Origin of the sequence: Pseudanabaena sp. UWO311, from assembly GCF_006937785.1 — a bacterium.
Lineage (GTDB): Bacteria > Cyanobacteriota > Cyanobacteriia > Pseudanabaenales > Pseudanabaenaceae > Pseudanabaena.
Genome location: NZ_SJEE01000024.1, coordinates 1 through 57,671, shown reverse-complemented (window position 1 = coordinate 57,671; position 57,671 = coordinate 1). Strand labels below are relative to the sequence as shown.

General features: G+C 41.9%; 50 protein-coding genes and 1 tRNA gene (1 of these 51 running past the window's edge). 32 read left to right on the top strand and 19 right to left on the bottom strand.

Going from position 1 to position 57,671, the window contains the following annotated elements; genetic code table 11:
• On the bottom strand, nucleotides 1-218 hold the 5' end (the start) of the coding sequence (locus tag PseudUWO311_RS17025; protein WP_142656435.1) for an alpha/beta fold hydrolase. Its footprint begins 667 nt before the window's first position; the window shows 218 of its 885 coding nt (coding positions 1-218); its start codon is at nucleotides 216-218; its stop codon lies beyond the left edge, outside the window.
• A 48-nt stretch (nucleotides 219-266) separates the two neighbouring features.
• Between PseudUWO311_RS17025 and PseudUWO311_RS17020 the strand changes: the two genes are divergently transcribed.
• The 5 genes from PseudUWO311_RS17020 (at nucleotide 267) to PseudUWO311_RS17000 (ending at nucleotide 10,585) form a co-directional block, all read left to right on the top strand.
• On the top strand, nucleotides 267-1,496 hold the full coding sequence (locus PseudUWO311_RS17020; RefSeq protein ID WP_142656434.1) for a response regulator: 1,230 nt from the start codon (nucleotides 267-269) through the stop codon (nucleotides 1,494-1,496).
• Between the two features lie 286 nt (nucleotides 1,497-1,782).
• Nucleotides 1,783-2,997 carry a response regulator gene (locus PseudUWO311_RS17015; protein WP_142656433.1) on the top strand — a complete coding sequence of 405 codons (1,215 nt, stop codon included), beginning with the start codon at nucleotides 1,783-1,785 and terminating at the stop codon, nucleotides 2,995-2,997.
• Between the two features lie 231 nt (nucleotides 2,998-3,228).
• Nucleotides 3,229-3,606: a response regulator gene (locus tag PseudUWO311_RS17010; RefSeq protein ID WP_142656432.1), complete on the top strand. Its 378-nt coding sequence runs from the start codon at nucleotides 3,229-3,231 to the stop codon at nucleotides 3,604-3,606.
• Complete coding sequence (locus PseudUWO311_RS17005; protein WP_142656431.1) at nucleotides 3,603-4,187, top strand: chemotaxis protein CheW; 585 nt, start codon at nucleotides 3,603-3,605, stop codon at nucleotides 4,185-4,187. The genes PseudUWO311_RS17010 and PseudUWO311_RS17005 overlap by 4 nt, the downstream gene beginning before the upstream one ends.
• Nucleotides 4,188-4,309: 122 nt before the next feature.
• Complete coding sequence (locus PseudUWO311_RS17000; RefSeq protein WP_190303542.1) at nucleotides 4,310-10,585, top strand: methyl-accepting chemotaxis protein; 6,276 nt, start codon at nucleotides 4,310-4,312, stop codon at nucleotides 10,583-10,585.
• Between the two features lie 44 nt (nucleotides 10,586-10,629).
• Here the strand turns inward: PseudUWO311_RS17000 and PseudUWO311_RS16995 are convergent, their stop codons facing one another.
• Entirely contained in the window at nucleotides 10,630-11,604 is a 975-nt protein-coding gene (locus PseudUWO311_RS16995) for a phosphate ABC transporter substrate-binding protein (RefSeq protein ID WP_142656429.1), read from the bottom strand.
• Between the two features lie 141 nt (nucleotides 11,605-11,745).
• Between PseudUWO311_RS16995 and PseudUWO311_RS16990 the strand changes: the two genes are divergently transcribed.
• Nucleotides 11,746-13,125 (top strand): cytochrome c biogenesis protein, encoded by a 1,380-nt coding sequence (locus tag PseudUWO311_RS16990; RefSeq protein ID WP_223807620.1) that lies wholly within the window; start codon nucleotides 11,746-11,748, stop codon nucleotides 13,123-13,125.
• Nucleotides 13,126-13,209: 84 nt separating this feature from the next.
• Here the strand turns inward: PseudUWO311_RS16990 and PseudUWO311_RS24110 are convergent, their stop codons facing one another.
• Nucleotides 13,210-14,799: a protein kinase domain-containing protein gene (locus tag PseudUWO311_RS24110; protein ID WP_190303541.1), complete on the bottom strand. Its 1,590-nt coding sequence runs from the start codon at nucleotides 14,797-14,799 to the stop codon at nucleotides 13,210-13,212.
• Between the two features lie 252 nt (nucleotides 14,800-15,051).
• On the opposite strand from PseudUWO311_RS24110, the gene PseudUWO311_RS16980 reads away from it, so the two are divergent.
• From PseudUWO311_RS16980 to PseudUWO311_RS16970, 3 genes are all read left to right on the top strand, one after another.
• Nucleotides 15,052-15,699, top strand: a complete 648-nt coding sequence (locus PseudUWO311_RS16980) for a flavin prenyltransferase UbiX (protein WP_142656428.1) — start codon at nucleotides 15,052-15,054, stop codon at nucleotides 15,697-15,699.
• A complete protein-coding gene (locus tag PseudUWO311_RS16975) occupies nucleotides 15,696-16,214 on the top strand; it encodes a lipopolysaccharide assembly protein LapA domain-containing protein (protein ID WP_142656427.1) in 519 nt (172 codons plus the stop codon). Before PseudUWO311_RS16980 ends, PseudUWO311_RS16975 begins: the two co-directional genes overlap by 4 nt.
• A gap of 251 nt (nucleotides 16,215-16,465) precedes the next feature.
• A complete protein-coding gene (locus PseudUWO311_RS16970; protein ID WP_142656426.1) occupies nucleotides 16,466-17,995 on the top strand; it encodes an ArnT family glycosyltransferase in 1,530 nt (509 codons plus the stop codon).
• Nucleotides 17,996-18,035: 40 nt separating this feature from the next.
• On the opposite strand, the gene PseudUWO311_RS16965 is transcribed toward PseudUWO311_RS16970, so the two are convergent.
• A complete protein-coding gene (locus tag PseudUWO311_RS16965) occupies nucleotides 18,036-18,374 on the bottom strand; it encodes a histidine triad nucleotide-binding protein (protein ID WP_142656425.1) in 339 nt (112 codons plus the stop codon).
• A gap of 161 nt (nucleotides 18,375-18,535) precedes the next feature.
• Nucleotides 18,536-19,381, bottom strand: coding sequence for a diaminopimelate epimerase (dapF, locus tag PseudUWO311_RS16960; protein WP_142656424.1), 846 nt, complete (start codon nucleotides 19,379-19,381; stop codon nucleotides 18,536-18,538).
• Between the two features lie 291 nt (nucleotides 19,382-19,672).
• Here dapF and PseudUWO311_RS16955 point away from each other — a divergent pair, with 291 nt between their 5' ends.
• The 7 genes from PseudUWO311_RS16955 to PseudUWO311_RS16925 all read left to right on the top strand — a co-directional run bounded on the left by PseudUWO311_RS16955 (nucleotide 19,673) and on the right by PseudUWO311_RS16925 (nucleotide 26,887).
• Nucleotides 19,673-20,212: an OsmC family protein gene (locus PseudUWO311_RS16955; RefSeq protein ID WP_094535158.1), complete on the top strand. Its 540-nt coding sequence runs from the start codon at nucleotides 19,673-19,675 to the stop codon at nucleotides 20,210-20,212.
• 81 nt (nucleotides 20,213-20,293) lie between these two features.
• Entirely contained in the window at nucleotides 20,294-21,436 is a 1,143-nt protein-coding gene (locus PseudUWO311_RS16950; protein WP_142656423.1) for an acyl-CoA dehydrogenase family protein, read from the top strand.
• Nucleotides 21,437-22,020: 584 nt separating this feature from the next.
• On the top strand, nucleotides 22,021-23,685 hold the full coding sequence (locus PseudUWO311_RS16945) for a CmpA/NrtA family ABC transporter substrate-binding protein (protein WP_223807619.1): 1,665 nt from the start codon (nucleotides 22,021-22,023) through the stop codon (nucleotides 23,683-23,685).
• Nucleotides 23,686-23,988: 303 nt separating this feature from the next.
• On the top strand, nucleotides 23,989-24,795 hold the full coding sequence (locus PseudUWO311_RS16940; RefSeq protein WP_411730038.1) for an ABC transporter permease: 807 nt from the start codon (nucleotides 23,989-23,991) through the stop codon (nucleotides 24,793-24,795).
• Complete coding sequence (locus tag PseudUWO311_RS16935; RefSeq protein WP_142656422.1) at nucleotides 24,792-25,667, top strand: ABC transporter ATP-binding protein; 876 nt, start codon at nucleotides 24,792-24,794, stop codon at nucleotides 25,665-25,667. The genes PseudUWO311_RS16940 and PseudUWO311_RS16935 overlap by 4 nt, the downstream gene beginning before the upstream one ends.
• Before the next feature lie 75 nt (nucleotides 25,668-25,742).
• On the top strand, nucleotides 25,743-26,189 hold the full coding sequence (gene cynS / locus PseudUWO311_RS16930; protein ID WP_142656421.1) for a cyanase: 447 nt from the start codon (nucleotides 25,743-25,745) through the stop codon (nucleotides 26,187-26,189).
• A gap of 110 nt (nucleotides 26,190-26,299) precedes the next feature.
• A complete protein-coding gene (locus tag PseudUWO311_RS16925) occupies nucleotides 26,300-26,887 on the top strand; it encodes a TetR/AcrR family transcriptional regulator (RefSeq protein ID WP_142656420.1) in 588 nt (195 codons plus the stop codon).
• On the opposite strand, the gene PseudUWO311_RS16920 is transcribed toward PseudUWO311_RS16925, so the two are convergent.
• The 3 genes from PseudUWO311_RS16920 to PseudUWO311_RS16910 form a co-directional block, all read right to left on the bottom strand.
• Entirely contained in the window at nucleotides 26,884-27,276 is a 393-nt protein-coding gene (locus PseudUWO311_RS16920; RefSeq protein WP_142656419.1) for a VOC family protein, read from the bottom strand. The two genes, PseudUWO311_RS16925 and PseudUWO311_RS16920, sit on opposite strands and share 4 nt — an antisense overlap.
• Nucleotides 27,277-27,428: 152 nt before the next feature.
• Nucleotides 27,429-28,190: a WecB/TagA/CpsF family glycosyltransferase gene (locus PseudUWO311_RS16915; protein WP_142656418.1), complete on the bottom strand. Its 762-nt coding sequence runs from the start codon at nucleotides 28,188-28,190 to the stop codon at nucleotides 27,429-27,431.
• A 234-nt stretch (nucleotides 28,191-28,424) separates the two neighbouring features.
• Nucleotides 28,425-29,339: a TIGR04168 family protein gene (locus PseudUWO311_RS16910; RefSeq protein ID WP_142656417.1), complete on the bottom strand. Its 915-nt coding sequence runs from the start codon at nucleotides 29,337-29,339 to the stop codon at nucleotides 28,425-28,427.
• Nucleotides 29,340-29,677: 338 nt separating this feature from the next.
• Between PseudUWO311_RS16910 and PseudUWO311_RS16905 the strand changes: the two genes are divergently transcribed.
• Complete coding sequence (locus tag PseudUWO311_RS16905) at nucleotides 29,678-30,613, top strand: NAD-dependent epimerase/dehydratase family protein (protein ID WP_142656416.1); 936 nt, start codon at nucleotides 29,678-29,680, stop codon at nucleotides 30,611-30,613.
• A gap of 37 nt (nucleotides 30,614-30,650) precedes the next feature.
• Here PseudUWO311_RS16905 and PseudUWO311_RS16900 read toward each other — a convergent pair whose 3' ends face one another.
• Nucleotides 30,651-32,768, bottom strand: a complete 2,118-nt coding sequence (locus tag PseudUWO311_RS16900; protein WP_142656415.1) for an NB-ARC domain-containing protein — start codon at nucleotides 32,766-32,768, stop codon at nucleotides 30,651-30,653.
• 896 nt (nucleotides 32,769-33,664) lie between these two features.
• Here PseudUWO311_RS16900 and PseudUWO311_RS16895 point away from each other — a divergent pair.
• The 7 genes from PseudUWO311_RS16895 to PseudUWO311_RS16865 all read left to right on the top strand — a co-directional run bounded on the left by PseudUWO311_RS16895 (nucleotide 33,665) and on the right by PseudUWO311_RS16865 (nucleotide 38,096).
• Complete coding sequence (locus PseudUWO311_RS16895) at nucleotides 33,665-34,060, top strand: hypothetical protein (protein ID WP_142656414.1); 396 nt, start codon at nucleotides 33,665-33,667, stop codon at nucleotides 34,058-34,060.
• Nucleotides 34,061-34,070: 10 nt separating this feature from the next.
• Nucleotides 34,071-34,457, top strand: a complete 387-nt coding sequence (locus PseudUWO311_RS16890) for a hypothetical protein (protein WP_142656413.1) — start codon at nucleotides 34,071-34,073, stop codon at nucleotides 34,455-34,457.
• 345 nt (nucleotides 34,458-34,802) lie between these two features.
• Nucleotides 34,803-35,453 (top strand): glucosaminidase domain-containing protein, encoded by a 651-nt coding sequence (locus tag PseudUWO311_RS16885; RefSeq protein ID WP_142656412.1) that lies wholly within the window; start codon nucleotides 34,803-34,805, stop codon nucleotides 35,451-35,453.
• 174 nt (nucleotides 35,454-35,627) lie between these two features.
• Nucleotides 35,628-36,248, top strand: a complete 621-nt coding sequence (locus PseudUWO311_RS16880) for a class I SAM-dependent methyltransferase (protein ID WP_142656411.1) — start codon at nucleotides 35,628-35,630, stop codon at nucleotides 36,246-36,248.
• A 102-nt stretch (nucleotides 36,249-36,350) separates the two neighbouring features.
• The gene (locus PseudUWO311_RS16875; protein ID WP_142656410.1) at nucleotides 36,351-36,563 is read left to right on the top strand and encodes a hypothetical protein; all 213 of its coding nucleotides are present in this window, start codon (nucleotides 36,351-36,353) and stop codon (nucleotides 36,561-36,563) included.
• Between the two features lie 311 nt (nucleotides 36,564-36,874).
• Nucleotides 36,875-37,822, top strand: a complete 948-nt coding sequence (locus PseudUWO311_RS16870; RefSeq protein ID WP_142656409.1) for an SDR family oxidoreductase — start codon at nucleotides 36,875-36,877, stop codon at nucleotides 37,820-37,822.
• Nucleotides 37,823-37,925: 103 nt separating this feature from the next.
• Nucleotides 37,926-38,096: an NblA/ycf18 family protein gene (locus PseudUWO311_RS16865; RefSeq protein WP_142656408.1), complete on the top strand. Its 171-nt coding sequence runs from the start codon at nucleotides 37,926-37,928 to the stop codon at nucleotides 38,094-38,096.
• Between the two features lie 205 nt (nucleotides 38,097-38,301).
• On the opposite strand, the gene PseudUWO311_RS16860 is transcribed toward PseudUWO311_RS16865, so the two are convergent.
• Nucleotides 38,302-39,066, bottom strand: coding sequence for an SDR family NAD(P)-dependent oxidoreductase (locus tag PseudUWO311_RS16860; RefSeq protein ID WP_142656407.1), 765 nt, complete (start codon nucleotides 39,064-39,066; stop codon nucleotides 38,302-38,304).
• 567 nt (nucleotides 39,067-39,633) lie between these two features.
• On the opposite strand from PseudUWO311_RS16860, the gene PseudUWO311_RS16855 reads away from it, so the two are divergent.
• Together PseudUWO311_RS16855 and PseudUWO311_RS16850 are read left to right on the top strand one after the other, a co-directional pair.
• Nucleotides 39,634-39,777 (top strand): chlorophyll a/b-binding protein, encoded by a 144-nt coding sequence (locus PseudUWO311_RS16855; RefSeq protein ID WP_142656406.1) that lies wholly within the window; start codon nucleotides 39,634-39,636, stop codon nucleotides 39,775-39,777.
• Between the two features lie 98 nt (nucleotides 39,778-39,875).
• Entirely contained in the window at nucleotides 39,876-40,148 is a 273-nt protein-coding gene (locus tag PseudUWO311_RS16850) for a hypothetical protein (RefSeq protein WP_142656405.1), read from the top strand.
• Between the two features lie 430 nt (nucleotides 40,149-40,578).
• Here PseudUWO311_RS16850 and PseudUWO311_RS16845 read toward each other — a convergent pair whose 3' ends face one another.
• The 3 genes from PseudUWO311_RS16845 to PseudUWO311_RS16835 are packed head-to-tail and all read right to left on the bottom strand — an operon-like array spanning nucleotide 40,579 to nucleotide 44,146.
• Nucleotides 40,579-41,901 (bottom strand): pentapeptide repeat-containing protein, encoded by a 1,323-nt coding sequence (locus PseudUWO311_RS16845; protein ID WP_142656404.1) that lies wholly within the window; start codon nucleotides 41,899-41,901, stop codon nucleotides 40,579-40,581.
• Nucleotides 41,892-43,919, bottom strand: a complete 2,028-nt coding sequence (locus PseudUWO311_RS16840; protein ID WP_142656403.1) for an ATP-binding protein — start codon at nucleotides 43,917-43,919, stop codon at nucleotides 41,892-41,894. The genes PseudUWO311_RS16845 and PseudUWO311_RS16840 overlap by 10 nt, the downstream gene beginning before the upstream one ends.
• Nucleotides 43,916-44,146: a hypothetical protein gene (locus PseudUWO311_RS16835; protein WP_142656402.1), complete on the bottom strand. Its 231-nt coding sequence runs from the start codon at nucleotides 44,144-44,146 to the stop codon at nucleotides 43,916-43,918. The genes PseudUWO311_RS16840 and PseudUWO311_RS16835 overlap by 4 nt, the downstream gene beginning before the upstream one ends.
• A gap of 212 nt (nucleotides 44,147-44,358) precedes the next feature.
• On the opposite strand from PseudUWO311_RS16835, the gene PseudUWO311_RS16830 reads away from it, so the two are divergent.
• The 3 genes from PseudUWO311_RS16830 (at nucleotide 44,359) to PseudUWO311_RS24750 (ending at nucleotide 47,817) form a co-directional block, all read left to right on the top strand.
• Entirely contained in the window at nucleotides 44,359-47,292 is a 2,934-nt protein-coding gene (locus PseudUWO311_RS16830) for a hypothetical protein (protein ID WP_142656401.1), read from the top strand.
• A gap of 82 nt (nucleotides 47,293-47,374) precedes the next feature.
• Nucleotides 47,375-47,683, top strand: a complete 309-nt coding sequence (locus PseudUWO311_RS16825) for a phage tail assembly protein (RefSeq protein ID WP_142656400.1) — start codon at nucleotides 47,375-47,377, stop codon at nucleotides 47,681-47,683.
• On the top strand, nucleotides 47,668-47,817 hold the full coding sequence (locus PseudUWO311_RS24750) for a DUF6760 family protein (protein ID WP_317843030.1): 150 nt from the start codon (nucleotides 47,668-47,670) through the stop codon (nucleotides 47,815-47,817). The genes PseudUWO311_RS16825 and PseudUWO311_RS24750 overlap by 16 nt, the downstream gene beginning before the upstream one ends.
• Nucleotides 47,818-47,853: 36 nt before the next feature.
• On the opposite strand, the gene PseudUWO311_RS16820 is transcribed toward PseudUWO311_RS24750, so the two are convergent.
• The 5 genes from PseudUWO311_RS16820 to folD form a co-directional block, all read right to left on the bottom strand.
• Nucleotides 47,854-48,312, bottom strand: a complete 459-nt coding sequence (locus PseudUWO311_RS16820; RefSeq protein WP_142656399.1) for a pentapeptide repeat-containing protein — start codon at nucleotides 48,310-48,312, stop codon at nucleotides 47,854-47,856.
• 88 nt (nucleotides 48,313-48,400) lie between these two features.
• Entirely contained in the window at nucleotides 48,401-51,112 is a 2,712-nt protein-coding gene (locus tag PseudUWO311_RS16815; RefSeq protein WP_223807618.1) for a DUF4157 domain-containing protein, read from the bottom strand.
• Between the two features lie 236 nt (nucleotides 51,113-51,348).
• Nucleotides 51,349-51,789 carry a divergent PAP2 family protein gene (locus tag PseudUWO311_RS16810; RefSeq protein WP_142656398.1) on the bottom strand — a complete coding sequence of 147 codons (441 nt, stop codon included), beginning with the start codon at nucleotides 51,787-51,789 and terminating at the stop codon, nucleotides 51,349-51,351.
• Between the two features lie 58 nt (nucleotides 51,790-51,847).
• Nucleotides 51,848-52,759 carry a geranylgeranyl diphosphate synthase CrtE gene (gene crtE / locus PseudUWO311_RS16805; RefSeq protein WP_142656397.1) on the bottom strand — a complete coding sequence of 304 codons (912 nt, stop codon included), beginning with the start codon at nucleotides 52,757-52,759 and terminating at the stop codon, nucleotides 51,848-51,850.
• Nucleotides 52,760-52,876: 117 nt separating this feature from the next.
• Complete coding sequence (gene folD / locus PseudUWO311_RS16800) at nucleotides 52,877-53,749, bottom strand: bifunctional methylenetetrahydrofolate dehydrogenase/methenyltetrahydrofolate cyclohydrolase FolD (RefSeq protein WP_142656396.1); 873 nt, start codon at nucleotides 53,747-53,749, stop codon at nucleotides 52,877-52,879.
• Between the two features lie 195 nt (nucleotides 53,750-53,944).
• Here folD and PseudUWO311_RS16795 point away from each other — a divergent pair, with 195 nt between their 5' ends.
• Nucleotides 53,945-54,508: a Uma2 family endonuclease gene (locus PseudUWO311_RS16795; RefSeq protein ID WP_142656395.1), complete on the top strand. Its 564-nt coding sequence runs from the start codon at nucleotides 53,945-53,947 to the stop codon at nucleotides 54,506-54,508.
• A 94-nt stretch (nucleotides 54,509-54,602) separates the two neighbouring features.
• Entirely contained in the window at nucleotides 54,603-56,012 is a 1,410-nt protein-coding gene (locus PseudUWO311_RS16790; RefSeq protein ID WP_142656394.1) for a DUF3370 domain-containing protein, read from the top strand.
• Nucleotides 56,013-56,144: 132 nt separating this feature from the next.
• Here the strand turns inward: PseudUWO311_RS16790 and PseudUWO311_RS16785 are convergent, their stop codons facing one another.
• Complete coding sequence (locus PseudUWO311_RS16785) at nucleotides 56,145-56,858, bottom strand: J domain-containing protein (protein WP_142656393.1); 714 nt, start codon at nucleotides 56,856-56,858, stop codon at nucleotides 56,145-56,147.
• Nucleotides 56,859-57,314: 456 nt separating this feature from the next.
• Here PseudUWO311_RS16785 and PseudUWO311_RS16780 point away from each other — a divergent pair.
• Nucleotides 57,315-57,387: transfer RNA gene (locus PseudUWO311_RS16780), tRNA-Thr, on the top strand.
• Nucleotides 57,388-57,671 lie beyond the last annotated feature (284 nt).

The window sequence follows — 57,671 nt, the reverse complement described above, 5'->3', positions numbered from 1 at the left end:
TCAGATTGGAGATCGCTTTCCAAAAGATCCCAGAGATCTTGTATGTGATCTAACATTGTGAAGCTCACAGTTGCCTTACAATTTCCATAACCACGCAAGTCAGGCGCGATCGCCCTAATACCTTGAGCATGAAAGTATTGAGCGAAGATCTGCATTGCTTCGCTGTTTCCAGGGTGTCCGTGCAGGCATAAAACTTTTAATCTGCGATCGCTAATCATCCGAAATACATTTGAAATAAATCAAGTCTTACTTACCTTAACTTGGCAATGACGCAGACTTCACAAGAGCTCGACGCTTTCAATCTCCCAAAAGAAAAAAGCGTCAGTCAAATAATTACCAAATCCATCAATATTATTCCAGTTGATGAAATAATCCCTGACTTGACTTATGCCAGTCTTATGGCAATGCTGAAATTACTCAAGAACCATACAGGTACAGTCAATATTGAGTCTCATCATTTTAGCTGGAATATCTTTATGCATCGTGGGAGAATCGCCTTTATCGAAGATGAAGGTAGTTTTTTGGCGACGCTAAGACGTAAACTCCAAACCCAAAAAGTTCAGCCTTCACAGGATATTTTGCTTAGTAATACTAGCAAGTCTCTCAATATCATTGAGACTTGTGAACTTTTAGGTAAACTTTATGCCCACGCTCGTGAAAACTATCTAATGATTTTCAAGGAAATATTATTAGAAAACCTCTTAGCAATTTCTTTGGAAAAAAAGGTTTCCATGCTATGGAAACCTTTAGCTTTAGATAGTCCGATTATTTTGCCAATCTGGCAAATCAGTGACCTCGAAAAAGCGATCATCAAAGTAACTAAGCAATGGCGCACTTTTACTTATGTGCATCATCCCTACCAAATGGTACAACTACTAGACTCTGAATGTGAAATCGCTCAATTCCCTTTGTTTACTCAAGTTACAAACGGCAAATATCGAATTAGTGAAATTGCCGATTGGTTTCAACAACACATTACTCGCACCGCTCTCAAGCTCGATAAACTTGCAGAAAATCGCACTATTGCTATCTTGCCATTAGCATTAAACTCATCGGAAGCTAATGAAGATTTAGATCTTGATCAAACACAGGAAAAGCGATCTCAACCTAAGGTGATGATTGTTGATGACTCCCCATTGTTACTCAAGCAATTTGGCAATTTAATAACAAGCTGGGGCTATCAGCTAAGCCTAGTCAATGACTCTGCTAACGCCACTAGGCAAATGCTGTCAGAAAAACCGGATATTGTATTTATGGATATCAATATGCCTAATTTAAATGGGTTTGACCTAATTAAACAAATTCGCCGTCAGCCATCATTGGCAAGCATCCCTCTAGTTCTAGTGACATCTGAGAATACTATTACCAACAACTTTCGTGCAAAATGGGCAAATTGTCGATTTTTAAGCAAGCCGCTCAAATCTGATGATATCCAAGAATTTCGTGAGCAAGTTCGGACTATTTTGCAAGATTTTGTCTCTCAATCGCAATTATAGCGATCGTCACTATTGCTTTCTTAGGGTGTGTTAGCGATCGCGAAGCACTGGGTTTATTGGGTGCGTTACGCTGACGCTAATACACCCTACTTCACTGAATGTTAAGATAAAACTAAGTAGAATTGCTTAGACGAAGTATGGCAATAACCCGAATACAATTTGGGATAATGTATCTGAGGAAACCAATCGAATTTGTCCGTAGTTGCTACGATCTATAATGAAGTGATCCGTTTTTTTGTAATACTTATAGTATTTTCCCCATCCAAGTGCCTCCCAGTCAAAAAACATGATTGCTATGACAGGTTCCTTGCCTAACTCAGACCTTGTGTCTAACAACTTGACGGACGGACAAGTAGTGAGGAATGCCACATTACATATCCTGTTAGCTGCTATGCGCGTCATGAGTCGTTCTACGGGAGTGATCCGCGTAGAGACAAAATATCATCGGTGGAAATTATTACTTACGGGTGGAGGACTAGTATTAGCAGAAGAAGAAGGGCAAGTAATACCCACATTGGTTCGCAAATACAACAGCAAAGGCATTAATTTTTCGCGTATTCCTGAATGGGAGCAGCGTCAAAATAATCGACCTTACTGTTATCCTTTTGTGAGTAATGTTTACAAAAAACATCCCGAAATTACTAAGGAAGTTTTAAAAGAAGTTATCTTAGAAAATTTGTTGTCTTTACATTTAGAGGATGGATTCTCTTTTGTATGGAAGCCCGCCGAAGAGCTGCAAATTAATCTACCTGTTTGGCAGTTATCAGTAATCGAAAATAGTATCGCCAATGAAGTAAGGCAATGGCAAAAATTTGATTGTGTAAAACATCCTTACCAATTAGTGCAACTTGTTGATGCGGCTAATTTACTGGCAAGAGTGGGCAACGATAATTTCCCGCTTTTTGCTAAGGTGACCACGGGTCAAGATCGAATCTGTGCGATCGCCGATACTTTTAAACAGCCGATTTATCGCACAGCCTTATTGCTAGACAAGTTAGCACAAAAAAACATTGTGTCAATTGTGCCATTGGAAGAGCGGAAGTCTGACAGTGATATTGGCGTTCGGCAAAATGTATCTGCACCAAAAAATGTCAAAGATGAACCTAGGGTTTTTATCGTTGACGACTCACCTGTTTTATTGCAACAAATGCAAAGGCTGTTAATTAGTTGGGGGTATCAAGTTGATTTTACTGATGATGCTGAAGCAGCTACTGACAGAATCTTAGAATACAAGCCGACTATTGTTTTTATTGATATCAATATGCCAAGTCTAAATGGCTTTGATTTGATCAAACAAATTCGTCGTCAACGGGAATTAGCTTCGTTATCTTTGGTGTTAGTTACTGCTGAGAACAGTATGACTAATAACTTTAGGGCAAGATGGGCAAATTGTCGTTTTCTAGCCAAACCAAGATCATCTTCTGATACTCCAAAATTTCGCGAAGAATTGCGTAATTTATTAAGGGAGCTTGCGCCTTTGTCAACAGACACCCTAGTCTAGGAACTAGTTATATCAGTACTATGATGCTTTTTTGTGAGCAATAAAGTAACCAAGAATATTGTGGTTTGAATCCATTAATTTGTACAAGTTCTGACAATTTTTTACGTATCCTCAAGATATTAGAAAAGGTAAGTTAAGGACAGATAAAAGTAATTGTCAGATTCACATTCATCCTAAATTAATCGTAAGTAACCGCATTTATTTAACTGTATACAATTCAAGGCAAGAATTATGAGCGAGCATTTTTTAATAATTGATGATTCTGCGATTCAGAGGCATTTGTTAAGTTCTTTCTTAACAGATTTTGGTCATACAGTAGATTTCTGCGAATCGACTATTGGCGCTTTAGATAAAATTATCAACAATTCCTACACAGCTATTTTCTTAGACATTGTATTGCCAGATCAAGATGGTTATAAGTTTTTGCGAGAACTGCGATCGCAACATCAACTTGCCGATCAGTACGTGATTTTATGCTCAACCAAAAGTACCAAACTCGAAATTGACTATGGACTAAAACGTGCTAAAGCGAATGACTATTTGCCCAAACCAGTTAGTCGAGAGGCGTTGTCTGAAGTTTTGAATAAGTTGCCCCAACGAGTGAAATGAGCATTTCTGAGATGAGCCAAGTCAATGCAGCTGAGCCATTATTTGATCAGCTATTCGCACCGAGTAACCGATATATTGTGGCAAAAGTTGGCGATCGCACAGTTACTTTTCCCGATACGTTAGTTTCAGAAATTATTATTATCGATCGCAATGCAATCGTTGCTTTACCCTTTTATGAAACTGCAATCATTGGGGTAATGCATCATCAAGCAAATGTGATGCCTTTGCTGTTATTACGATTGCTAATGGGGGAACAACGCACTTTAATCACGGAATCTTTGACGGTGGTTAGACTTAGTAAACTTGCCGACAATTTGGGCAGTAAAAATCTGGGTGGGGTTGGGGTCATTGTAGATCGGGTAATCGGTAGCCTTACTATTGATGAGCATCAACATCAGCGCCAGCAATCTTCAGATGTAGATCAGCTAACGTTTCCATCGATCACCAATGCTAAACATGCAAAAAAAATAAGTCAAACAGTAGCGAATATCAAGGAGACCGAGTATACTCCCATTGAAATTATCCTATCAAGTATTCCTAGTCATATTTGGCAGCCTCAACGCTGGCAGATTTCTAAGTAGTACTTGCACTGATATGTACCGTAGTTTGAAACTTCATACTATTTGGCTACATGATTAGGGCGAGTATAGTGTAGGATGAATTTCACAAAAATGCTACGATCCTTTCCCTATAGCGAATGCATATGGCAAGCACATCTAAGAGAACCCCAGCGACTTCTTCAGGCAAGAGCAATCAGGCATCTTCAAAGAGATCGCCTAAATCGCCAAACGCCCCCAAACCTAATAAGTCAAGAGGCTCAATGGGACTGGGATTGCTGCTGATTGCGATCGGCACATCGCTAATAGGCTTAGGTGGTCTAGGATATTGGTTTTATCAAGAATTACTAAGTAGCGCTCGACGAGAAGTTGATAAATCGGCTGAAGCGCAGGTTCGTCAAATCGATGCTAGGCTCTCAGATATTAAGTCAACAGTTGATGAAGTTGCAGGTGGGGCAAAGGTCCTATCTCAGCAACCGTCAAAGCCAAAAGGCTCTGAACCATATCAACGTCTGATTGTCGATGGATTACAAAATAAGGAATCCATCGTAGGTATGGGGATTGCATCAAATGGCAACTTACTATTTACTCCAGCTAAGCCTCTTGTCCCCTATGTGTGGAGAGAACAGTCAGGCTTAAAGACTGAAACGGCTGGTCAAAAGCTGGCAGCCCCAAATGATAAATTTTTGTCTGGAGATCGCCCTGATATTCAAAAAGCCCCTTTTTATCAAGATACCCTTAAGGGGCAAGCCGCTTGGTCGCAGCCGTATACCGCTCTGGGCAAGACGATTATCACCTACAGTGCTCCCATCAGCGATGGACAGAAAGTTGTCGGGATTGTCAATGCTGATGCGATCGCTAGTGAGCTTTTGTCATTAGTAGATACCGCTTCCTATCAAGAGCCTCCTTATGAAAGCAAATTTGGTTTTTTGGTGGCTAGCAGTAGTGGTCAAGTAATTACTGCCTCCTCCCAGTTTCAGGCGACGCAGACCAAAAATCCTGAGATCGCAGCAGTCCTCACGAGTCTTACTCAACAAGCTAAAGCCAAACCATCAGGAATTGTCCAAACTGGAGGCTATCTCTGGGCATACCGCAAAATCCAAGGTAGCGATTTGCTCTTTGTAGCACAGTTGCCCGAATCAGAAATCACCAACAAGCTAATGCTTCCAGTCGGTGTTGCGGCTGTTAGTATCAGTGCGATTTTGGCGATCGCCATTTTATTATTCGTGAACTCGCTCAAAAAGCGACTTAAACCCCTTACCGAAGAATGCGATCGCTACTTGAGTCAGCAAGGAAATTCAGGTGTAAATATCACAGCAGGTAAAGATGAAATTGATCATCTTGGAATCTCGCTTAAAAATACCTTCCAACAAGTAAAAAATAATGAAATTCGCTTGCGTAGTGGATTGAGCCAACCATTATCATCATCCGATGATGATATATCGGCAGCAGCACAGCTCCAGCAAAATTTTGCGGAAACAGAGTTGATGGAGGCTGAAGTTGGCAACTTATTAGATGTTGTCTCATCTATGGAAGAGGGTGATCTCACGATTGAGGCTCAAGTAAATGATCGCGCTACAGGGCTGGTCGCCGACACCCTCAACCGTCTCCGCGAAAAACTCGTAGAGATTATTTCTAGTGTTTTAGGTACAGCTAAACAGGTGGCTCAAGGTGCTGCCGATCTTGAAGAATTAGCCAACACTGTCGTGTTAAATACCGCTGAACAAGCTCAGTCAATTGCTCAAGGACAAGCTCTAACTGAACAAGTTGCCGCTATCGCGGAGAGATCTTCAGCTCAGGTAAACGTTGCGAACCAATCACTTCAAGAAGTACGCGATACAGTTGCTTCTGGACAAACGGCGATTATAGCTCTGACTGATAGTATTAGCGTCTTACAAACGGGTTCAGCCCAAATCGTCCAGCGCATGAAAACATTGGGCGAATTCGTTGGTTTAGCCGAACAATTTGTACAAGATCAAGGTCAAATTGCTTCTTTGACTCAAGTTCTGGCACTCAATGCCACCCTTGTCGCCGCTCGTGCTGCTGAACAAAAAGATCCTAAGCAATTTGCTGGTGTAGCTCGTGAATTTGAGTCAATCGCTGGGCAGGTAAATGATTTAGCAACTCAAACCAATGATGGTTTAACCGTTTTGCAACAGCGTACATCTCAAATCCAAACCGTAGTAACAGCGATCGATGCTGAAGTTCAGAATTTAAGTGGACTTGTTGCTGGTTTTACGTCAGGTGTAGAGTCATCTCAATCTGCGTTCAATAGCATTCAAATAGCTACTGAAGAAGTTGTCCAAATTGGACAAACTATTACTGAATCTAGTACCGAAATTGCAGAAGCTGCTGGCTCTACAGCGAGCTATATGAGTGAAATTGCTCAGTTAGCCGATCGCACTGCCGACCTAACTCGATCTGCTCGTCAACAAGCTGAATCGATGGGAAATCAAGCTCAGCAACTATTACAAGGCATTCAGTTCTTCCATTTGCCTGACACATCTGATCAGCTAGCTCCTGATACATCTATCGACAGATTGGTCGATTCAGCAGCTGAGGTGAGCAATACTGGGGCTAATAATTTAGGTCTAGTTGTACCTGCGATTGCTGTAGCAGCGTCAGTAACAGCCGTCAGCTTTACTCAATCAGCGCCAGCTTTACCAAATGGATATGAAGCTGAGGAAGATAACACAGCTACCGATAATATATATCTTGAAAATCTTCTTGACGATGGCGTTAGCAGTGATCTGATCGATGATAATGCGGTTAAATCACCTCAAGAACAAAGCTTTGACTCTATTCCAGAAAATTTCATAGCAGGAGATATTGCTGACAATCAAAATCCAGATGCAGCAACATATTCTAACCTCACGGATATCTCTCTAATAGAAGAATCTCTGCTTGCCGATCTTAAACAAGAAGTCTATGACGATATTTCGTTTGACGAATCTTCGCCCCTTGACGATACTGAACCAACTATAAAGAATCAGATGGAGGGAGTGAATGAATTTTCGATCGTTGAAGCTTCTAGTGATCCGCTAATTGTATCTGCTACCTCTTCATTTTTGGAAGATACAGCTTTTGGCACTGTGACACCACTTGCCGAAGATGCAAACCTGAACTTACCGACCTTTGTTGATTTTTCAATTCCAGATATGGATGATGTTGACTTCATCATCCCCAAAATGAATATAGAATCTACCCTAGACGATTCCAATTCATTCTTTGATCATGATAATTCAATGCAATCTCCTGAAGTTAATCAGGGCGGAGTAGATTTTGATCCATTTGCTATGGATGATCAAACAGTATTTCAAGCATCTTCGGATGTTAGTGATGCTGCGATCGCAAATAGTGACAATGTATTTGAGTTAACTGAATCAGAAATAAGTGTCTCTATCAATAATCCTGAAAATATTTCTGGGATTTCTGAATTTAACCAGTTTGTAGATTACGATCAATTCACATCTAACGAAGCAGTTAATGAATCCTTAGAAGAACCTATCGAAAGTTCTGCCAATGAAGCTTTTCGTGATTCTTTTAACATCCCTTTTGATGAGCCCCTATTTGATGGAGACTTGAATGAAGCTCTTAATGATTCCCTAGATCACCCATTTGCTGTTCCTGAAGATATTACTGAGCTGCGTCCAGAGTATACAGATGATGAATTGGATTACGAACTATCTGAGCAAGATTTTAACAACTCATTTAATTTAGAACAACCAGTAGATATTTCTACAAATAATTTTGAAGCTCTCAATGATTCCCTAGATCAACCATTTGCTGTTCCTGAAGATATTACTGAGCTGCACCCAGAGTATACAGATGATGAATTGAATTACGAACTATCTGAACAAGATTTTAACAACTCATTTAATTTAGAACAACCAGTAGATATTTCTACAAATAATTTTGAAAATCAAGTTGAACTATCTGAGTTACCCACTCAAATCCCTGATATTTATCTTGCCGAATCATCAGATGATGAATTTCCTGAAGAGTTTAATTTTGAAATCGAAGACGACCCATTAACAAGCTATGCAGATTCAGTCGAATCTGATCATTTCTTTGATGCGATTCCAACCCAAGGTAATGAAGGGTTTGAAGAAATTGTTGAAGCTTTTGATGAGCAAGTAAATGATTATGCACCTGAATTGGAGATTCCATCACCCTCAATAGACATATCTGAGCAGTCTTCAACAGAATTTACTTTTGAAATTAATGAAAGCTTATCGATGGGATCATCTAATTTAGTTGAATTGGATAATTTCTCAGGAAGTTCATCTGATAGCCTATTTGATGATAGTCCGATCAATGAAAGTGAAGAATTTATTGCGAATCCATTTGATACTTCTGTAAATATTCAATACGAAGAGTCAGTTGTTTCAGAGTCGATAGCTCAAGAGATCTATTCACTAGACTTAAATGATGAGCAATCAGAAGGTTTATCTTCATTGTTTAATATAGCTGAAGAAGTTGCTGAAGTAGATTTAGGAGACGATCAATACGGGTTTGAGCAAAATATAGCTGATAGCCTAGTGGCACAAACTGATGAGTTAGACTCAATCTGGCAGACCGAAGAATCAGCCTCAGACGATTCAGACTTTTCTGCGGACTTTGACGTAAGTACAAGCTCAACCGACGAGCAAGTCGCCGAACCATTTGATATTTCTATAAATCTTCAGGAAGATGAGGCTTATAGCCCAGAAACAGGTATACAAGTATCATCAATGTTTGATTCCGATCAGCAGTTAGAAGATCTTTCTGAGGAGATTTCTGATGAACTGTCTGAAGATTTCTCTTTTGAGATAGAGGAGGATCTGTTAACTGACCAAATGGATTTAGGGAATGATGCATTTGATACAGCATTTACTACATCGCAACCTGAAGTAGAGGACATAAGTGTATCAGCTGCACTGGCAGACAATGAATCAGAGTCAGCTTTTCCTTCATTGATTGATGAAAGTGAAAATCCAGAAAACCATTCCTCCAAAGCAATCTGGGATACAGACGAGATTGCATTAGTTTTTGGCGAAATCCCTAACATTCAGGAAGATTTGGATGAAGCTTCTTCTTTCGCAACCGATAATCTTAGTACAACTTTTGTCCTTCCAGACTTGTCGAACATGGAAGAAACTGGTGATGCATTGATGGATGAAGAATTTAACTTTGACATATCTGATGACACTCCCAACTTTAACGCCTTCTCAAATTCTTTGGAAGGAGATGTTGAGGATTTAGTGAGTAACACAGGACTTGATGACAGTGAAGCTCCACCAGACTATGCCTCTGATGCAATCTGGCAAACCGACTCAATCGCACCAGATTTAGGGGAAATTGCTGGCATTGAGGAAGATTTAGTTGCTGTTCAGCCTTCTTCTGTCGCTGATAGTCTTAGTTCAGCTTTTGTTCTGCCAGACTTGTCACAGATGGAAGAAGCCGACGAAGCATTAATAGATGAAGCCTTTGACTTTGGCATATCTGATGTCACTGATGACGCTGGCGGCGCTGATAATTTTGGTGTTTCAATAAGTTCATTCGAGGAAGAATCTCCTGTAGCTTTTGATGAAGATCTGCTGAATGAAACAGATGCAGATTTATCCTCAGTATTTAGTGACAATCTAGAACAAGGTACAGGATTAAGCTATCAAGAATTCATCAGTAATTCTGAAGCCAGCTTTGACATTGATGATAATACCTCAACCTTTGCAGATCTGACTGGAGGTTTAGAATCTGAAGACGAATCGATCGAGTTTAGTGAAATCATGAATGTGAAAAACTTCACAGACAATGCTTTAGATTTAGAAGAGTCAGTGATGTTTGAGGCGATCGCAGATGAAGCAAACGATTTCAATCTAGAATCCTCAGCTGACTCTCTAGACTTGAGTGTTTCTGAAATTGCCAACTTGGGCTTAGACGCTGAATTTACTGAATCTATGCCCGATCTTTCGTTGGATTTCTCAGATAATTGGCTTCATGAGGTCGCTGAAGACAGGAATCCTAGTAGTGTGAAATTTGCTGATTCAGATGATGATATATCTATTGGCTATCCATCTGAAGATGAAGTTAATGCCATATCAGATGGCGACATCTATGGTTTTGCTGATAATCTGCTAGACAGTCTCATGGATGAAGCTGATGAAGAGTTTGATAGTTTGTCAATGGATTTACCTGACTTGCAAACATTACCTCACTTGCCAAGCTTTAATGATAATTCTTTGGAGGATGAGGATAGTAATGGTGAATTAGAAAGTGAGTTTGACTTCTCTGCATTTGATTTGCCAGTAGAAGATTCGATTAGCACAGCTAGAGCCGAAATCGATGATTTTCTGTCAGGTAGTTTAGATATTGAGGAAGAAGGGACTCAGAAAAAAAATCCTACTAAACTAGTTGAAACAGACAACTCAAGTTCAGTTTAACCCCCTGAAGAGAACGCGCGAAGCGAGTTCTCTTACTTTTAGGGCTACTGTACTGAAACAAATCCTAGCCTTTGGACAATTTGCTGCCCTTGAGGTGAGAGCGCAAACTCAATAAACTGCTTAGAGACAGGACTGGTGATCTTTTTCACACCTAAAAATAGACTGCGACTAATTGGATATTTGCCAGCTTTGACCGCACTAACGTCCGTAGGCAGAACTCCATCGATCGCAATAATTCTCACAATTTCTTGCTTCTCTACCTGTGAAACCGTGGCATAACTGATCCCGTTATCGCCTATATCGCGCAAAATTGCTGTTGTTTCGTCTTGTTTCCATGTAATGAAGTTAGGACTATCTGGCGCGAATCCTTGACCGAGTAAAACAATATCTTGAAAAGCTTCTCTAGTTCCGCTTGTGGTGGCGCGATTGATCACTCTAATTGGTTGATTTGCCCCGCCAACCTGTGACCAGTTAGTAATTTTACCCAGATAGATATCGCGTACTTGCTCCTTAGTTAAATTACCTTTAAAGGGATTATTAATGCCAACTACTAAGGCGATCGCATCTTTAGCGATCGGCACTAATTGTATACCTGCTTGGGCTTCAGCAGCTTTGAGCGGACGAGAAGTCGCTGCGATCGCGATACTACCATCAATAAGATTTTTCAATCCCTGATTTGAACCAGTTGGATTACCATCAGGAACTCCATAGGAGCTCGGTATGTTTGGGTTAACTTGGCTAAAGTCATTACGCAGGGCTTTAATCAGGGCAACCATTGCCGTACTGCCATCTATTCCCAAAATACTAGGATTGGGCAGAGATGTATCAAGGTTTAAGTTTGTTGACGTTAGTACGGGCGGGGTTGGTTGTGCTGATGAATCTGGTGTTGCCGTGGTAGCTGGTGTAGCTGGTACTACTGTTGATTTTTGTTGTGAAAAAAACCAGTAGCCTCCGCCAGCAATCCCTGCTGTGACTAGCATCGACAGTACTAAAACTGTAGTTTCTTTACCCTGTGACATATGCCCATTTCCCTAAGAATATCTGCAAGATTGGCTTAACTTTACCCTAAATTTAGCCGTCCAACTGTAGCTCAAGGTCAGATCTACTTTCTGGCAACCTAAGATAAGATCAAAGCTAGAAGTAGCAATCATAGACGTGACGTGTTTCAAAAAATCCGATTCCAAGCAAACCAAATTTGGCGGCATCAAGTGGTGGCGCTCCTTGCCAATCTCAAAGTCGCGATCGCCCTTTTATTATGCATAGCCCTATTTAGCATCCTCGGCACAGTGATCGAGCAGGGACAAACTATTGACTTTTATCATGAAAACTATCCCGAACATCCTGCCCTATTTGGATTTTTATCGTATAAGGTGATTTTGGCGATCGGATTAGAACATGTCTATGGAAGCTGGTGGTTTCTTTCACTGTTAATCTTATTTGGCACAAGCCTTACTGCTTGCACCTTCAATCGGCAATTGCCAATTCTCAAAGCCTCCAAGCGCTGGTTTTACTATACCAAGCCCCAAAGCTTTGCAAAACTCCCTCTCGCCACGGAAATTATTGGCGGCGATCTCAATAATTTAGCGCGATCGCTACAAGGCAAAAACTACAAGGTTTATCAAGCTGATGATCGCCTTTATGCGCGTAAAGGGCTGGTTGGTAGAGTTGGACCAATTATTGTCCATGCCAGTATGTTGCTAGTTTTAATCGGTTCAATTTGGGGGGCACTAACGGGTTTCACCGCGCAAGAAATGGTTCCCAGTGGTGAGACATTTCAAGTTAAGAATATTACCGAAGCAGGTGCTTGGTCAGCAAATCAAGTTCCTAAAGATTGGTCGGTACGAGTCAATCGCTTTTGGATTGATTACACACCGAAGGGAAGTATTGATCAGTTCTATTCCGATTTGTCAGTTATTGATAATGACGGCAAAGAAGTCGATCGCCAAACTATCCATGTAAATAAACCGCTCAAATACAAGGGTGTTACCTTCTATCAAGCAAATTGGGATATTCATGCGGTCAAATTTACATTTAACAATAGCCCAATCCTACAATTACCCGTTAGGAAGTTAGAATCTCAAAATGGTGGTCGTCAAGTATGGGGAACATGGATTCCTACCAAGCCAGATCTCAGTGCTGGGATTACGCTCATTACTCCCGATTTACAAGGTACTTTCCTAATCTATGACGAGAAGGGCAATCTGCTTACTATGGTTCGTACAAATGGCAGTGCGGAAGTTAATGGCGTAACTTTTACCTTAAAAGAAGCGATCGGTAGTACAGGTTTGCAAATTAAAGCTGACCCGGGGATTCCCATTGTTTATGCAGGATTTGGATTGTTGATGTTAGGGGTGATCATGAGCTACGTCAGTCACTCACAGGTATGGGCTTTGCAAGTTGGCGATCGCCTCTATATTGGCGGCAAAACTAACCGTGCTCAAGTTAGTTTTGAGTCAGAACTAATTGATGTTACGAATGTAGTTGATCAGGGTGCGATCTCCTTCTCAACATCCCAAATTACGCCGATCGCCAATTCATAAAAAATTAATTGCGATTATAGCGAAATCTGCCATCAACCCAAAAAGAGCATTGAGGTGCAGAACGCTTCAATGCTCTTTTTGGGTTTAGCGGACAGGTAAACAGATTGTATTTGTGATCGTACAATTAACACCTTTATATTTCTTGCAGACTTGTTTCGCAGTATTTTCGGCAACAGTTATATCTTCTGACCAGCCTGAGCCAGCCGCTCCATTAGAACTCTCCGCCAAAGATATACAAGCATTTTGCGCCCAAATTAACACTTGACAATCTCCTGAACTAGAAGAGCTTTCACATTCCATTAAAGCCCTATTCTCGGCTGCTTTTCGGGAAGGATAATTCCAAGAGTATCCTTTTGATTGAGTCGATGGGGAACGAGCGATCGCACCAAAACTTGGCATAGTAGGATCGGTAGTTGGAGTCGCAGGGGGTGGCTTTGGAGTTGCAGTTTCTGTTGCTATAGGCTCTGTTATTTCTGGACTTGGGGAATTAGTTGGAGAAACTGATGGAGAACTTGTTGGAGTAATTTGAGCATTATTACCAGTCTGGTTAGTTAGTTTTGGTATGAGCATAGCTGTGGCGATCGCTGCCGAAACTGATATCACAGCAGTTAAGGCGATCCATAGAAATGGCTGAAATTTCGAGAAGGCTGGATTAGGTGCAGAGACTGTGACATGTGGAGTTGTAGCAGGAGATTGCGGTGTTGTTGGGATAGGGAGTTGAGGTGTAGTAGGCTCAGATATAGGAGCAGTAACTTTGTTTGTATTAGTAATTATCGTTGGTGATGAATCCGCTGCGGTTAATGGGTAAGAGATTGCTTCAGTTGGTGCAATATTATTAATATTGGTTGCCCCAAGAGGCTGCATGGCGTGTAAAGCTTCGATCGCAGATTTATAGCGCTGACTAAAATGATAAAACACCATGTTTTGCAATACTTCTGCAAAAGCATCGCTAACCTGCACGCGATCGCGCCATAAGATTTCGCCTGTATTGGCATCTTCTTGTAAGCTATCAGGAGCAATTCCTGTAAGCGCTTGAATCCCAATCATACCTACGGCATAAACATCACTGCTGAGTCGTGGTTTTCCCCTTGCTTGCTCGCTGGGCATATATCCTGGAGAGCCAATGCTTACCGTGACACTAGTATTTCCCTGTGTGTCCGTTCCAAGAGCAGTGACATCTTTAACTGCACCAAAGTCAATGAGGACGATTTTGCCATCTTGCTGACGACGCATGAGGTTAGCAAGTTTAATGTCGCGATGGATGACATTATTTTGATGGACAAAGGATAGAACTTCTAAAATTTCCAGCAATAATGTAATCGTGGCACTTTCCGATAAACGCTGCCCAATCGGAATCTCAGCAGCAAGGCTTTGCCCTTCCACAAATTCTTGTACTAAAAAGAATTCATTGTTTTCTTCAAAGTGAGCAAATAGCTTAGGGATCTGGGGATGAGCATTTCCCAATTTGTAAAGATACTCTGCTTCGCGTTCAAATAGGCTTTTGGCGATCGGCAAAACATTTGGGCTAGTATCCTTAGGCTTAAGTTGCTTGACCACACAGTTGGGATGTCCTGGTAGGTCTGTGTCTTGAGCCAAGTAAGTGTCGCCAAATCCCCCACTGCCAAGAACCTTGAGGATCTTGTAGCGATTCCTTAATGTTTTGCCTACAAACATAGTTACCTTCCAAGTTACAGAGCTGCTGGACTGAAGCCTTTGTAGATAGACATAAGCAATTCATAAATTGCTCATATCTCCACAATCAAATAGGATTGCTATAGCCTTAAGCTTAACAAACAGAGTTATGATTGAGCTATAGCTTTAGCCATTCTTAAAACGAAAAGATGAGAGGCGGTGCTTTGCGCCGCCTCTCATCTTTTGAACTTAGAAGCTTACTGTGCTGAATTAAATGCTGAATTTAAATATTGAATGCAAAATAAAAAAGCGATTGTATTAGGGGTCTCTGGGGCATCAGGCATGATTTATGCAGTGCGATCGCTCAGGTTTTTATTAAATAATCATTACAACGTCGATCTGGTTGCTTCTAAGGCAGCGATGATGGTCTGGCAATCTGAGAATGATATTGTGATGCCAAGTAACTTGCGATCGCAAGAACAATTCTGGCGGGATCGTAGTGAGACTAGCGGTGGTAAGTTAATTTGTCATCAATGGGCGGATGTGGGCGCAACGATCGCTAGTGGTTCATTTCGGACATTAGGGATGCTGGTAATTCCTTGTAGTATGGCAACAGTAGCAAAAATTGCGCATGGCTTAAGTTCAGACTTGTTAGAAAGAGCGGCTGATGTGCACCTTAAGGAAGGTCGGCGATTGGTAATCGTTCCTCGTGAAACACCATTAAGCTTGATCCATTTGCGAAATCTCACTACTCTAGCTGAGGCAGGAGCAAGAATAGTGCCAGCGATTCCTGCTTGGTATCATAACCCTCAAACAATTGAAGATTTGGTAGACTTTGTAATCGCTAGAGCGCTGGATCAACTGGATATTGATGCAGATTTAATCCAGCGTTGGCAGGGTAGAATGCCCTCTAATATTGCCGAAGGAGATCTAGAACTATGAATCGATCGCGTTTTTCACAGACTGCAAATGCTGCTAACAGGAAATCATCTAGTACGATCATGATCGTGCAGATTTTGGGCTTAGGGATTGCAATTACATTACTAGCGGCTGTTTTTGTTCAAAATTTGCAACCTGCGGTGCAGATTTTCTTTTTAGGTCAAAAGACAGTCGAGATTCCCTTAAGTGTTGCCATGTTGGTGGCTTTTGTGGGCGGTGGAATTCTGGCGTTTGTGATCAATGCGATCGCTTCTTGGCGACAAAATCTATTGATTCGTCGGGCTGTGATTGCATCTGGAGTTGGCAAAGATACTAAAGAACAGGTCAAAGCTGAAAGTTCTCAGACAAAGGAAGAATTTGTCGAGGAAGATGAAGAGTATGAAGATGAGGAGGAGGAAGAGTACGAAGATGATGATCCTGATACCGTCCCCTATGCTAATCGTCGTAACCTGAAATCTAAAAGTTCTAATCAAGCTAAGCGAGATCGTCCTCCCCTTGACGCAAAATTTATCAAATAAACCAAACCCAAGATTTTGATTGAGAATGCTGCCTTGCAGCATTCTCAATCAAAATCTTGGGGCTTAGAACATTTCTCGTAAAGAATCTCCCACTTGATAAAAGTTGGAATTACCCCCTTTAATTCCCCTTTGAAAAGGAGGAAGACGAGAAATCTTGTTCCCTCCCCTTTGCAAGGGGAGGGTTAGGGTGGGGTAAATTTTAAATGAGAAATCACCTTATTTCAGCACAGAGCGCTGTAATTTAAAGACTCATGAGTTCTTATCTATCCATATTTTTACTGTTGTTGATCCTTTTGCGATGCATCTTTTGGCTATTTGCACCGCCAAATCCTGATGAAGCTTACTATTGGTTGTGGGGACAACATTTAGACTTCTCCTATTACGACCATCCGCCGTTGCAATCATGGCTACAGGGATGGATAACTGCATGGTTTGGTAAGTCTCTGTTCACGTTGCGATCGCTAAATCTTTTTTCTAATGGGCTCTTTTTCTATACCTATTACCGTATTCTCAGATATCTTTATGGAGATCTTGCAAGGCGCTATATCTGGTGGATGATTTTTGCTGTCCTTTGTTCACCTCTATATAGCGTTATGCTTTCCTTAGCATGGCACGATCATTTAGCAATTTCCCTTAGCCTTGTTGGAGCGTATTTATGCATTCGCTTTCTGGATGAATATTTAGCAAATGGAAAGGGGACAAATTGGCGGCTATATGGCAGTGCGATCGCTCTTTCACTAGCGCACATTACTAAATATAATTCGCTGTTTATGACCTTGGGTTTATTGACTGCGATCGCGACACATTCTCAGTTAAGAAGATTATTTCTAGACATACGTATATGGCTATGTGTGGGTATTGGTGCGATCGCTTTTCTACCAGTATTTTATTGGAACTACAGCAATAATTTTTTGTCATTCCGTTTCTATGCAAATCGCAGTATCGATAGTGGCACGTTAGTTATGCGATTGTTAGAACCACTGGGCTTTATTGGAATTTCGCTATTAATGCTTTCGCCGTTTGTAGCATGGTTGGTGTGGCAAGGTTTTCGCAATGCTGACAGAGAGAATTCTACGGGCATTCTTTCTGTCAGGCAATCTGTATTGTTATATAAAAGAATTACAGTTTGGACATTTGTAATTCCCTCAGGGATACTGATGGCGATTTCATTGGTTTCTACAGCCCTCTATTATTGGAATATTCATGCATATTTACTTCTATTTCCCTTGTTGCCTTTAGCTTTAGCCGATTTTCTTCACCCTCTAGCCTCATCTCCCAGAGGGAGAGGAGGAGAGAATTTGAAAGTTTTTTATGGAATGGGAGTATTTGGGTTAATATTTACATCTCTATTTGTCTGGAACTCCTGCATGTTCCCGATCAGTGCCGTATTTGGGAAAGATGGAGATCAAGATGGGCGGATGATTTATGGCTGGCAAGAGGTTGCTGCGGAAGTGATAAAAATCAGCAATACTTTACCAGAAATCCCTCTGTTAATCACTTCTGACTATCGCTCGGCGGCGGAGCTTGCCTATGAGATGCAAAATCCCAATGTGACGGCAATTTCTAAACGGGTTAGTCAATTTACGATTTGGAACCTAGAGAATGCAGCGAAACAGAATGGTAAAAATGCAATTGTGATTTCCGATCAATGGTATCCCCTGACTGATGATGCGATCGCGCATTTTGATCGGTTCACCCCGATTAGTAATGTCCAGATTCGTCGATTTGGCTTGTACTTGAAGACCTATGAAATTGCGATCGGCAAAAATTACAAACCATAAGAAAAGAGGTGGCGCTTTACGTCACCTCTTTTCGCAATTCTTAACCTGGGGGCCAAGCAAAGGAGCGATCGCCTAAAACATGAATATGTAAATGGAACACGCTTTGCCCTGCCTCCGCGCCATTATTGGTAACTAACCGAAAAGCGGTTAAGCCTTCTTGTGCGGCGACTTTACTTGCTACCAATAACAAATGCCCAAGCAATGATTGATCCTCAGTTGTTGCTTCTGAAAGCTTGACAATTGGCTTTTTGGGAATGACTAGAAAATGGACAGGAGCTTGAGGATTGACATCGCGGAACGCAAGTGACAGATCATCTTCATAAAGAATACTTGCAGGAATTTCTCGCTTAATAATTTTACTGAATATAGTTTCGCTCATTTTAAAAACCTCTATTTTTTGTATATACAGCGTTTTGCGCTCAAACCAAAACCAAGAAATTTTTTAAAAGTGTTGCTTTGCGACACTTTTAAAAAATTTCTTATGGTTCGTTTATTTTTAGCGCTATTGTGACGCAAAGCGTCGCAATAGCCACAACTTATTTACAATTCGTTCTTCGCGGAGCCTGTAAACACAAGAGTTGCAGGGCCAGTCATCAAAATGCGATCGCTTTCGGCTGACCAGTTGATTTTGAGATCGCCTCCAGGCAGATTAACAGTACAAATGCGATCGCAAAGATCATTTAACACACCAGCAACCACTGTCGCACAAGCGCCTGTACCACAAGCCAGAGTTGCTCCTGCGCCACGTTCCCATACGCGCATTTTCACATAGCTGCGATTAACGACTTCCACAAATTCCGTATTTGTCCGTTTTGGGAATACGGGATGATGTTCAAAGAGAACTCCAATCTCAGCTAAAGGAATCGTATCAACATCATCCACAAAAGTCATGCAGTGAGGGTTGCCCATGCTCACAGTCGTCACATTCCAAGTCTTGCCACCAACTTCAAGCGGCAGATTGACAACCTTGCGATCGCTTTCGCCCAGAGTCGTCGGGATCTCGGCGGCAGTCAAAAATGGTTTGCCCATATCCACAGTGACCTGTCCATCCACATCCATCTGTGGCACGATCAAACCAGCACCAGTCTGAATCTGATACTTTCGATCAATAGTTGGGATATTCAAGTCCTGCATAAATTTAGCTAAGCAACGAATTCCATTGCCGCACATCTCTGGCTCAGAGCCATCGGAGTTAAAAATCAGCATCCGATGTTCACCATTTGCCTCAGTCAGCAAGAAAATGACACCATCTGCACCAACACCAAAATTGCGATCGCACCATTTGACAGCCTGCTCAGAGGTGAGAATTGGTTCGGTAATGTGACGGTTATCGATCAGGATAAAATCGTTACCTAAGCCGTGATATTTACTAAATGCGATCGACATGGATTAATTCAATATATTTTTGAATATTATATCGATCTCCATCGACAAATCAAAAAAGGAGATGAGGTGCAAAGCACCTCATTTCCTTTTTTGATTTGGTACTATAAAGCAAATCAAAACCCAATAAGATAAGTGGCGGCGCTTCGCGCCGCCACTTATCTTATTGGGAGCAAAACTTTCCGTATCACATATGTAATATGTGATACGGAAATTGCGAGAGGTTGTATAGTATTTAATTGTATAGATCGTTCTATTTATTTAAGTAAGCATAAACGTCAAGTATTTGAAACCATGACTACAACTGTGACTGCCTCCGTAACTACTCCCTTGCGTCCTGTTAGCAAAGATGGATTGGTAGCCTTGGCTGCGAAAGCACAAGCTAACCCCAATGTCATCGGCACATTGAAAGTAAAGACAGTCTGTGAAGGGCAATTTCGCAACCTAACCTATGTGCGCGATCTACCTGAGCATGTCATTGATGAACCCCCAACTCTACTTGGACAAGATACTGCTCCTAACCCATCCGAAGCTTTGCTGGCTTGTCTAGGCTCTTGTCTGTCCGTGGGCATTCATGCTAACGCAATCATGCGTGGAATTACGCTTTCCAAATTAGAGTTATATCTCGAAGGCGATATTAATATCACAGGTGTTTGGGGTATTGGAGATCTATCTAAGAAGCGTTTAGGCATTAGTGCTGTGCGTGTGAAAGTGGATATCGAGTCCGATGCGACTAAGGAAGAACTTGCTGAACTTCTAGAACATGCAAATTACTGGTCGCCAGTTGCGAATACTTTCCGTAATCCTGTGGATATGGAAGTTTCTCTAGCATAAAATGAAATATATGCCGCGCTAAGCGCGGCATATTTGGGCTTAATCAAAAAATATTAAAAGTTTAAGATAAGGGAAGAAGCAATGCAGGTTAGTGAAATCATAATCAAGAAACCTCAAGACAAACTGCTCACTGATGCAGCTTTAATGCAGAGTTTAAAAGAGGCGATCGCTCAAAAATTAGCACCTGATGTTACTAACATTGATTTAAAAGGTATTTATCCAGAAGAATTTTTGCGCTATATTGGTAGTCTGGGTGCATATGGTCAAGGTGTTAGTACAGAATATGGTGGTACGGGGCGTGGCGTATTACCTGCATTAAAGGCGATCGAAATAGTTTCGGAAACTTGTCTGAGCACAGGGTTTATGACTTGGTGTCACAATGCTTGCTCTTGGTATTTACAAAATACTGATAATCCTTTTCTAAGAGAACAAATCTTACCGCAAGTTGCAACGGGAAAGCTTTTGTCGGGAACGGGTTTATCGAATCCGATGAAACACTTTGCAGGCATTGAGAAGATCAAAATCATTGCTACGCCTTGCGAAGGTGGTTATATTCTCAATGGCACATTGCCTTGGGTTTCTAATATAGGCGATCAGCATTTATTTGGGATATCTGCTCAAATAGAAGGAACTGATAACTATCTGATGGCGATCGCACAGGGTGGAATGCAAGGACTAGAACTAAGGCAAGATGTGCATTTTATTGCTCTTGAAGGGACGAATACATTTAGATGTTTGTTTCGTAATGCTTTTATCAGTCATGATTGGGTGTTAGCGGCTCCATGCGATCGCTATGTGGAATATATCAAAGCAGGATTTATCCTAATGCAGGTGGGGATGGGCTTAGGCTTGACTCAAAATTGTATTGATTTAATGCTAAGGATTGATAGAACTAAACAACATGTCAATCAATACCTCGATGATCGTCCCGATGAAATGGAATGTGAACTCGAAACTTTGCGCTTGAAATCCTATCGTTTAGCTGAAGCGATCGGGCATGGTCGGGAAATTGTCAGCAAGGAAATTTTGCGGGAAGTAATTGAATCGAGAGCAACTGCTTCAGAGTTATCACTTAGAGCTTCGCAATCTTTAATGCTCCATGCAGGTGCGATCGGTTATGTACATGGTAGCGTGTATGATCGCCGTTTACGCGAATCATATTTCGTTGCTATGGTGACACCTGCGCTCAAACATTTACGCAAAGTATTAGCAAGTATGTCTTAGTTAGAAATAGCTAGTTTTTATAAGATTAGTATAGCTAAAATTTAAAAGGCTAAATCATAATCTAAGCTCCTAACAAAGTTCTATTTTTAAAATAAAATTTTGTTATTTCCTGATGAGAAGAAATTATAAACTAGTCGGTATAAACTAGATTTAAGGACTATAGAAGATGCGTTATGCTATCGCTAACACATCCTACTTTTAATTCTAACAATCTACTTATATCAACACAATAATAATTGCCGATTATATAAAGCAGAAAATATTTTTGATATTAGATGCAAGGGGCTTAAGCCCCTTGTTTTTTTAAGTCTTAGGTTATAGTAATTTATTTGGGATTTATATATAATTCATGTATTTTATTAGTTTTTTGATGCTAGAAAATCGATTTATATTCAGCATAAAAATGATCTACAAATTATCTCCATATTAATAATGCAATACTTTTCGTATATGTCTATACCGATTTAATTACAAACAAGTTGCTACAGTGCTAATAATTAAATTTATCTTTAGCTATTTATGGCTAATTGAACTGCATTCATTAGATTAAGAATTATTCTCTAAAATACAAACAATAACCAATCATGACATCTCACCTGATAGAACAGATGGTCGCTTCAGCGATAGGAAATAACTCAATCTCTGCTCAAATTTCTGATTACTCTGTCGCTCAAACAAACAATAATTTATGGAATGCTTGTCCCTGTGGCGCAGATCATAATGCTGATCAGCATCAGAGCGTTATGGAAGGAATGCCGACAGATCCTGTGGAATTGGTGAATGACCTGATGCGGATGGGTCACTACTCTGATCGCGCTCAATTGATGGCGCAGTCATGGGAAACCAACGCCATGAAAGCAGACCTGTGGCAACTTTTGGAACAGGGTTCATTATCCCATGCTTCTGAAAGTCAAAAGCGGATTTGCTATGACCTGATCAAGATGGCTGGCGGTGTTGAGGAAGCCTTTAATGCTGCCTTTGGTCCCCAAGCACAGGAATTCTTTACCGATACATTGCAATCTAGCACCTTCCGTCGGCGCGAATTTCTAATTAAAGTAGCCGCTGCCGCCGCCGTGGTAACGCTCACAGGATGTCCTTCTGCTCCTCCTCCTGAGACTCCCTCTAAGGCAACTACCAATACCCCCAACAAGCCACCTGCGGGAGTGGAGAAAACCAATTTAAAAGTTGGTTTCTTACCGATTACTTGTGCCACCCCGATTATCATGTCGGAACCGTTAGGATTTTATACGAAGTACGGACTGAAGGTGGAATTGGTGAAAATGCCTAGCTGGGCTGCGATTCGCGACTCTGCGATCGCAGGTGAGTTAGATGCCTATCACATGCTTTCACCTATGCCGATATCCATGTCTTTGGGGCTAGGTTCTACCGCATTTCCTATAAAGCTTGCCAGTATTGAGAATATTAATGGTCAAGCGATCTCAGTTGCCAAACAGCACTTGGGCAAGGTCAAAGAAGCCAAAGACTTTAAAGGATTTAGTATTGGTGTTCCCTTTGCCTTCTCCATGCACAACTTGTTGTTGCGCTATTACTTAGCGGCGGGTGGACTAAATCCAGATAAGGATGTGCAGATTCAAGTGATTCCACCTCCTGATGCGATCGCCAAAATGACAGCGGGACAGCTTGATGCATTCTTGCTACCTGATAACGTCGTCCAACGTTCTGTCTTTAATAAGATTGGCTTTATCCATTTGCTCACCAAAGATATTTGGGCTGGACATCCATGTTGTGCTTTTGCAGCTAGTCAGAAATGGATTGATACCAATCCGAATACTTACCGCGCAATTAACAAAGCGATTATTGATGGTGCTGGCTATGCCAATGATCCTAAACATCGTGAAGAAATTGCTAAGGCGATCGCAGGTAAAAACTATCTCAATCAACCTGAACCAGTCTTAAAAGCAGTGTTAACTGGTAAGTTTGAGGATGGTCAGGGCAATACCTTCGATATTCCAGATCGCGTTGGTTTTGATCCCTATCCTTGGAAGAGTTTCGCAAAATGGATTTCTTCTCAGTTTGTGCGTTGGGAATTAATGCCAAAAGATAAGGCTGACTATAAAACTATCGCCCAAGATATTTATCAGACCGATCTTGCCCGTGAGTTAGCGAAGGAATTAGGTCAAACTCCTCCAACGGAAACTGAAAGAACTGAGAAATTGAAGTACGACTCCTTCGATCCTGCTAAGCCTGAAGCCTATATCGAAGAACAGATTAAGCAGTTCAAGGTCTAGATTCTGCATCATCTTGAAAAGAGGATTTGGATACCAAATCTCTACATACATGTCTACCTTGTAAACACCTCAGGGGATTACCCCACCCTAACCTTCCCCTTGCAAAGGGGAGGGAAAAAGATTTCTGGTCTTCCCCCTTTGCAAGGGGGAATTAAAGGGGGTAAGTCCGACTTGGGTGTTCACGGTAGCCATACATGTTGTAGGGGCTTGGTCTCCAAGCCTCAATTAAATTAATCCAAATGATAGAAAACTATGGACTATTCTCCTTCAATGCCCAAGTCTCGACCACGATCAAACCCAATTATGGCAGTAATTCAAAGCATATTGCCTAATCAAGATCTACAAGCATTTGTTCTATTCCTATTGATTCTTAGCTCGATATTGATTTTTTGGGAAGTAGGTGCAGTTAAAGGTTGGTTTTCTCCCCTGATGCCCTCTGCTTCACAAACTTTAACCGACTTTTGGGGCTGGGTTTCCAACCCATTTTATGTAAAGGGAACAAATGATCGTGGGATTGGTTGGCACTTGATTACCAGTTTACGTCGGGTTGCGATTGGCTTTACCGTGGGTGCGGCGATCGCGATCCCTTCAGGAGTTCTGATTGGACTATTTCCCGTGGTTTCCAAGGCTGTCGATCCATTTATCCAAATCCTCAAGCCTGTATCACCTCTAGCGTGGCTGCCCATTGGTTTGGGACTAATCAAGGATTCAGAAAGTACTGCTATTTTTGTAATCGCAATTACCAGTCTTTGGCCGACTCTGATTAATACCAAATTCGGCGTAAGTAATGTTGATCCAACCTATATCGATGTGACCCGTACCCTTGGCGCTTCACCTTGGCGCACAATTACGAAGGTGATTTTACCTGCGGCGGCTCCGAGTATTGTGTCAGGAATGCGAATTAGTGCAGGGATTGCGTGGCTGGTAATCGTGGCTGCGGAAATTCTGATTGGTGGTACGGGCGTGGGTTACTTCGTTTGGAATGAATGGAATAACTTGAGTATTACTAGCATTATTACAGCGATTCTTTTAATCGGCGCGATCGGTTTAGTCATCGATCGCCTATTTGGATTGCTTCAACATTGGGTTTCATTTGGGAGAGAAGTATGATCGTGTCTTCTATGGAAAAAGCATCTGCAAATATGGCAACTCAGCAAGCACAGATTTCCATCTGCGATGTTTCAATGGTCTATCGAGGCAGAAGTGGCTTGATCAATAAGCTCACTCGCCGTACTTCTAAAGATTATGTAGCTTTAGCAAATATTAATTTTGACATTGCGCCCAATACCTTTGTCTCGATTATTGGTCCCTCTGGATGTGGTAAATCCACACTTCTCAATCTTATTGCAGGTTTAACTAGTCCCTCCAGTGGTGCGATTTTAATCAATGGGGAAGAAGTTTACGCCCCAGGTCCTGATCGCGGTGTAGTTTTTCAAAACTATGCTCTGATGCCTTGGTTGACAGTTGCCGAGAACTTACATTTTGCGATCGAAACGGTTTATCCTACAATGTCTCTCGCCAATCGCAAAAGTCGTGTTTATGAATATATCGAATTAGTTGGCTTAAAAGGAGCTGAGAAAAAGCATCCCCATGAGCTATCTGGTGGGATGAAACAGAGGGTAGGCATTGCTCGCGCCCTTGCGATCGATCCTCAAATTCTATTGATGGATGAACCCTTTGGCGCACTTGATGCCCTCACTCGTGGATTCCTACAGGATGAAGTAGCTCGTATTTGGGAACAGAAACGTAAAACTGTGGTGATGATTACCCATAGTATCGAGGAAGCCTTGCTGCTCTCTGATAAAATCGTGATGATGAAGCGAGGACCTGCCGCAGGGATTGATGAAATCCTAAATGTGCCTTTCCCCCGTCCACGATCGCGTGAAAATCTCGGTCAACAATCGGGATATCATGATCTCAAAGCGGAAATGGAAGAGCATCTTATGCGCGAAACTCGTGCTGTTGAAGCTGCAAGAATATAGGAAAATGTAAAAAAATTTGCTATGCAAAATTTTTTACATTCCCAATACAAAATACTTAGAAACATCAAAAACATTATGACTGTTGAATTTCCATCTTTTACTCGAACTCTATTAGCCGCTAAAAAAGCCAAAGGCTTAACTTTTGTTGACCTCGAAAAACTATTAGGTCAAGATGAAGTGTGGATTGCTTCGCTTTTTTATGGCCAAAATAGCGCTAGTGTGGAACAAGCTACGAAAATCGCTGAAGCACTAGGACTAGGGGAAGATATAATCACGGCTCTAAGTTCCTACCCTAGTAAAGGGTTGGGGCCAGTTGTACCCACCGATCCATTGATTTATCGCTTCTATGAAATCATGCAGGTCTATGGCTATCCTATGAAGGAAATCATCCATGAGAAGTTTGGTGATGGCATCATGAGTGCGATCGATTTCACCCTCGATATTGACAAAGTGGAAGATCCCAAAGGCGATCGCGTCAAAGTCACGATGAACGGCAAGTTCCTAGCCTATAAAAAGTGGTAACATAACCTCCTCTCAACAAATATAGCGGTTTTCATTTTGCCTAGGCAAAACGAAAACCGCAACCCCTCACAAGTTTCAACGCTATGCCTAATATGAAAATCAGTTAGTTTATGGCAAATCTCAAACGTACACGCGAAGATATTCTCACCTCAGCGATCGATCTTGTGCATCGTCAGGGTTTGCAATCGACTGGCTTAAAGGAGTTGTTTACTGCTACTCAAGCTTCGTCTGGCAGTTTCTATAACTACTTCCAATCAAAAGATGAATTCGCCCATGCGCTGATTGATTTCCAGTGGCACAAAATCAGAGAAAATGCCTTTCTGTCTGCTTCTCAAGTTACTGATGATCCAATTCAACGGCTCATATTGACAATTGATAAAATTGAAGCAAAACATCTTGCGGAAATTAACTGTGCAGGATGTTTATTGGGAAACTTAATTGTTGATTTAGCCGAGTATAACGAAACCTTTCGTACTCATCTCCAACAGGTTTTCGATGAATGGCAAGCCTTATTTGCTCAAATGTTACGAGATGGGAAAGAGCAATTAAGCGATCACATTGATCCAGATTTACTAGCAGAACAAATTCTGACCATGCTAGAAGGGGTGCTATTAATTGCCCGACTTTACGATCAGCCTGAACGTCTCAAACGGGGATTTGCTAGCATTAGACAGTTGCTTAAAGATGCACTGGTCTAAAGCCTTGCCATTAGCTCTATTGGTAATCCATCAGGATCAGCAATAAAAGCAACTTGATATGTGCGATCGCCTATAGTTTGCTCTCTTGGCGGCAATAATAATTTGATCTTCCCTAATTTATTCACAAGTTCTTGCAAAAAAGCTTCCAAATTTTCCACATGAAACGATAGGTGATAGTAACCCACATAATGCTCATCACCAAAAGCATCAGGAGCCTTCTTTGGCTCAGGAACTTGTATTAGTTCCAGATTAGTCCCAGCTCCATGCATCCAACAAGCCAGTGTAATTCCTGCGGTAAAGCGCTCAGTCACCTCAAAGCCTAAGGCTTCGTAAAAGGAGATCGCCTTAAAAATATCCGCAGTTTTAATCGAAGTATGGTGATGTTGCATTGTCTCTTTAAGTAGTAGCCCTGCACTCAAGCCCTGCACTCAAGTGCGGGCTAAAAGCTCAAACCCGTTGAAACGGGTTAATTAAAAGCATTCCGTAGTCCACTTCAGTGGACTTTAGCTCTTAGCCCGCACTTGAGTGCAGGGCTGCTAAACTAAATTTTCTTGGCTTTGAATAAAGAATCTTTGGTGACACACCAGACAAAATGTGGAAGTGAGAGCATTCGCTTCCACCGCCAAGGCTCTTGATAGAGACGATATAGCCACTCTAGATTATTGTTGCTAAACCACTCAGGAGCGCGAGTTTTTGTGCCCGCCCAGATATCAAAACTACCACCTACGCCAATCCACACGGCATTGGGACTAAGATGGCGATATTTCTGAATCCATAGCTCTTGGCGCGGTACACCTAAACCAACAAGAATCAGCTCTGGTTGAGAGCTATGTAACTGCTCACAGACTTGCTGCTCCAGTACTTCATCAAAATAACCATGATGGGTTCCCGCGATCGCAATATCAGCCCATTTTTGTTGCCAAATATCGACAACATTATCGACAACATTAGGAGCACCACCAAGCAAAAAGATCCGCCATTGTTTCTTGGCTGCAATCTCCACAACTTGCTCGGATAGTTCAATTCCTGGACAACGATTAATTTTTTCACCTTGCGATCGCAGGTACAGCACAATCCCAGCTCCATCTGGGACAACTAACTCGGCTTGTTGAATGACTTTAGCCAAGGCAGAATTTTTGCGTGCCTGCATTGTCATTTCTGCATTCAGAGTCACAACATGAGCACCTTGATTAGCTTGTAATTTTTGGACAAGCCATTCTGTATAGTTTTCATGGATATGAACGGGCATACCAAGGACAGCAAACTGACGCAAAATAACATTCTCCAAATACTGCGAGATCATCAATTTATCATTTAATTATGACCGAAGGTATAGCTGTTTTCATTTTGCTATGTAGCAATGAAAGTTTTGCTTGAGACATAAAACCCAAATAGAGTGGGCGCTTTGCGTCACTTCTATTTGGAGATTGACTTATCCTAGCCATTTCTTTCATTGCTATAGGCAAGATGAAAACTTAAAACTTTTACTAGGATTATTTTTTTGTTTTCAAATGTGTAGGTGATCATTTAAAAAACGCTACGATATTTTGTGCTTGAAAAGAATCTTCTCACTGACTATCTGACAGTAGGAATTTAACCATAAAAGAGATATTTGGGATATTAGTCCAGATTCTAAACTGACAATAGAGAAGTTACGGTATTCTCCTTCATTATTTTTGACAATTCTCGGAGCACAAGCAGCATTAAGGAAAATCGTCCCCATGTCGTTAGTTGCGATCGCATCACGAGTTCGGTGGGAATTGAGGCGTAAACTATGATGCATATGTCCAAAGGTAGCCAAGGGAACTGTTTTTCGCATTTGATAAGATTGAGAAAGTGCTTCTGCAAAATCGGGATCACCATAGTCACCGCCACCAATTTTCCAATCTTTGCCACAAATAGAATGCTCCTCACTACCTAATCCATAGGGACCATTGTGACCTAAAAATATTATGTTTTCGTAAGCCGCGTTGGCAACAGATTCAGTAATGCGTTGAGTTGATTCCATAAAATTTTTAATGTTATAGCGATCGCGATAAAAAGCTTCTTTTTTCCATATAGAGCTTCCCAAACTAAAAGGACGTGCTCCAACTACTGAGAGCTTTAATTCAGGAAAGTCTAACCAACTGTATCCGACATGCATTTCGCCTAAAATATCTAATTGCTGCTGCACACGATCTTCCTTAGTGCGATCGTAAGGACATTCGTTTTTTTTAGAGTTTTTGTTACTGTCTGAGGTACTGTACCAAGCGTCATGATTTCCTAAAATAACCGCTTTCGGGATATCAAGATTGGCGATCACTCTGACAACTTCTACTGACTCATTACCAAAGTCCCCAACAAATAGAACTAAATCAACTCCCAAAGACAGAAGAGCTAAGCGATCTTCAACAGGCTGCCACAAATCATGAACATCCCCAACAACAGCTATTTTAATTGACGAATCTGACATGACCTAATTGTAAAAATGGATGTTACCTCATTATCATAAATAAAAAATGTATTTAGCAGCCTGTTGGGGAAACCTATTTTCTTCATTTGGGAATGCTTTGCCCAAAACTTCACAACGCAGTGACAAATTGTCTGTAAAAGCTTAGAGGGCTTAGCATTTGCGGATCGATTTTTTTGTGATAGGTTAAAATTGTGGCGCAAATGCTAAGCCCCTACGAGCGTACTGTGGTAAATCACGACGCGAATAAATTGTGACATTAACAAATTCCACGTAACATCAGGTAATAAAAGCAGTGCTTTTTTTACCTGATTCATTAAAATCCAAGAACTATTAAGAGAATGCCGAAAAAAGTCTTTATAACAGGTGCTAGTGGTTGTGTTGGTCATTATTTGATCGAGATGCTCTTAGCCAAAACTGATTACGAGCTATATCTGCTGGTGCGCGATCGCAACAAATTGCAAATTGATATTAGCGATCGCCCTAACGTCCATGTCATCGAAGATTCGATGCAGAATATCGGTAATCACAAAGACTTACTTCGCACGATGGAATTTGTTGTCAGTACCGCTGCTGCTTGGGGGGGAGAAGAAGCTTTTGTGGTTAACCGTGATAAAACCATTGAGCTATTTTCGATGCTCGACCCGCAGGTGTGCGAACGTGCTATCTATTTCTCCACAGCCAGTATTCTGGATTCCCATAATCAGATTATTCCTGAGGCAGGGCAAATTGGCACACCATATATTGCCTCGAAACATGCCTGTCTTGAAGCTGTAGAAAATTCGATAATTCGCGATCGCTTGATTACCGTTTTCCCAACTCTAGTTTTTGGTGGTGCTCCAGACAAACCCTATTCCCATCTTTCTAAGGGACTGAAGGATATTCTTAAATATGTCCCTTATGCGAGGTTCTTAAAGGCTGATGGTAGTTTCCATTTTGTTCATGCGATCGATATTGCTCAAGTGGTTACTCATCTCCTGACTGCGCCTTCAGTTCCTTCGTCTCCCGCACGTCTAGTTTTAGGAATGCAGAAATTAACTGCTAATGATTTAATCGCCCAATTCAGTGAATACTTGAATTTAAAAGTTGGTTGGCAATTGAGTTTAAATCCATTCCTAATTGATACAGTGATCAAATTATTCCGTATCGAAGTCGCCGCATGGGATCGCTTTTGCATAGCGCAACGCCATTTCACCTATGACATCGTCTCCCCAGAAACCTTTGGCTTGATGTCAAAGTATCCCCGCCTCGCAAATTTACTAGCAGAAGTTAAATAAATAGAAAAGCTTCCCTTTGGGAAGCTTTTCTATTTATTTAACCAAGCTTTTTAGAACGATTGGCTCGTAAATCTTGCTTTCTCTTTCTGGCTTGGGCGCGGCGATCGCTTGGAGTTGGTAGATTAGCAGGCGGCTCGACAATCTTCACCTCGTTGATAAAGACCAATCTTGCATCAACGGGTTGATTGAGCGTATCGGTGATTTTTACAGCTTCAAAATCAGCATCTATCGCTGCAAATTCAGTCTCGTTCAGCCAAGCATGATACTTCTTACGGAATTTAGGTTGTTGCTTCAGTTCCTGTTGCAACTGTTCGAGGGAGCCTTCTGTCCATTGATAGTAAAGATTTTTACTGCGGATTTGGGTTTTTGTCTCGGAAGTTTGCTCAGCGAGAGGATTATTAGCCCAAGGAATCCGATGATCCCATGTGGCAAGCCCACCAGCGCGATCGCTTTCGAGTAGTCTCTCTAAAATTTGTAGATCAGAATGTTCAGTTACCCGTTCTGGGAATCGGCAAAAGCTTTTAGTGAGGTCAGTCTGAGATGCTTTCAGGAGATTCATGATATTGCCTTGAGCATAGCCAATTGCTGTTTGCCGATCGCGTAAAGTCTCCAGCAAGCTATGCAATTCGCGCTGCAAAGTATCGACAGTGCCGTAGTAAGCCAAGAGGCGATTGGTAAGTGGCTGCAAAATATGACGAATCTGGGTTTCGCGAATGTAGTCTTCGGCGCGAGGTTGGACGAGAGCATAACTCATCAAAAATTCGGGACTACGCTCAATCGCCGCATTGTATGCCATATCAACTAAGCGATCGGTCATATATTCCATAACCACAGGCTGCTGCGTGAAGCTGTTGGCATTCTTCTCGATCAGCGATCGCCAGCGCAAAGAAATCACTGATTCCAAAATTTGTGATTTAGAAATCATTGGCACAATATCTTGACGCAGATTGTCAGTAGTAATCGGTTCACGCTCGATTGCTAGCCAATACATCACCTGTTGCTCACGTTCGGAAAGGCGACCATACTGTTGATCAAGCAGATAACGAATATCCCCGAACACATTCGCCTCTTGGTCGAGAAATTCTTGAATGTCACCATCGAACATGCTGTTGATTGAACGCGACACGACTGTCAATGCGAGGGGATTGCCACAATAGAAGTCGATCAATTTCCGAGTTGCTGAAGCGCTCGCCAAATCTGGTTGAAACATTTGTCGCGCTTCTTCTTTTAAGCCAGTCAATTGCAGAGAACGCACCATGCGATCGCTGCTGTCGGGAGGCAACACATCATGGGGTTTTTCGCGGCTGGTCAGAATCAAGCAACTTTGATGACGCACTTCCCCAACTTGACGAAATAACTCGCCATAGCCTTCATAGCCTTCGCTGTACTGCCCGGTAATTTCGCCACTGCGAAGGATTGACTCGACATTGTCCAACACAATCAAGCAGCGTGATTGCTTCAGTACAGGAATGAATAGTCCCAAGAGACTGTTTAGATCTTGAGGCAAAGTAGAGATCGCTTGATTTGTCAAAAAGCAGACCAATTCTGCAAGCATCGTTTCTACAGTTGGCGCATTACGTAGGGATTTCCAAGCGATCAGCGTAAATTCAGATTGCACTTGTTCCGCTAGCTTAGTGGCAAAGGCAGTTTTCCCGATCCCGCCCATGCCGAATACTCCTAAAAGACGGCAGCGATCGCTAGTTATCCAATTTTTGCCCGTAGCAAGTTCTTGGGTACGACCATAAAAAATTGATGTATCGATCGCATTGCCCCAATCACAGCGCTTAGCATTAACATCGATAGCGATCGGCTCAGCATTATGAGGATTAACGAGGCTCAGAGGGTTGTGAGCAATCGTCTGGTTTAAATCTAGTTGAGTTTCTTGTACCTGAAAATTTTTGGATTGAGTCCGCACTACGACTTGTAGATTATGCTTGGTAACCCTCTCCTCAAAAGCTTCCGACAAGATTTTCCACAGACGATAACCAACATCACGAATATAAGAGGAGTCATAGCCGCAAGACTCAGCAATCTCAGAATAAGTCTTGCCATCCCATGTTTGGCGAAATACTTGCTCCTGAATATTACTTAAGCGCTTGTTTTGTAAGGCTGAATCAACAATTGCGATCGCGTCTTCAATAGTCATCGTGGTCATGCTCGTAACTCCTCTCAATTAATGTCTCAGTGAATGTCTCGATATCGGATTAGTAATGGCGAAAGCAGGACTGAATTTTAGAATTCAAATTTCAGAACTCAAACAAATGCTCTGGATAAGTGATCACTTGCTTGAAATTGTCTTATTGCCTGACGTTATCTAGTAATTAAATTAATCACCTATTTGTGATGACTAATTACAGCAATTACAGATGAATTAATAAACATATTCTTGTTTTTTCACGCTAGATAAATAACATATATTTTTGTATTTGCAATAGATTTTTCTGATTTTTTGTCAGATCCTGATTTAGTCCGACATTGGTTTTGATATGTATCAATTTTTTCTTGTCTTTTCTGATATATCTACATAGATAAGGCTTAGCAGATGTCAGGCAAGTAGCAAGTGCAACTAATCCAACCATAAATTATTGTTTTTGCAAACAAAATATTTAATTATCTTGTTTTGACTTTCTGCAAAATACTAGCGACTTGATCAAGAATTTTCTAAATGAGAAAAGTTTTTAAATTAATGTAATTACAATTCATAAATCAGCAAATAAATAGCGAACTATTTTTGCTTTATATAAATGTAAAAATTTCAATAGTATTTTAATCAGCATTTTTGATTTTATTCATGTATTTACTGACAAAAAATACTATTTTTTCTGGTGTGCAAATTGAGATTTGGATTGTATGCTAATTGCGAACAAAGGTTGTCTAGTTGATTTATTCACCTTCAAAACCTTTGCGACACTCGTCAAACTCACTTACCCTCACATAAAGAAATATTTAACTCTTGTATCACTGGTAAGTACATATAGCAATAGGAAAATCTTGTTTTCCGACAAAAAACGACTTTTCCTCATATAACCTCACAAGTAGAGGCATTGAAACATGAGCGCACCCCATCATTTGCCCCAACGTCACCTTAATTTAATATCGAGCCATCCTCACCAAACATCTCAGTTTGGTGTTAGGCCTAGCATTGCAGAACGCTTTTCGCAGCTACTGTTTGAGATAGAGTCATTTTTATTAGCTTGCACCCATGAGGAGATGTGTAGCTTTTGGAATGCGATCGCCAATCTTCGCCAATACTTACAGAAAAACACTAATTCTTCAGAAGTTCCGCACTTTCTAAATGGCAGAAAGCAACAGCGAGACTTTTGCCGCATTTTAGAAGTATTAGCAGATCTACCCTATCCACATTTACACCTATCGACGCAATTACCTGAACGCTCAGACGATCGTCGCCAGCATTATGTTTATCCTCACTTAGTAACACAGCGATAAGGGAGGATATATGCAAAGTGATGCTTTCCCCACACCACCGATCTATGTACATCAGTTTCAACCTCGGTTGGTAAAAAATGATTTCGAGCCTCAACAAGAAGGCGATAGTAATCATCTACGCAATCTACTAGATGAGATTGAGATCCTGATGACAGACTGCTCCACCGAAGAATCTCGAGCTTTCTGGTCAGCAACCGATCAGATCAAGATCAAACATCGGGTAATTGAATCAATGCAAATGATTGAAAGCTTGTTTCTTGATTTAGCAATAGCTTCAACACAAGACCCAGAGATAATTTCCGCTGTATCAACAAGCCTTCGCTACACTAGCACTTCTCAATTCGGTCGTTCAGAGCAGCTTGCAATCCCAGACTTTCTCAAGCAACGAGCTTGTTAAGTTTTTGAAATATTGATGCCGATTTAATTCAGCTAAATAGCTTAAAAAAGCATGAAATCAGTTAAAAGATATTTTTATTGTTTATAAATATCTGTAGTCCGAAAACAACTGGTTTAAATCATTTGTAAAAAAGGTAAATATCATGAAATTATTGTTTTCTGTTCTTTCTGCTTCCGTTTTGCTGTTCCCATTCACGGATAGTGCATCTGCATACTCCCAAGACCCTCGCAGTTGCAGTGACCCTCGCACCCAATATCCGTCAAATCCCCCTTGTCAAAAACAGCAAAACTTACTTAACGTTTATTACAACAGAGTTAATTATTAGTCAGACAGAGCAAAACAGTTATGAGAAGAAAGCAGTTCCTTCAATTCGGGGCTGGGGCGATCGCGCTATTCTCATTGGATCGCCTCGGTAAAAATGCTGCTCAAGCTCAAGATTTTGCTAGTTTTGCTCAGGCATCTAGCCGAGAAAAGCTGTGTTCTCGTGTTCTTGCTGGAAGAATTGATCGCATTATGGGCGATGGAACTACTTCAGAAGTCCAGCTTTTAAGGCTTTTACGACTAAATAAAGCACCTTTAAATCTTTATGGAGACTTACCTGCGATCTATCGGGAAGAAGCAACTATCGAGGGCGTTAACTATGACATCGCTTTTTGTCAGATGTGCTTAGAAACGGGATTTCTGCAATTTGATGGTGATGTTCAACCCGAACAGAATAATTTTGGTGGTATTGGCGCGATCGGTAATGGGGCGAGGGGGGATAGCTTTAGCGATCGGCGCATTGGTGTCAGAGCCCAGATCCAACATCTCAAGGCATACGCCACTACGAAGCCTTTAGTACAGCCACTAGTTGACCCGAGATTTAGTTTAGTGAAACGGGGTACTGCGCCTTTGGTAGGGCAACTCGCAGGTCGTTGGGCTGAGGACGTTAACTACGACAAAAAAATTATGGCAATTCTCCGTCGGCTCTATGATTTGGCTGGGTTTTTTGTTTAAAGTCCAAAAAGGATGAGGCGGCGCGAAGCGCCGCCTCATCCTTTTTTGGGCTTTAAAACAGATCGCTAACAGCAGAATTGAGATATCAAAGTTGAAATGCTGAGCATTAAGCATTTGTTGATTCCTCCGCTAAAATCTGTTCAACACCTTCACTATAAGACTTTTATTTTTAGCATGGAAAAACACGAACAGATCACGATCGCAGAATATCAACTGACCGCAGAGTCTTATCGTGTCGGCACATGGAATCATGATGTATCACAAAATCGTGAAGCTCTGATCGCAGCTATGCCTAGAGAGACAGGTAAGATTTTGGATCTGGGTTGTGGTCCTGGGCGGGATCTAGTTGCATTTCAGGCGATGGGACACGAAGTAACGGGACTGGATGCTACTCCGACATTTGTGGAAATGGCAAAACAGGCGGCTGGTTGTCCAGTATGGGAGCAGAGTTTTTTAAGCCTTGATTTACCCGCAAATCACTTTGACGGCATCTTTGCCAATGCTTCATTAATCCATGTACCCAGAGCCGATATGCTGCGGGTGCTTCATGCTTTACATGATGCTTTATGCGATCGCGGAGCCTTAGTGATGTCGATGGTGCGGGGAAATCACGAAGGCTTTTCCGAAAGACTAACGGGTTATCGCTATGTATGTGGATGGGAATATGAAACCCTCGTGCCAAAACTTTTAGAAGCAAAATTTCAAATACTGAAGCATTATTACCGTCCAACTGGAATTGCGATCGCAAACCAATCATGGCTAGTCCTCGTGGCAAAAAAAGTCCCTGCCGAATAAGCAAATGTCGGTATCCCGATCTCATTCTGACCGTACCACCATTAAAATTGGACTAGTGTTATATTAAGATTTATTACAGTAGTTCAAAATTCTTGTACTTATATGCAAAGTCAAAATACAGCTCCAATTTTTAATGCCGAATTTAATCGCTTTCAGAAGATCGATGCAACTCAAGCATGGTCTCTGTTCTTTTCCGCTAGCAACAAAGATCGACTCTTAGGTTCAAATACTAAAACTGGAAATTACCTCACTTTTGGTTTGTTGGGTGCGGTGATTGCCTCAGCGATCGAGATTGTTCTTACTCACGCCTTGTAATCGATTCAGAGCGAGTTTGGGCAAAACTCGCTCTGAATCTAGACTGCGGATTGAACGTTTAATTTAGGGATGCTCACGGCTCCACTCCTCACGCCAACCCAACAACAGTTATCCGAACTGCTCCACAAAAGTAATTATTGATAATCTGTCTACAGACTGTTACAAAAGTTAACAATAAGCTTTAGATTGATTCACAACCACAATCGATTCCTAGCAGAACAATAAGATCCATTAATGGATAAGGTCTATTTCCTGTCTGCTCATTGATACGAGATTCCAAATACCTTCGATATTAATCAGTACCCAAAAACATGTACGATTCCATTGACAAAAATAATTCTTCTGGTGAAACTAGCTCGGCATTGGATATGGATCTCCTTGCCAAACTAATTCGTCAGCAGACTCAGAATCGTCCGCTGTTCGAGAATGTGGCTATCCTTGGCTGTGGCTATGTTGGCAGCGCAGTCGCTGACTATTGGCAAGATCGTGGTCATGATGTAACAGGTACGACCACCAGTAGAGAACGGGTAGCTGCAATTTCGGAAATCGTCTCCAAAGTAGTCTTGATGAAAGCGGATAATCTCACGTCATTACAGTCACTACTCGAAGGTCAAAATACTCTATTAGTGAGCGTTGCTCCTATGGGTTCTCAAGAAGCGTCTGAATCGACCTATGCAGATACCTACATAAACACGACCAAAAATTTGGTTGTTGCTCTAGACCAAGCTCCGAATGTCAAGCAAATTATCTACTTGAGTAGTTGTTCTGTCTATGGTGACAGACAAGGCGCATGGGTAGATGAGACTGCTCACATCGACCCGCTAGATCAGAAGGGTCATGTGCTACATCAAGCGGAGCAAATCATTCTACAAGCAGCTAATCATCACCAAAAAGTTTGTGTGCTGCGCCTAGGTGGAATTTATGGGCCTGAGCGAGATCTAGTTAATATGTTTGGCGGTATGGCTGGGATGACGATGCCAGGTAAAGGAGATCGCATTATTAATTGGATTCACCGTGATGATATCGTCGGTGCGATCGAATTTGCGCGGTTAAATGGTCTGGAGGGAATTTACAATCTAGTTGATGATAGCCAACTCACTGTCAAAGAACAGATAGGGCGGGTCTGTTCTGCTTACGGTCTGCCTCCAGTACAGTGGGATGCCTCCAAATCGAGTCTTCAACGCAAAAGTTTGCAAGTCAGTAATCAGAAGATCAAAGCAGCAGGATACGATTTAATTCACCCTCAACTGCTTGTTTGAGAACTACACAATCATCGTTTCATCCGACGATTCAAAGCTGAATGTTAGCACTCGCAAGTTTTCTCAGCTTTGAACATAATCACTCATAATCTAATTATTAACTATGGACATTTCCATCGGTCTAAGCATTGAGCAAGAATTCAGTTTGAGAGTTTATAAAAAACAGGTCGATCAACTAGACTTACCAACTATGCAAGAACTGTTACTAGAAGTTTTGCGCCAATCGATGGTCAAGGAAAACTTATTTAGAGAATTAATTAAGAATGGTATCTAGCAAATATGGGATAGCTAGAGCGGATAGCATTAATCTGACTTCGGTAGAGTTCCAACTTCCACTAGTAAGGGAGAGTGAAGGTTCGTCTATTGTGAAGATATTACCCTTTGTGAAAGCTGGTACAGTTTGGAATTCTTCGGGGTTTAGGAACAACATAACCATAAGACATCCAAAAAAGATCGTATCTTTAGCGTCAGACTTTGGCTTACCAAGGTAAGTGGCTTCCATCCCAAGAGAAAAACTGCCCACTATCGCCTTCGTCAAGATTTCCGATCACTTCTAGTAATTGGGTAACAGTCCGCTCTACCGAGAACAATTTTTCCGCCGACACGTTCTTTTGAAAAGGTTGGGATAGGCGCGTGTCAGTCGTACCAGGGTGTAACATGATCACGATAGTTCGAGGGCTAGTGCGGCGGTACTCGATGGCTACATTCCGCATGAACATATTCAGCGCGGCTTTCGAGGCGCGATAGCCATACCATCCACCGAGTTGATTATCGCCAATGCTTCCGACCTTAGCAGAAATCGCCGCTAGAATGCTTTTTTCGCCGTGACGGAATAAGGGTAAGAGGTGTTTGGCTAGTAGGAGGGAACTAACACTATTAACCTGAAAGTAGCGCAGTAAATGCTCTGGATTGATGTGTTTAAGGCTTTTCTCAGGTTGAATGTTCCCTTCGTGAAGGATGCCCGCGCAGTTGACAACTAGATGCAATTTCCCCACCTCTTCCCCGATGCAGGCAGCAGCTTGGGATATCTGTCCTTCATCCGTGACATCTACTTCCAAACAGCAGATTTTCTCAGGATATTCGCTTTTTAAGGTCAATAGTTCATCTGCCGATACCTGACAGCGGTAGGTGGCATAAATCTTAGCGCTCCTACCATCTTGGAGGAGCTTTCTGACAAAACCCAGACCAATGCCCTGACTTGCTCCCACAATTAAAACATTGCCCTGATTAATTTCGTATTTCATCTGTTTATCCGTCCTCAAAGTAGAACTGAATTGAGCCCGATCTACTGAGAGCTTGTTTACAATTGTGCTTTAAAAGTCAAATCACTGTAATGATTCTTTGTAATGAAAATAATAAATCCTAGGGAATTGCCCCTGTTGTGGCAAATCGGACAGATCTCTCTGTCTTGAAGCCAGGTATTTGATTCAAAGTATCCGCACTCGGAGATTGACAAAGAAGCGATGTTATACCAATTCACGAAAGTGTGACAACACTTTTGTGAATTAAAAATCAAACACAGTAAGGGTTTTAAAAGGACAAAATGGCATAGCCATTTTGTCCTTTGGTATTAATTGCCGTCTAATATTGCGATCGCCTGATTTTGGTGAATCCTGCTTCTTTGGTAAGCCGCCAACCCTAGATGGGTTGGAAAGCTTCGGTTGACCGACTCCTCACAATGGAAGAGATCCGTTCGACAGAAAATTAATTTTGTCCTTTAAGTCAAGTCTATGTAATAATTATTTACAATAGAATTAATAAAACTTAATACTCAGCCCCAATGGGTGCAGGAATCACAAAGGACTAAGCTCATGGAAAACCAAAATACTAAGTTCGGCTTCACCCAATTCGCAGAAACTTGGAACGGTCGCCTAGCTATGTTCGGCTTCATCATCGGCATTGCCACCGAGTTCCTTACCGATAAGGGAATTCTGTCTCAGTTGGGTCTGATGTAGTCAAAAAGCATTCAGCGCCGCCACCAAACTTTCTGTGACAGCGTTAGCCCATTCTTCTGTTATCTCTGGTAGCCAATTACATTCAAGATTATTAGTATATGTTCCCCAATCTTCTCGAATCAACAAAAGAATACTGGCAAAATCTAGATCGGTTAGAAGCTGCTTATCAACAGGGCGAAATCCCTCTCGAGGAAGTAGATACTAGAGTGGCTGAGTTGATGACAGCACTAGCTAAGGAACGCCGCAAAGCTTTTAACCATTTTTTGCACGGCTCGCAACATTGGCTGACCAGCCAAAGAGAAACTCTCATTGGTCTGGGTATTCTGGCGCTCGCCACCTATTTGTGGATGTTGACCAGTTCAATCGCTTAGGTTTCTGTTGGTCATCCGCCCCTGCTGCTGGTTAATCGGTTTCAAAAGCTATCCACGCAAAACAATACGAGTAATAAATCAATGTTTATACCTCGTGGTTTTAAAGAACATTCGGTCTTGACCAAACTTAGCAAAATGGTCTATTACAAGGCTCAAGTAGAACCATAGAATTAAGACACTTCAACATCAGCATTAGTCTTCCTGAATGGCTTTGGCGGTGGTTTATCCGCCCACAAATGGTCAAAATTATATCCAGCTCTTACCGCTTTTGGCAGTAACAATGCGGTAGCTTTTTTGTTTTATGTGACTGAGGTACTTGTACCACAGCTAAATGACACAATGTCTGACTTCTTCGGCTGGTTTTATGAATGTGACGCTTGTACCACTCTCATTTGAAAACCTCTATAGCACCGAAATTCCCTAATGGGGCTTATTTACATTTGCCAATAGTTCCATCGGTCAAGGTTGCACCGCAAAAATTTGCACCGTTCAAAACCGCACCGCGTAGATTTGCACCCGTGAGATTTGCGCCTGATAGATTGGCGCGTTGCAAATTTGCACCAACAAAATCAGCACCGCGCAAGTCAGCCTGACTGAGATCTGCGTCAACTAGTCGCGCACCCCGTAAACGAGCTAAGCGCAGATTTGCACCTGACAAATCGAATTTAGTTAGATTGCGATCTTCCCCACCTCGATTGACGATTTCCCAGACTGTCCGCCACTTGCGATCGAGAATTGTCTCTTCATTAATGATGCTTTCTCGCAAATTGGCAAGACGCAGATTTGCTCCTTCGAGATTCGCATCTGATAATTGCGCTCCAGCAAAATCAGCTTCCGTGAGATTTGCTTTCGTCAGGTCGGCATAGCGTAAATTCGCAGCATTAAACTTGACACGAACAAGATTACTCCGCCGTAAATTCGTAATGAATAGATAGGCTTCTGTGAAGTTCGCATCTTCTAAATTTACGCCAGCAAGATTGGCTTTCTCGAAATTCCCACCCGACAAATCCGCCGCTACCAGAGTTTGTCCTTCTACGCGCTGATTGACAATCTTCCAGACTAGAAACCACTTAGGATCAAAGAATGTGTCGCTATCAATTTTGCTCGATCGCAGATCGGTATGAAATAAATTCGCTCCCGCAAAGGTAGTTCCCTCTAAGCTTGCTCCCTCTAGATTCGCTCTTGTCAGATTCACTTCGCTAAAATTAGCTCTGCGGAGATTTGCACGTTTGAGGCGCGAATTGGAAAGATCGGCTTTTTCGAGATCAGCTAAGGATAGATTGGCGCTTTCGAGATTAGCGCCATCGATTTTTGCCCCGATTAGTTTTGCGAACTGTAAATCAGCATTTTTTAAAGAAGCTTGATTGAGAATTGCACGTTCGAGATTGGCGTATTTTAAATTTGCCCGAAATAGATTAGCCCCTTCAAGTTTTGCTTCCAGCAAATTTGCTTTCAAAAAATCAGCGCCTGACAATAAGGCAAAGCGCAAATCTGCCCCCAACATATTTGATCGCATAAACTTCGCGCCATCTAGCTTTGCCCCACGCATATCGGCTTTACGAAGATCGGCATCTCGAATATTGGCATTGATCAAGTCAGCTCCCGCGAGTCGGGCATCGGGCAGATCGCACTCCGAACATTCTTTAGTTTTGATTAATTGATCAACATGGCTTTGATTCGCAGCTATGACTGATGTTGCTGTAACAATAGTGATGAGTGCTGAAATAGCGATCGCAGTTTTACCTATACCCATCCTTTTACCTCCGCATCCATCATTGGTTTTTCGAGTTTAATATACTCAATTTTGGCAGCTTGCAAGATATGTTTCATTTGCACAGGTTCGTTGTGATCTGCGGCAATAAAAGCTGAATTTAGAGCAATATTGCGAATATTACCACCCGCAACACTGAGTTTACCAAGTTTTAGGTAGTCTAGTTCAAGAGTGGGAGTTTGCTTTGGGAAAGCTCGCCGCCAGATTTCAGCGCGTTGCTCCGCATCAGGGAAAGGAAACTGAATCACAAAACGTAACCTTCTTAAAAATGCCTGATCGAGAGAATTTTTAAGATTGGTAGTAAGTACTGCTAGTCCGCGATAAGCCTCCATTCTCTGTAACAAATAGCTAACTCCCACATTGGCATGGCGATCGTGGCTGTCCTTAACTTCAGTGCGCTTACCAAAGAGGGCATCAGCTTCATCAAAGAGGAGAATTACGCCTCCACCTTCAGCAGCATCAAAAATACGTTTGAGATTTTTCTCCGTTTCACCAATATATTTATCAATTACGGAACTAAGGTCAACTCGATAGACATCAAGCTGTAACTCATTGCCTAATACTTCGGCAGCCATCGTCTTACCAGTGCCACTTGTTCCCGCAAACAGAGCACTAATACCTAATCCCCGCCGACTTCTACCTGCAAATCCCCATTTTTCATAAACAGTTAAGCGTTGGCGTACATGAGCGGCAATATCATGCAGCACAAATTTTTCTTTAGATGGCAAAATCAGATCTTCCCAAGTTGCCGTTGTTTCTACACTTTGGGCAAGTTCATCAAGGCGCGGACGGGATTGAGCACGACAGGCATTCCACAGTGATTGATGGAAGGTGCTATTTGAGGATTGGAGATGAATGCTTTTGGCTTTAAGTGAGGCATTGTAGATGTTTGTAGGTGAGAGATTAAAATAAGAGACTAGTTCATGAATGGAGCCATTAAGGGAATCTTTAATCTCACTGTCGAGATCGCTGAGAGATTCTTCCCATAGTATCTGTTGTTCATCGACCGAAGGCGATCGCACATCAAAGGTGAGGATCGTTCGCTGATGCTGGCGGCGGCGGGTTTGGCTACTAATGATCAGCGGACATGCGAGGATCTCGATCAGATAGCCGATCACCATATCTTGATGTGGGTTGGGTGCTTCATCGCGATCGCAGTCTAGCAATAGAGCGATATCATTCAAAGCGTATTCGCGATCGCATAGCTGGGCAATTAGCTGGAGATTGATTAAATCATGGGGCAGAAGGTTAGCAGGTATTTTATAAAGCGTTAATTGCAGATTGTTACAGACTTCGGATGCGATCGCCATTTTGCTAGCAACATCGTCACCGCATAACTGTAAAACAGGTAAATTTTCTAAATGATGATCTTTGTTGGCACTTACCCAAGTAGAGATCGCTTGGTTGACAACTTGTTGATGGGAATCAATCTGGACGGAATTGGCAATTATAGGTTCTAAAAGTCTGAGTAGGCGTTCATCAAGATGCTCATCTCCCATTAAATAATGCAAAATCCGTTCGTCAATTCGCAGAGGACTTGCAGTAAGCGCATTCCCTGTACCAATCTCTACTAAATGCCACTGACGCAAATTTGCGGCTGGTGAGAAGGCCGACCAGTCGGTATTATCTAGCACTGACATCGCTAGGCTAAAGGTGACATAGGTTTGCTTGGGATCGTTGGCAATTTCCGCACAGAGATCTCCCCAGCTTGGGATTAATTCTAGACCTACACATAACAGCAGAATATCTCTTTCAAATTCAGAAAGACTAAGGCTTTCGCATAGTCTGGTTAGATAGCTATCAATTTGCTGTTTCTGTAGCGTAGATTCACATGGCTCTTCTACAGTCTCACCTTTTTTTGCTGCTATTTTTCGTTCTAAAACCAAGCGAATCCTAGCGATCGCTGCATATAGATCACTTTGACTGCGCTTTAGCCAATCAGCATTACTGCTCAAAGTATTTTTAAAAGTATTTGCAAGAGAGCTTAAAGATACAATCATGCTTCTTCGGTTGCTGTTTTGATTAATTGCTCCAGATAGGTTTCTGCTTCATTAACTGGGAGTAGGATTACTTCTCCATTTCTCAAGATCTCATATTTTCCCCCATGAAATCCATGTCCAGCAATTAAGCCCATAGATATAGCAAGGTTGCCAGTTTCTGTAAGTTTGTTAACACTCATTGTCTCTACTTCAAGATTCAGGCGTTGACTAAGTTCATCTTCTTTCATGGTTATCACTGTTTTTTGATATCAGATCTTAAGACAAATTATGGCTTCATTGAATTGTAAATTGCTGTATTATTTCTAATTATTATCAGATATATAATTTGATAATAACTTAGGATTTTTGACAATTTATAACTACTGAGACTTTTCGCAATCCATTGAGCTGTATCCTTTAAGTATAACCTTTGTCCTATTCATAGAAAACCCTGCAAAATATGAGGAGCGAACCAACCATATTTGCCTCAAATGCCGCTAACAGCAGTAACGAGCAAGAAGCAGGGATTGATATGGTGGATATCTTGACCCTATCCACGCGGCAGCAGCAAATTATTAATTGGATTATGCGCCAACAGCAGTCTACGTTGGAAGTAATCGCTGTATATATTGAGGCTGAATTAGAAGAAACCAGTGCTGAGATTGCAGATTTAATTAGGCAAGGGTTTATCGAAGCACGACAAGAGCAAGGAGTTACCTATTATGAGATTGATTTTCGTCGCCAACAAAGTGCCGAAAGTTTAGACTCGATCTCTTCGACATCAGTTTCACAGAGACCATTATCAATCATTCTCAATCCTTCGGGGACAGTGTCAACCTCTACGGGCGAGAATTTTGAATTATGCGTCACAGTCACCAATCAGGGCGATCGCAGTGCGGTGATCAGTATAGCGATCGACAAGGACTCTAGCTCGATTTATCCTTGGTGTGCTCTGCCATCAGAAAGACTGGCTTTGAGTGTGGGGCAAAGTTGCGAAGTTGTATTCCTAATCCAAGTACCCCCAACTACGCCACCTGATGACTACAACTACACCTTAATTATTGATGCACCTAAGCATTATCCAGAGCATACACCGATTCAATATAAAGGTCGCGTAGTTGTTCTTCCCGCAATTAAAGAGGTGGTTAGAGTCAATGACCCCACCTTTGTCACCTTGCCACGTTCCTCATCTGACAATCCCCATCCAATGCGATTGGGTGAAATATGGCAAGTCCTCGTATCTGTCTCTAATCGCTCTAATCGAGTCGATCGCTTTCGGGTAACTGTCCCCGACCTAGATCCTAAATGGATTACAATTTACTATCCCGAAGGCTTGGCTCTAGCTGGCATTGTCGAAGCCTCAGAAGGCTTGCCGCTGAACCCTGATACCCAAGGGCATGTTACGGTAATTTTCAAGCCACCCATGGATGTGTGGGCAGGGATTTATGCGCCGACTATTCGCGTCCATTCGGAGAATAACCCAGAGCTATCGTTATTAGATATTGCCTATTTTGAGATTCTTCCTACCTATCAGCTTGATATTCAACTGGTGACATTACGGACAAGGGTTGTCCGTGAGCCGTCCCTGTATGAAATGCGGTTTAAAAGTAATGGCAATATTGCCCGTGAGTTGATCCTCAGAGCCAGTAGTGCTGAGCAAGATGGTTTGTTAACATATACCTTGTCCATGGAAGAACTGAAAATAGCTCCATTTGGAACGACTAAGGTCAATATTGAAGTTGAACCGACAAAAAAATGTAAGCCAAGGTTTTTAAGCGATCGCTATTTAAACTTCATTATCGAAGTTGAAGATAAACAGGGCGCACTAATACCTAATGATCGTTTCACAGGTAATTTATTATTGCCATCTCGTCCTTGGTGGCAGTTTGTTCTACTGATTATTAGTATCTTGGGGATAGTTGGGACAGTTATCTTTTTGATTTGGTGGTTCTTCTTTAGACCACCTGATGTACCGCAAGTAGTCGAGTTTTCTTCTGAATCACCTACCTATCAAGAAGCTGCAAATGAAGCGATTCGCCTACGCTGGCGAGTTACCTATCCAGAGCTATTAAGTGAAATGAGGATTGAGGGACTCTCAACCGATGAGAAGGCGATCAGTCAACCTGTAGTTTATAACTTTAGCAAGGGAATTCCCCCCGAACTGAAGGATTACTGTGTAATCGATCGCGATTTGTTTTGCCAAAACGTACCTACTGATGCCCGCAAGCCCAGTCAGTATATTTTTCAGATGAATCTATCATCGAAGAATCCTAAAATTAAAACCATTCCATTAGCTAAAACCTCAAAAATTTTAGTGGAGCCGATTCCCCAAGCTGAGATTGTGGAGTTAGCATCGACTAAGCCTCTTTATACCGAGTCCAAGCCAGTTTTGCCAACGGTTGTAACTGCTCCAGTTTCTCAAGTTAAACCCTCAGAAAATGCGTCTGCCCCTGCGACAAACCCTACTAATCTTTCTGCTACGACAATTTCTAGTACTGATAATGTTGCTCCAGTTACTAACTTTACTGAGCCAAGCTCTATCTCAATCATTTTGGAAAAGCAGGTATTTTTTACGTCAATCGGCATTGCTAAAGGCGGGATTAAGCCAAGAATAATTAAACCTAAGCCCGATCTTGGTAACGAAGTAAGATTGAACTGGACGATTGCCAATGCTAGTCAAGTTAAGGAATTAACCCTTGTAGGCAGATCGCCTGAAGGTGAAGTCAAGAGTCCGCCGTTACGCTTCGTAGTTACTGAAGGCTTACCGCGATCGCTACGCCCCTACTGCACGATTTCTAACGATCAGATGATTTGCAAAAATGTTCCTACCGAGGCTAAGGCGGCAAGTAGCTATATTTTTGAGTTAGCGATCGTGCCCAAAAAGCCCCCAGTCGATCCCAAAGCACCTCCTGTCTCTAAAAAAACTGAAGTTACCAAAATTGCACCTTTTCCTGCCAAAATTCTGGAACTAAAGGTAAATGGACAAGATGCGTTACCACAATATTCTTTCAATCTTAATCCTGACGTTCCTACTATGCTCACGCTATCTTGGAAAGTCGAGGCTTCGGCATCAGCCAAAATTGAACTACTTCCCGCCCCAGGGAATATCGCGGCAGTTGGGCAATTAGCTCTGCCATTAAGTCCAAAGTCCGCAGAAGTCACCTATATCCTGAAAGTGACGAATCCCGATGGACAAATCATCATGCGCTCTTTCATTGTCCAAACGATCGCGCCACCACCAGCACCTAAACCCGAACAGACTCCACCGATCGCATTGCCTCCTGAACTGCAAGTACCTGAAATTGACTCGCCGCTAATTACTCCTAACAAGGGGATAAATCAGCGATCAGGTGGTACACTCACACCTTCAGAAGTTCCACCCAGCCAAAAATAAAGACAAGGTATGTAGGGTGGACAATGCCCATTCTACATACCTTGAAAAGAAAAAAAGAAAAAATTAGAAAAGCTAATTGATTATGATGACTGAAGAATTTGATTTTAAATTGCCCAAAGGATTAATCGATGCTAATGGGGAATTGCACACTCAGGGCAAAATGAGACTATTGACAGCCAAAGATGAAATGATCGTGCAGGACTTGTCCAATCGCGATCGCAATCTAGATATCGTATTTCTATTACTGGCTCAGGCGATCGCCAAATTAGGAAATCTACAGCAAGTTACTGCACAACAACTAGAGCAGTTATTTTTGCCAGACTTTGTCTATTTCCAAGATCTATTTAGTCAACTGCAACCGCAAAACGTAACTTCATCGGGGGAATCATAGGCTACCCCTCGGAGAGGTTGTATGAAGAGGTAGCCTTCATTGCTTTTTACTTCCATTGGTCAAGGGAAGATATTCTAAACCTCACCCATGCCGAACGTTTACGTTGGGTCGATGAAATCATGAGATTACGCTAGTAAATGTTGGCGCGGCAAAGCCGCACCACAAAAAATTTAATCGCCAGATAATCGACAATCGCGATTATTTAGCTTGCCATCGGACATGATCGTGCGACAAAAAATACTTTTTTGCGAATTAACATCTTTTAATAAAGCCGCGTTAAACTTTGCCCCTCTCAAGTCCGCACCTCGAAAGTCTACATTTTCTAAGTCCGCATTTGTAAAGTTTGCCCAGCGCAAATTTGCATCCTGAAAATTTGCATCTTTTAAATAAGCCCCAATCAGATTTGCGCCAATCAAGTTCGCCTTCCGCAAATCGGCAGCCCGCATTTTTGCTAAGCTCAGATTTGCGCCATTGAGTTTCGCCTCAGCGAGATTGGCATTGCTGAGTTCACATTCTGCGCAAGCTCTAGTTTCTAATAATTGCCCAATGGGATCTGCGATCATAGCTTGAGCAATTGTTAGGTATAGGGGAAATGCGATCGCGCCAGCTAAAAAGTAATAACGTAACATCGGCAATCCTAAATGAGTTGTTAGTAATAAGACTGACTATTCAAGAATCATTTTAACCAAGATAAGTTCAATCCTCTCATATGAAGATTCAACTAAACACATTAACTTTTTTCATTTCCACTAATATATGAACAGCCATTTTTACGTTAAACTGCTTACCTGTTAACTCGTTATTGGAGTCAGGTAAATCAACGCCTTTTGTCTTGATAAATTTTTCTAGAGCATCAATCCAACCATTCACACGAGTCTTTCTTCCTTTTTTGTTATGCCTGACGTGATATAAAGCATAAGCTAATCCACGTTGTAGAACTTCATATATGGCAATATCTTGCAAGTCGAAATCGAGGTAAGAATAATTATCTTTTTCTTTTGCAATTTCCTTGATTGTTTTATCTTTAAACGCCTTAACATTTTCAACATTAGAATCGAAAGTCTTTAAATTGGAGCCACCTCCTAAAACAATATCCTTCTCAGGACGAATTTGTAGTGTGGTTGCCATATTGCCGAACCATTTAGAAGCCATTGACTGTTCATGAAATGTTTGACCATCTTTTTCAGTACCATACATTTGAAACCACCAAGCTCTGTCCATATTAACTGGATTATCAGCGGCGTTCTCAAGAGTAACATTGTCACCACCGTCTTTCATGACAACCGCTGCCCAGTGCTGATTCCAAGTACCACCCGCATCTTCAAATTTTTGGAAGTTGTCTTCCCACTCATTAGAGACTGTAGCATAAGCTTCTCCAATTTCTGGGTTTGCGCCTCGATTGAATCCAAGTTCTCTTTCCGTTGCAATAAGCTTCTTTTTCTCTTCTTCTCCTAATTCAGTCTCAGGCTTACTTAGGTATCCAAAATATTCTTCACCAAACTTATCTTGCACAAGCTCCTGCAATGCTTTTGTTAGCGACTTGAGTCCGCCAGCTCCGCGATCTTCGGCTTTTGTTAGCTGACTTTCATCTTCCTCATTATAAACTGCACTATCTTGCCCTAATTCACGGACACCCATAATTGCATGTGCAGCTTTGATGCATTCTTTATAAAGAACAAGTTTTGCATCACCACCTTGACCGCGCATCTGCTTGATTTGAGTGATGCGGGCTACAATTTTCTTGTTTATTTCGTCGGCTTCTTTTTCGGATAATTCAACTGTTCCATCTTCGCCCGTTTCCTTAATTTTTGAATTAAGTTCATTTGTTGTAAAGACTAAAACTGCTTGTACTTCTTGTGGTGAACTAGGTCTAGACAAAGTCTGATTAGAAGTTACTTGGTTACTGATTTTTTCTAGTGGACTGACCATATCCTGAGTGCTTTCGTCATACTTCTCACTGTTGACTGGATTGTTCGCTTCGTTCATATCCGTGAAGCCTTTTCTGGCTTCACTTTTTGGCTCAACCTTTGATAGCTCTGCACCAAAAAACGTCTTTTTTGCACCACCAGTCAAGCTAACAACAGAACCGCTGTTTCCTGCAGAAGCAAGCTTGTCATTCGCCCCTGAAATCAAGCTGCTCTCAGCATACATTTCATCGCTACCCGATGGGTTATCATCTTTTAGTATGACGATAGTATTTCGACTTTCTGAAATGCGAGTCTTTTCTGGCAATAATAATGCTTCTTTTTGAGCTGGACTCTCAGGGGTCTTCGCAATTTCACCAGCTTCTACATAGCGTTGAATATTTTTAGATGACTGAGTTTGGTTTTGATTACAAGCTATTGGCGATCGCTGAACCGCTCCTCCATTTTGCTGCACGACATGAGTCAACTCATGAGCAATCAATTCCTGCCCGCCTCGACTACTTGGCTCATAAGCTCCCTGCCTAAAGAACAGATCCTGCCCTGTCGTAAAAGCTTTGGCTTGAATGGATTTGTTTAATTGATCAGATTGCGAATCTGTATGTACCTTTACTCCGCTAAAGTCTGCACCCATTGCTTGTCCCATCGACTGTTGCAGATTTGCATCTAGTGACTGACCACCACCCCGCGCACTTTGAATTGCCGATTCTAAATCCGTTGATGCTTCACCTCCTCCAATGTTTTCACTCCTTTGGACGAACGGCTTCATTTGCAATTCTTCATCTTCTTCCATCTCTTGTCGCTGAATTGGCTGGCTTTGAGAAGGAATTGACGAATTAATTTGTTGAACGACCCTCGCCGCAGTAGCATCAGCTTCCTGTTCATACTTGTCATTTGGCTCCCCAATAGCCAGCTTTGCTTGGAGCGCCATCTTTTGAGCATTCTTTGCCCTCAAACGATTCTCAAACTTTCGCTGTACTGGCTGACTTTGTGAAGTAGTTGGCGAATTAATTTGTTGCACGACCCTAGCCGCAGTAGCATCAGCCTCCTGTTCATACTTGTCATTTGGCTCACCGATCGCAAGTTTTGCTTGAATCGCCATTCTCTGCGCATTCTTTGCCCTCAAACGATTCTCAAACTTGCGCTGAACTGGTGGAGGTTCAGGATTCATGGTGAACTCTTTTGTATCTTCCTGTTCGCCTTCACTTTTCTCTTCTTCTACCGCTTCTTGCCTTTGAATTGGTTGATTTTGTAAGGATGCATTATTTCTCTCAGTAGTGATCGCCTTCAATCGATTTCCAGATTTTCGTTGGATTGGCGTTGCTGATTCTGACCTTGGCGTATTGATTATTTTCTCAAGGAAATTTTCAGAATATCCTGATTTGCGTGAAATCGCCTCTTCTTTCTCGTCAGACTCCAATGCAGCAAATGGTCTAGGTTGCAAATTTAGAGATGTAGGATTTACTAAGGATGAAGCTTTTGTGGATCTGTCATTAGTATGTCCCATATCTAGTTAGCTCCTAGTATTTTCTATGATTCCTTGCAAGGTTAAACAGAAATTAGCTTGATTTTATTGTCGCACAAATACTTTTTAATAATAATAAATATAGTTAAGTTCTGAAAACCAAAAATAGAGTTGCGGCGCTTTGCGCCGCAACTCTATTTTTGGTTTTACTATATTTGCGATCGCAGTCCCAAAAGATTAAGAGGCGGAGCCTTGCGCTACCTCTTATCTAGATCGGGCTATAGGAACCACCACATCAGCAAAATACCTAAGATCGATCCAGCCACAACTTGGACGGGGGTATGACCTAACAACTCTTTGAGAGGATCATGTTCTTCTTCAAACACTTCCACCATGATTTGATTGAGAACCTTTGCCTGTTTACCAGCAGCACGGCGGATACCAGCGGCATCGTACATAACGATAAAAGCGAAGACTGTAGCGATCGCAAATTGTGGGGTATCCCAGCCTTGAGTCCGACCGATACCTGTAGCCAATGCCGAAACTAAAGCTGAATGAGAGCTCGGCATTCCACCTGTTTCAAACATGATTTTGAATCTGAGTTGTCGGAACTGAGCTAACTCGATAAATAATTTGAGTATTTGGGCAGTCAGACTAGAACATAGAGCAATTAGCAGAACTTGATTATCGAGGATTTCGCCAACAGGATGGAGGTTCATATCAATTGCAAAAATTAGGGGCAAGAAAGGGGTGGAAATTAAAATTGAGAGTTAGAACTTAGTTTTTTCGAGCCGTGATGTAATCGGCAAGAGCCATTAGTGGAAAAGCTGCATCACCATAACTGATAAGTTGAGCTTTGGCTTGTGCTACCAATTCCTCAGCTTTTTGCTGCGAGGTTTCGATACCCCACAAGCTTGGATAAGTAACTTTTTGGGCGGCAAGGTCTTTGCCTGCGGTTTTGCCAAGTTGCTCAGAAGTTGCTGTGATGTCTAGGATGTCATCAATGATTTGAAAAGCTAAACCTATGTTATTAGCATAAGTGGATAGACGCTTAATGTCGGTATCATTTGCACCAGCCAGTAAAGCGCCACAGATGACGCAAGACTCTAGCAAGGCAGCTGTTTTGTGGATATGAATAAATGTGAGAGTTTCAGCCGTCACATCTGGCTTACCTTCACATTCTAAATCGACAACTTGCCCCCCTACCAAACCTGTCGCTGCAACTGCATGTCCAAGATGGGCGATCGCCTTCAAAATGCGCTCCGCAGGTACGCCCTTCGTCTGGTCAGCAATAAATTCAAAGGCGTAGGCTAGAAGGGCATCTCCTGCCAAAATCGCAATATCATCGCCATAAACCTTGTGATTAGTTAGTTTTCCGCGCCGATAATCATCATTGTCCATCGCTGGGAGATCATCATGGATCAATGACATTGTATGCACCATCTCCATTGCACAAGCAGTGGGCATTGCTGAGGCGCGATCGCCACCTAATAATTCACAAGCAGCTAGACATAATATCGGACGTAATCTTTTGCCACCAGCCATCAGCGAGTAGCGCATGGATTCATAAATTTTTTCGGGATAGGTAACTGCAATCGAAGCATCAAGGGCTGCCTCAACCTCTGGTTTGAGATCGCGTAAATACTTATCTAAATTAAATGCAATTGTTTCGGTCAATGTTTGGGGCATGGCTGGCTTCAATGGTTTCAACAATAACTAATTGCTAGAGTAGGGCAAAAACTTTAGTCAGTATCCAGAATGTATATTATGCAACGACTTGCGATCGCTACCCAAAATTTTGCCTTTTTACTTTTTACTTTTTACTTTTTCCTTGTAGCTCCAAACCGTATTATGCAAGAGCATCGTCACCGTCATTGGACCAACACCACCAGGAACAGGGGTAATGTGAGAGGCAACTTCGCTAACACTTGCATAGTCCACATCACCGACGAGCCGAGATTTGCCTTCGTAATCAGTGATGCGGTTAATACCGACATCGATTACTACAGCGTTAGGCTTGACCATTTCGGCAGTCACAAATTCTGGTCTCCCGATCGCTGCAATTAAGATGTCAGCTTTGCGGGTAATTTCAGCGAGATTTTTCGTGCGTGAATGGGCGATCGTGACTGTGGCATTTTCTTCGAGCAGCATTAGAGCTACTGGCTTACCGACAAGGATGCTGCGCCCGATCACAACGGCGTTTTTGCCAGCAATATCAATTTTTGATTCAGCTAATAGCTCCATCACTCCTGCTGGTGTGCAACTCCGCAAACCAACTTCACCCCTTGCTAATTTGCCGAGGTTATTTGGATGCAAACCATCGGCATCTTTATCAGGATCAAGGCGATTTAAGAGGGCGATCGCATCTAAATTTTCTGGCAAAGGTAACTGGATCAAGATGCCATCTACGCGATCATCAGCGTTTAGCTCGTCAATAACTTGCTCTAATTCTGTTTGAGTGACGCTAGCAGGAAAATGTTTTCCAAAGGAGGTGATCCCCGCCTTATGGCAGGCGGTTTCTTTATTGCGCACATAGGCGGCGCTTGCAGGATTGTCGCCCACCATCAGCACGGCTAACCCCGGGGGACGACCATATTGAGTTTGTAGTTGCGAAACCTCTTCCGCGATCGCCTTTTGCATTTTCTTAGCAAGAGCCTTGCCATCAATGATTACTGCCATAAATTGCTATGAATTTTACTTTGCGATTCGTTACCTACTTTGTAAACGATTGTATCGCTTGATGGGAGATAGCAGGTACTAATAAGGGCTGGAAAGATCTTGACGACACAAATTTTCGGGAATTAGATATGATTTAGAATTTAGAAAGGCGATCACTTTAATACTCACAAAAATCAAGAGCAAGGATGGAAATCTATGACCGTCACTACTGCGAAAAGAATAACATTTGAGGAATATCTCAGCTATGAAGATGGTACTGACAAGCGTTATGAATTTAACGATGGAGAATTAGTCGTAATGACTCCAACAACAGTATTTCATAATGATTTGATGATGTTCTTTGCATTCTTTTTGCAATCAGAAATAAATAACTCTCATCATCCATACTGTGTTCGTGTCAATAGTACTGAAATATTTAATGGTAAAAGAACACGCCGTCCTGATGTCTTGGTGATGACTCTTACACAGAAGAAAAACTTAGGAAATCAGCCAGATATTTTACATGAGCCTTGTTTGCTAGTCATTGAGATTGTGAGTCCAACTTGTCGCTCGGTGGATACTGTCGAGAAGCGCGAGGAATATGCTCAGTTTGGTATTCCTGAATATTGGATTGTGGATTTTTTGCTGGGAACTTTTTCGGTTTTAAGTTTGGTGAATGGAAGTTATATTGAGAAGGAGTATAGAGAAGGCGATCTCATAGTCTCTAATATTTTCCCCAGCATTTCGCTATCAATGAGTCAAGTAATGGCAAGCATTTGAAATCAGTATGGTGGGCAACCTTACTTTTTGGCGCAAAACGCTGTAATCGCATTTATCATATAAACTTGCCTCAAACCTTGAAAGCCAAAAGACTATGTTGACAGCTTTTCTAATGTCTTTATTGACTCCTATTACACCAGTCTTGCCCATAACTAACTCGGTAAATGAGCCTAATTTAACTAGCAAAGTTGCTCAATCTGCCAGTCAACGCCAAATCATTTTAGAACGGCAAGAAATGCGCCCGTTGATGGGCAAGCTTGACGATGTACCAATGTTTAATAGCAATAGTCCTGAAATTGTACAAACAGAAGGGATTTTGCTGTCAGCTTTCCCACCTGAAGGCATGGCTCATCCCAAGGCACATTTAAACTTCCCCTTTGAAGGTCGCTTCGATTTATTCACGCACCATATTTCCAAAGCACCACCACCAGTTGATTTGAGGACTTTGTATATTGGTGCGATCGCTTATAACCCAACTGATCAACCTGTAACTATTGACACCTTGTTGGGAGCCAGCTATCTCAGTCAGCCTGATGCGCCCTTCTACGATGCACCCAACTACAGCCTCAATAATAATGGCGAAACCTATCGCGGGCCAGGAGATCGCGCCATGCTCGATATTTTGCGTGGTCGCCGACAGAATATTTTTCCTGCTCAAATTGTGATTCCGCCAAAGCAGAGTCGGATGTTGATGAATATCCCAATTCCTGTAAAAGAATTAGATCCGCCATTAAATGGGCGATCGGGGTTATCGCGGTTACGAAGTACTGGCAAGATTTATGTCGCAACCCTAGCTCTCTATGCTCGTCTTAACGCTGATGGAACCGAACGTGCTCCCAATCTCGAAGAATGGGAAAACATTCTCAAGATTGGAGAACTAGCCAAACCACGTGATGTTGTACCAACACCACCAGATCGAACGGAAGGATTCTTTGAATATAGTCGGGTGGCTGGAGTGCAGCTTGGTTCCCAATGGTTTGGGAATTTAACTGATAAGGATAGTAATGATCTTGCTATTCCAAAATCTGGCGAATCCTATTCCTACGGATTGAGCCTTTTGCAGTACGGTACAATGGGAACAGGTCAAGTCCAAACTGCCCCGCTGAAAGTTCGCTATCCTGACACCGCCTATTCTGCTCATGGTAATTATGGCGTGCAGTATAACTTGACATTACCTCTGCATAATCCCACTAACGAAACGAAAACTGTTACGCTCTCATTCCAAAATCCCATCAAATACGATAAACCTGTTGGTGGCTTACAGTTTTTTGAGCCATTACCTGAAGATGTGTTTTTTCGAGGTTCAGTTAGAGTCAGATTTCGCGATGACAGAGGCTTAGCCCAATCGCGTTATGTACATTTAATGATGCGGCGTGGTGAACGAGGCAAGTCTTTAGTGACTTTGACAATGCCCCCAAGCGATCGCCGTGTTGTCCAATTTGATTTTCTTTATCCTGCGGATGCCACCCCCCCACAGGTTTTGACGGTAATGACTGCACCATAAAGCGCTTTGCGCAATGAAAATTTTGCTTACTCAAATAAAAGGGGCGGCGCGAAGCGCCGCCCCTTTTATTTGAGGTTTTATGTCCTAAGCAAACCTTTCATTGCTATAGAAGATGCAATCCGACTAACAAGCCTATACTGTTTGTAAATTTTCCATTGCCATTTGAGCGCAATAACGCATCTCATCAGCTCTCCGCCAAAGTTCTTGCCCAGTGTGCAAATGGTGATCATCAAAATTTAGTGTGAAGTAATTTAGTTCTTCAATTCCATCACTGATTGCATTGAGACAGTGATAAAGATAGCTAGCAATCCCAGCAGCAGAAGTTGGATTGGGAAATGCACGAAAGAAAATCTGCGCCTTGGCATAGGAACCACGACATTCATCAATATAGTCTTCAAAATCTTCCATTAATCCATCATCGTAAGGATCGGCAGCAAGATCGTCGATCTTCTCGTCTAGACTATCGAGGATTACTTCGAGCATTTCAGAGATGGGTTCGTAAACTTGTTTAAACCAGCGATCAAGTTTCTGATCTTCATTGAGGTGGATTTCCCGACTAGAAGGCGATCGCTTGAAGCCCTGATGAGATGATGCTCCATTAGGATTATGTTTAATACCAAGACTGCGATCGTAATGGGCCCGAGATTGGGGGTTACTAAGAACCTCGTAAGCAAGGTTGATGGAGGCAATATCATCGTGATTATCAAGATGATGATTGCAGTCGGGATGAAATTCTTTAACTAGACCACGATAGGCGGTTTTGACCTCGGCAGGAGCGGCGTTGTAGCTAATTCGTAGAGTTTTGTAGTGATTTGCTTGTTGGGTGCGATCGCTTGTCCTAGCCATGTCCTTAGTGATTAATCTACGTTTGCGGTAATTTTTGGATGTTTTTCATGCTGAATTTTTCAGGATTTCGAGATTCTCGAAACATTATTTTTAAGCAGAGCAAAACTTTTCTATTAAGCATTTTGTAGGCATATTCAGTCAGCGTCAACCACTTGACAAATAAAAAAAATTAAAGTCTGTAATTATTTCCGACTCTTTTTTTGAGATATTTCTAGATATAGCCAGAGAAGTTACTCGCTTCCCAGTGAATGATTAGTGGTGCGAGTCAAAGCCTTGCACCACTATCCATTACACTGGGAAAATGCATGTTTCTTTGAGACGTAAAAACCAATTTTGGGGCAAGCCTACCGCCAGCGATGCCCCAAAATTGGTTTCACAATTAGAATTGATTAGATATTTAAGCTAAATGTTGCAAAAGCGATCTCATTTCTGCTAGCATACCAAAGAATTAAATTTGCTGGTGTAGCTCAGTTGGTAGAGCAACTGATTTGTAATCAGTAGGTCACGAGTTCGAGTCTCGTCCCCAGCTTATGTTTCAAAGTTTCGGCAGGGATTTTAAGCAGATTTTAAGCATACCTAGTGATTAGATAGCTATGGCGGTTTTCATTTTTTCTTCGGCCAAAAGAAAAACGCCCTAGTATTATTCTTTCCTTTATTTATTTGATCTGTTGGGGAACAAAAACAAAGGATAGAAGCAACTTCACATTTATTTCTGTACTTCAATCCCTAAGGAAAAACCAGTCTCTTATTCACAACTCCGAGCCCCCCAGAATAAGGAGAAAATCGTATGCCGCCGTCTTTTTGTTAAAAAAA

Coding starts and splice junctions, on each gene's coding strand:
- PseudUWO311_RS16980 (WP_142656428.1), top strand. CDS start 15,052: ATGCAAAATAAAAAAGCGATTGTATTAGGGGTCTCTGGGGCATCAGGC.
- PseudUWO311_RS16845 (WP_142656404.1), bottom strand. CDS start 41,901: ATGGGTATAGGTAAAACTGCGATCGCTATTTCAGCACTCATCACTATT.
- PseudUWO311_RS16895 (WP_142656414.1), top strand. CDS start 33,665: ATGAGCGCACCCCATCATTTGCCCCAACGTCACCTTAATTTAATATCG.
- PseudUWO311_RS16890 (WP_142656413.1), top strand. CDS start 34,071: ATGCAAAGTGATGCTTTCCCCACACCACCGATCTATGTACATCAGTTT.
- PseudUWO311_RS16940 (WP_411730038.1), top strand. CDS start 23,989: ATGGCAGTAATTCAAAGCATATTGCCTAATCAAGATCTACAAGCATTT.
- PseudUWO311_RS16995 (WP_142656429.1), bottom strand. CDS start 11,604: ATGTCACAGGGTAAAGAAACTACAGTTTTAGTACTGTCGATGCTAGTC.
- PseudUWO311_RS16790 (WP_142656394.1), top strand. CDS start 54,603: ATGTTGACAGCTTTTCTAATGTCTTTATTGACTCCTATTACACCAGTC.
- PseudUWO311_RS16840 (WP_142656403.1), bottom strand. CDS start 43,919: ATGATTGTATCTTTAAGCTCTCTTGCAAATACTTTTAAAAATACTTTG.
- PseudUWO311_RS16945 (WP_223807619.1), top strand. CDS start 22,021: ATGACATCTCACCTGATAGAACAGATGGTCGCTTCAGCGATAGGAAAT.
- PseudUWO311_RS24110 (WP_190303541.1), bottom strand. CDS start 14,799: ATGTTTGTAGGCAAAACATTAAGGAATCGCTACAAGATCCTCAAGGTT.
- PseudUWO311_RS17020 (WP_142656434.1), top strand. CDS start 267: ATGACGCAGACTTCACAAGAGCTCGACGCTTTCAATCTCCCAAAAGAA.
- folD (WP_142656396.1), bottom strand. CDS start 53,749: ATGGCAGTAATCATTGATGGCAAGGCTCTTGCTAAGAAAATGCAAAAG.
- PseudUWO311_RS16970 (WP_142656426.1), top strand. CDS start 16,466: ATGAGTTCTTATCTATCCATATTTTTACTGTTGTTGATCCTTTTGCGA.
- PseudUWO311_RS16955 (WP_094535158.1), top strand. CDS start 19,673: ATGACTACAACTGTGACTGCCTCCGTAACTACTCCCTTGCGTCCTGTT.
- PseudUWO311_RS16880 (WP_142656411.1), top strand. CDS start 35,628: ATGGAAAAACACGAACAGATCACGATCGCAGAATATCAACTGACCGCA.
- PseudUWO311_RS17005 (WP_142656431.1), top strand. CDS start 3,603: ATGAGCATTTCTGAGATGAGCCAAGTCAATGCAGCTGAGCCATTATTT.
- PseudUWO311_RS16975 (WP_142656427.1), top strand. CDS start 15,696: ATGAATCGATCGCGTTTTTCACAGACTGCAAATGCTGCTAACAGGAAA.
- PseudUWO311_RS16835 (WP_142656402.1), bottom strand. CDS start 44,146: ATGAAAGAAGATGAACTTAGTCAACGCCTGAATCTTGAAGTAGAGACA.
- PseudUWO311_RS16810 (WP_142656398.1), bottom strand. CDS start 51,789: ATGAACCTCCATCCTGTTGGCGAAATCCTCGATAATCAAGTTCTGCTA.
- PseudUWO311_RS16850 (WP_142656405.1), top strand. CDS start 39,876: ATGTTCCCCAATCTTCTCGAATCAACAAAAGAATACTGGCAAAATCTA.
- PseudUWO311_RS17015 (WP_142656433.1), top strand. CDS start 1,783: ATGATTGCTATGACAGGTTCCTTGCCTAACTCAGACCTTGTGTCTAAC.
- PseudUWO311_RS16875 (WP_142656410.1), top strand. CDS start 36,351: ATGCAAAGTCAAAATACAGCTCCAATTTTTAATGCCGAATTTAATCGC.
- PseudUWO311_RS16965 (WP_142656425.1), bottom strand. CDS start 18,374: ATGAGCGAAACTATATTCAGTAAAATTATTAAGCGAGAAATTCCTGCA.
- dapF (WP_142656424.1), bottom strand. CDS start 19,381: ATGTCGATCGCATTTAGTAAATATCACGGCTTAGGTAACGATTTTATC.
- PseudUWO311_RS17000 (WP_190303542.1), top strand. CDS start 4,310: ATGGCAAGCACATCTAAGAGAACCCCAGCGACTTCTTCAGGCAAGAGC.
- PseudUWO311_RS16820 (WP_142656399.1), bottom strand. CDS start 48,312: ATGTTACGTTATTACTTTTTAGCTGGCGCGATCGCATTTCCCCTATAC.
- PseudUWO311_RS16830 (WP_142656401.1), top strand. CDS start 44,359: ATGAGGAGCGAACCAACCATATTTGCCTCAAATGCCGCTAACAGCAGT.
- PseudUWO311_RS16935 (WP_142656422.1), top strand. CDS start 24,792: ATGATCGTGTCTTCTATGGAAAAAGCATCTGCAAATATGGCAACTCAG.
- PseudUWO311_RS16860 (WP_142656407.1), bottom strand. CDS start 39,066: ATGAAATACGAAATTAATCAGGGCAATGTTTTAATTGTGGGAGCAAGT.
- PseudUWO311_RS17010 (WP_142656432.1), top strand. CDS start 3,229: ATGAGCGAGCATTTTTTAATAATTGATGATTCTGCGATTCAGAGGCAT.
- PseudUWO311_RS16865 (WP_142656408.1), top strand. CDS start 37,926: ATGGACATTTCCATCGGTCTAAGCATTGAGCAAGAATTCAGTTTGAGA.
- PseudUWO311_RS16920 (WP_142656419.1), bottom strand. CDS start 27,276: ATGCAACATCACCATACTTCGATTAAAACTGCGGATATTTTTAAGGCG.
- crtE (WP_142656397.1), bottom strand. CDS start 52,759: ATGCCCCAAACATTGACCGAAACAATTGCATTTAATTTAGATAAGTAT.
- PseudUWO311_RS16900 (WP_142656415.1), bottom strand. CDS start 32,768: ATGACCACGATGACTATTGAAGACGCGATCGCAATTGTTGATTCAGCC.
- PseudUWO311_RS16870 (WP_142656409.1), top strand. CDS start 36,875: ATGTACGATTCCATTGACAAAAATAATTCTTCTGGTGAAACTAGCTCG.
- PseudUWO311_RS16825 (WP_142656400.1), top strand. CDS start 47,375: ATGATGACTGAAGAATTTGATTTTAAATTGCCCAAAGGATTAATCGAT.
- PseudUWO311_RS16915 (WP_142656418.1), bottom strand. CDS start 28,190: ATGATCTCGCAGTATTTGGAGAATGTTATTTTGCGTCAGTTTGCTGTC.
- PseudUWO311_RS16855 (WP_142656406.1), top strand. CDS start 39,634: ATGGAAAACCAAAATACTAAGTTCGGCTTCACCCAATTCGCAGAAACT.
- PseudUWO311_RS16815 (WP_223807618.1), bottom strand. CDS start 51,112: ATGGGACATACTAATGACAGATCCACAAAAGCTTCATCCTTAGTAAAT.
- PseudUWO311_RS16925 (WP_142656420.1), top strand. CDS start 26,300: ATGGCAAATCTCAAACGTACACGCGAAGATATTCTCACCTCAGCGATC.
- PseudUWO311_RS16905 (WP_142656416.1), top strand. CDS start 29,678: ATGCCGAAAAAAGTCTTTATAACAGGTGCTAGTGGTTGTGTTGGTCAT.
- PseudUWO311_RS16950 (WP_142656423.1), top strand. CDS start 20,294: ATGCAGGTTAGTGAAATCATAATCAAGAAACCTCAAGACAAACTGCTC.
- PseudUWO311_RS16795 (WP_142656395.1), top strand. CDS start 53,945: ATGACCGTCACTACTGCGAAAAGAATAACATTTGAGGAATATCTCAGC.
- PseudUWO311_RS16885 (WP_142656412.1), top strand. CDS start 34,803: ATGAGAAGAAAGCAGTTCCTTCAATTCGGGGCTGGGGCGATCGCGCTA.
- cynS (WP_142656421.1), top strand. CDS start 25,743: ATGACTGTTGAATTTCCATCTTTTACTCGAACTCTATTAGCCGCTAAA.
- PseudUWO311_RS16785 (WP_142656393.1), bottom strand. CDS start 56,858: ATGGCTAGGACAAGCGATCGCACCCAACAAGCAAATCACTACAAAACT.
- PseudUWO311_RS16910 (WP_142656417.1), bottom strand. CDS start 29,339: ATGTCAGATTCGTCAATTAAAATAGCTGTTGTTGGGGATGTTCATGAT.